The organism is Stenotrophomonas sp. MMGLT7 (assembly GCF_021168555.1).
Lineage (GTDB): Bacteria > Pseudomonadota > Gammaproteobacteria > Xanthomonadales > Xanthomonadaceae > MMGLT7.
Map to the genome: position 1 here is coordinate 1 of NZ_JAJOZS010000005.1, position 56,530 is coordinate 56,530.

Here is a 56,530-nt window from a genome sequence, read left to right on the forward strand (position 1 = left end):
TCGAAGCGAGCCGCCCATAATAGCGGACTTTTCCGTTTCGTCAACACCTCGTTTCGAGGTATTTCCAAAATCCCTTCGCCGTACAACCCGTAGGCCTTCCGTCGAAGCGAGCCGCCCATTATAGCCGACCCAACCACTCCGTCAACTCCCTCTCTCGAGGCGGTGGACGTCCCCATCCGTTTCAGACTGCGAACAGCCGTTGCCGTCAGGGGAGGGAAATTATGCCCCCAAATACCGGCTTTGGGAAGACGTCAGGGCAAATTTTTCATCAAACCTTCATCGAAGCGTGCCAAGCCGCACACAAGGGCCCGTTTATGGCGTCGCCAGCAGCTGCAGCCTGGCGAAATTGCGCTTGCCCACCTGCAGCACGCCCTCGAAGCCCGGCGCGAACACCCGCTGCGCGTCGTCGACGACTTCGCCGTCGATGCGCACCGCGCGCTCCTTGAGCTTGCGGTTGGCCTCCGAGTTGCTGGGCGTCAGGCCGGCAGCGGTGAGCAGGGCGGCAATACGCAATCCCTCCCGGGGGATGGATATCTGCTGCAGGGGCAGCAGGCCGGTGTCGCCCTGCCCAGTCACGACCGCCTGCCAGCCGGCGACGGCCTGCTCGGCCGCGGCCGAGTCGTGGAAACGGGTGGCCAGTTCGCGCGCCAGGCGCAGCTTGATCTCGCGCGGATTGAGCGCGCCGGCCTCGACTTCGGCCCTGAGCGAACATGCCTCCGATGCGCCGATGTCGAAGGACAGCAACTCGATCCAGCGCCACATCAGGCCGTCGCCGATCTTCATGGTCTTGGTGACGATGTCGATGGCCGGCTCGCTGATGCCGATGTAGTTGCCCAGCGACTTGGACATCTTGGCCACGCCGTCCAGCCCCTCCAGCAGCGGCATGGTCAGCACCACCTGCGGCGCCTGGCCGTAGTGTTCCTGCAGTCCGCGTCCCATCAGCAGGTTGAACTTCTGGTCGGTGCCGCCGAGCTCGACGTCCGCGTCCAGCGCCACCGAGTCGTAGCCCTGCACCAGCGGATAGAGGAACTCGTGGATGGCGATGGACTGCTGGGCGGCGTAGCGCTTGGCGAAGTCGTCGCGCTCGAGCATGCGGGCGACGGTGTGCTGGCCGGCCAGGCGGATCATGTCGGCGGCGGACATCTTGCCGAACCACTCGGAGTTGAAACGCACCTCGGTGCGCTGGCGATCGAGCACCTTGAACACCTGCTCCTCGTACGTGCGCGCGTTGGCGAGCACGTCCTCGCGGGTGAGCGGCTTGCGGGTGGCGTTCTTGCCGGTGGGGTCGCCGATCATGCCGGTGAAGTCGCCGATCAGGAAGATGACCTGGTGGCCGAGGTCCTGGAACTGGCGCAGCTTGTTGAGCAGCACGGTATGGCCCAGGTGCAGGTCCGGCGCGGTGGGGTCGAAGCCGGCCTTGACCCGCAGCGGCCGGCCGCTGGCCAGGCGCTTCTCCAGTTCCTCGACCTTGAGGATTTCATCGGCCCCGCGGCCGATCAGGGCAAGGGACTCGGCAATCGAATTCACGCTTTGATACTCCAGTGGTACGGCTTCAAGGACCTGAACGATGTTAAGTTCAAGTTAATGGCGCGGCAACAAAAACCTGAATCAGCTCAATGGTTTGACGCGCTCTTTTCAGGTGACTATGGTAGCGCGGGTTCGATGCCGCCTTCCGCGGTCGAGAGGATTTCCCAGAATGCCGCACACCGATCTGGGCAGCGCTCGCGGCAAGCAGCGCTTTCAAGAACGCCTGAACATCCTTCACGACTCTTCCCTGCACCGGAAGCTGAAGCAGCATCTCCCCGCCGCTTTCAACCAGCGCTGGACACGGCGGCACTGGATCCACGCCAGCCTGTTCGCGACGATCGGCGCGCTGGTGGCCACGATCGTCCCGGGCTTCTCTAACGCCATCGCGCCGCCGCTGCAGAGCCACTCCACCCTGGCGTTGCCGCTGCCGCCGCTGTCGGACGAGCACCGGCAGGGCGTGGCGGCGGTGGACAACTGGCGGATCCTGCACGTCGAACCGGGGCAGACGCTGGGCGCCCTGTTCGAGCAGCTGAGCATTCCGGCCACGGTGATGCACCGCATCCTCGATCATCCCGGTACCTCCCAGGCGCTGACCCGGCTGCGTCCGGGCGCGGAGATCGCCTTCGAGATCCCGGAGGACGGGCAGCTGCGCTCGATCCGCTTCGACCGCGATCCGAGCCACCGGGTCGAGCTGTCGCTGCAGGGCGAGAACATCCGCGAGAAGGTGCTCGAGCGGGCGACCACCACCCGCACCGTGGTGGCCAGCGGCGAGATCACCTCGTCGCTGTATGCCTCCGCGCGCAAGGCCGGGATGTCGCCGGCGGCGGTGGTGACGATGACCGACGAGATCTTCAAGTACGACATCGACTTCGACAAGGACCTGCAGCCGGGCGACCGCTTCAGCGTCGTGCTGGACGAGACCTGGCGCGAGGGCGAGCGCATCGGCACCGGCGACATCCTGGCGGCGACCTTCACCACTGGCGGCAAGACCTACAGCGGTTTCCGCTATGCGCGCGACGGCAAGTCGGCCGAGTACTTCGATGTGGACGGGCGGCCGCTGAAGAAGAGCTTCATCCGCATGCCCATTTCCTATGCGCGCCTGAGTTCGACCTTCGGCTCGCGCCGGCACCCGATCCTGGGCACGATGCGCATGCACAAGGGCGTGGACTACGCCGCCAGCACCGGCACCCCGATCATGGCGGCCGGCGATGCGCGGGTGCAGTTCGCCGGCACCCAGCGCGGCTACGGCAACGTGGTGATCCTCGACCACGGCAAGGGCTACACCACGCTGTACGGGCACATGTCGCGCTTCGGCAAGATCAAGACCGGCCAGCGCATCAGCCAGGGCACGGTGATCGGCTACGTCGGCTCCACCGGCCTGGCCACCGGGCCGCACCTGCATTACGAATTCCGCGTCAACGGCCAGCACCGCAACCCGCTGTCGATCACCATGCCGCCGCCGGAGCCGCTGCGCGGCGCCGAGCTGGCGAAGTTCCGTGCGCAGACCGCGCCGGCGCTGGCGCGCATCGAGAGCATGGAGAAGGCGATCTATGCCGACGCCGGCTCGTCCGGCGGCAAGAAGACCGCGGATGCATCGCGCCCGGCCTCGGCCAAGCGCGGCTGAGGACCGCGCCTCGCGGTCCAGCCGGTACCCGGACCGTTGACGCGGTCCGGCGACAGGCTTGAAGCTGCCGGACTCCTTTGCCGGCCGTGCGCATGTCCCTGCTCCGCTCCGATTCCGACCTGTTCCTCGGCCTGATGTCAGGCACCAGCGCCGACGGCATCGACGCGGCGCTGGTGCGTTTCCACGACGAGGCCACGCCGCGCTGCGAACTGCTGCTGGGGCAGACCTTTCCCTGGGACGCGCCGCTGCGCGAGACGCTGGTGGCGCTGGGACAGGGCCGCGAGGCCACCTCGCTGGACGCGCTCGGCCAACTCGACGCCCAGGTGGGCCTGTGCTTTGCCGAAGCCGCCAACCGCCTGATCGCCGCCGCCGGCGTGGATCGCGCGCGCATTGCCGCGATCGGCTCGCACGGGCAGACCGTGCGCCACCGGCCCGCGTCCGATCCGGCCTTCACCTGGCAGATGGGCGACGCCAGCCGCATCGCCGAGGCCACCGGGATCACCACGGTGGCCGATTTCCGCCGCCGCGACGTCGCCGCCGGCGGCCAGGGCGCGCCGCTGATGCCGGCGTTCCACCTGGCCATGCTCGGCGCCGCCGACGAGGACCGCGCGGTGCTCAACCTGGGCGGGATCGGCAACCTGACGTTGATCCCGCGCCGCGGGACGGTGCGCGGTTTCGATACCGGTCCGGCCAACGCCCTGCTGGACGGCTGGTGCCAGCGCCATAGCGGGCAGCCGTTCGACGCCGAGGGACGCCTGGCCGCCGGCGGGCGCGTGGACGACGGGCTGCTGCAACGGCTGCTGGAGGACGAATGGTTCGCGCTGCCGCCGCCCAAGAGCACCGGGCGCGAGCAGTTCCACCTGGGCTGGGTGGAATCCCGGCTGGCGGGGGCCGCGCTCGGCGCGGCCGACGTGCAGGCCACGCTGCTGGAACTGAGCGCGGCCACCGTGGCCGATGCGCTGCGCGCCTGGCAGCCGGAGACCACGCGACTGCTGGTCTGCGGCGGCGGCGTGCGCAACCCGCTGCTGATGGCGCGGCTGCGCGCGCGGCTGGCCGGGGTCACGGTCGAATCCAGCCAGGACTGGGGGCTGGATCCCGACTACCTGGAGGCGATGGGGTTCGCGTGGCTGGCGCGGGAGACGCTGGCCGGCAGGCCCGGCAACCTGCCGGCGGTGACCGGTGCGCGCGGCCCGCGCGTGCTGGGGGCGATCCATCCGGCCTGAAAACCTGTTGTGTCTTCTGTGCAGCAACTGTAGGAGCGACTTCAGTCGCGAAGAGACTTTACCGGTAGAGCTCCATCGCGACTGAAGTCGCTCCTACAGTCGCTCCTACAGGTGTTGCCGTGCGGTTTGCCCAAGAGGAGGAGCTGGCCGGCAGCTTGGATAATGCCGCGATGGCCGCGGACGACGCGTCGACCTTCCATTCTTCCGCCGCACCTCGTACCTGCTGGCGAACAGGCCGTGCCCGGGCAGCGCCGCCTGCGTCCGCCACGGGGCCTGGCCGCGCTGCGGCGGATGCGCTCGATCGGTATCGGGTGGACGTCGGCAACGGCGGGTCGGTCACGGTGTTGCGCATGCATGGCCGCGCACCGAGCCAGCCATGACCGGCTCCGCCAGGCTTGCTTGCAGTCAGCCCGCGGCCGCGCTGCGTTCGCGGATACGCGGCCACAGCCACGCCAGCAGCAGCAGCGTGGGCACCACGGTGGCCGCGCTGAGGATGAAGAAGGTGCCGTAGGACGTGGCCTCGACGATGTAGCCGGACACGCCGCCGACGAACTTGCCCGGCAGGTTGGCCAGCGACACCAGCAGCGCGTACTGGGTGGCGGTGAAGTTGCGGTCGGTCAGCGAGGACATGAAAGCCACCAGCACGGTGCCGGCGAAACCCTGGAACAGGTTGTCGGCACTGAGCGCGGCGTAGAACGCCCACAGCTGCCCGGGATGGTGCGCCATCAGCAGGAACGCCAGGTTGGACAGCGCCACGCCCAGCGCGGCCAGCAGCAGCATGCGGCGGAACCCGAACGCGGCGACCGCCGCGCCGCCGGCGAAGGCGCCGACGATGCCCATCCATATGCCGAACAGCTTGGAGACGGTGGCGATGTCGGCCTTGGTATAGCCCGAGTCGAGATAGAACGGGCCGGCCATCACCCCGATCACCTGGTCGGGAAACTTGAACAGGCCGACGAACAGCAGCAGCCCCAGCGCCAGCGCGATGCCGTTGCCGCTGAAGAAGCTGGAGATCGGCTGCCAGAACGCGCCGACGAAGTCGATCCGGCGCACCACCGTGGCCTCGGGCACCTGCGGCTCGCGACACGCCAGCGTGGTCGCGATCGGCAGCAGCATCAGCGCCGACATCGCCACGTACGACCAGCGCCAGCCCAGGTACTCGGCCAGGTACAGCGCGCCGGCGCCGCCCAGGATCAGGCCGATGCGGTAGCCCAGGGTGTAGGTCGCCGCCAGCGCCGCCTGGGCGCTCTCCGGCGCGACCTCGATGCGGTAGGCGTCGACCACCGAGTCCTGGGTGGCACCGCAGAACGAGGCGAACAGCACCCAGGCCACCAGCCCGCCCACGCCCATCTCCGGGTGCGAGAACGCCAGCGCGAACAGGCCGGCGGTCACGCCGAGCTGGGATACCAGCAGCCAGGAGCGGCGCCGGCCCATGAACGCGATCAGCGGGAACGCGAAGCGGTCGATCAGCGGCGCCCACAGGAACTTGAGCAGGTAGAAGAAGCTGGCCAGGCTGATCAGGCCGATGCTGCCAAGGTCCAGGCCGACGTCGCGCAGGCGGGTGGACAGCGTCTGCGAGGCGATCAGCAGGAACGGCAGGCCGCTGCCGAAGCCGAGCAGCGCCATCGTCAGCGCCGAGGGCGTGCCGAAGGCGCGCTTGATGCCGGCCCAGCCCTTGTAGGACGGCCGGGCCGTGGCCGCCGCTGTCACGGCGCGTAGTCCACGGTGAACGGCGCGTGGTCGGAGAAGCGCTGCTCGCGGTAGATCGAGCAGGCTTGCAGGCGCTGCCGCAGGCCCGGGGTGACGAACTGGTAGTCGATGCGCCACCCGACGTTGTTGGCGCGCGCCGCGCCGCGATTGCTCCACCAGGTGTAGTCCTGGCCCTCGGGGTTGAGCACGCGGTAGGCATCGATCCAGCCGCGACCCTGGGCGGCATCGGCCTCCTCGCCCAGGTCGGCGCACAGGCCGTTGAGCCAGTCGCGCTCCGGCGGCAGGCAGCCGGAGTTCTTCTGGTTGGATTTCCAGTTACGGATGTCCAGCGCCGAGCGCACGATGTTCCAGTCGCCGCACAGCACGTAGTCGCGGCCGCTGGCCAGCCACTGCGCCAGGATCGGCCGCAGCCAGTCCATCACCTGGAACTTGAAGCCCTGGCGCAGTTCGCCCGAGGAGCCGGAGGGGATGTAGAACGACACCACGCTCAGGTTGCCGAAGCGCGCCTCGATGTAGCGGCCTTCCTCGTCGAACTCGCTCCAGCCCAGTGCGGTGCGCACCTCGTCGGGCTCGCGCTTGCTGTAGATCGCCACGCCGCTGTAGCCCTTCTTGGTGGTGGCGTCGCGGAACCAGGCCTTGTAGCCGGCCGGCAGGAACTCGGGGCCGGCGAGCTGGTGTTCCTGCGCCTTGGTCTCCTGCACGCACAGCACGTCGGCGTGCTGCGCGGCGAACCAGTCGAAGAACCCCTTGCTGGCGGCCGAACGCAGGCCGTTGGCGTTGAAACTGATGATGCGCATGTCTGGGAACCGGGATGGGGGATTCGGGATTGGGGATTGGGGATTGGGGATTCGCGAAAGCGTACCCCATTCGTCTCCCCTCGCCTTCGAACCGCTATGCTTTTGCCAATCCCGAATCTCCAGTATCCAATCCCGTCCCCATGACCGAACACCGTCAACGCTTCCTGCAACTGGCCCTGGATGCCGACGCCCTGCGCTTCGGCGAGTTCACCCTCAAGTCCGGCCGCGTCAGCCCCTACTTCTTCAACGCCGGGCGCTTCGACTCCGGCACGCGTATGGCGCGGCTGGCGGCCTGCTACGCCGACGCCATCGACCAGGCCGGGCTGGACTTCGACCTGGTGTTCGGCCCGGCCTACAAGGGCATCCCGCTGGCGACGGCGCTGGCCTGCGAGTACGCGCACCGCGGCCGCGAGCTGCCGCTGGCGTTCAACCGCAAGGAAGCCAAGGACCATGGCGAGGGCGGCAGCCTGATCGGCGCCTCGCTGGCCGGCCGCCGGGTGCTGATCGTCGACGACGTGATCACCGCCGGCACGGCCATCCGCGAGGCGCTGGCGATCATCCGCGCGGCGGGCGGCAAGCCGGCGGCGATCGCGGTGGCGCTGGACCGGCAGGAGATCGCCTCCGAGCAGGATCCGCGCTCGGCCGCGCAGGCGGTGGCCGCCGAAGCCGGCATCCCGGTGGTCGCCGTGGCCGGGATGGACGACCTGCTTGCATTTGCCGGTACGAATCCGGAACTTGTGGGCTTCCAGGAGCCGCTGCTGGCCTACCGCGCCCGCTACGGCAACCACTAGACCACCGACCTGGCGGACAACAGGGGGCTGCCACGATGCCGAACACCACCAGGAGTGCCGCGCTGGGTGCCGCGCTGTTGCTGTTGGCGGTGGCCGCGCCGGCGCAGGACAAGGGCCAGGCGCGCAAGCTGTACTGCTGGGACCAGGACGGCCAGCGCATCTGCAGCGACACCCTGCCGGCCGAGGCGGTCAACCAGGCGCGCGAGGAGTTCAATGCGCGCAGCGGCATGCGCAGCGCCACCATCGAGCGAGCGCTGACCGCCGAGGAACGCGCCAGCGCCGCCGAGCAGGCGGCGCAACGGCGCATGGACGAGGCCGCCGAGCAGACGCGCAGGCTCACCGACCAGGCCATGCTGCTGTCGTTCCAGGACGAGGACGAGCTGCGCCGCGTGTTCAACGAGCGCATCGGCATCGTCGACAACAACATCCAGACCGCGCGCTACAACGTCACCAGCCTGCGCGAAGGGCTGGTGGCGCTGCTGCGCAATGCCGGCGATCGCGAGCTGGCCGGGCAGAAGGTCTCGGACAAGGTCGCCGGCGACATCCAGCGGCGCCACCAGGAACTGCTGCTGCAACTGCGCATGCAGGCCAGCTTCGAGCGCCAGCGCGCCGCGCTGGATGCGGAAATCGAGGATGCGCTGCAACGCTTCCGCCGGCTCAGGGGTTTGGCGGCGGCAGCCGGCTGAGAACGGGCGCCAGGACGGTTCGGGAGTGCGCTTGCCCGGGCTACGCGGTTTCGCGGTTGCTCGTGGTGCCTGCGGGGCGACTTCAGTCGCCGCCGTGGCTCTGCCGGGAAAGCTCCATCGCGACTGAAGTCGCTCCTACACAGGTCGCGTGGCGCGCCTTGCGCGCATGCGGCGAGACGGCGAACGGGCTCTCAGAACGCCAGCTCGATCTCCGGCGCCACCTGCCGCAACTGCTCGCGGAACAGCTGCCGGATCCGTTCCAGCGCCTGCTCGTCGTCGCCTTCGAAGCGCAGCACCAGCACCGGCGTGGTGTTGGAGGCGCGCAGCAGGCCCCAGCCGTCGGCGAAGTCGGCGCGCACGCCGTCGATGGTCGTCAGCCGCGCGGCGGCGAACCGCGAGTCCTCGCCCTGCAGCGAGGCGACGAAGGCCTCCGCCACCGCATGCGGCGATCCGGCCAGTGCCTGCTTGATCTCGGGGGTGGCCACCGTCCGCGGCAGTTCAGCCAGCACCGCGGAGGGCGGCTCCTCGCGCTGGGCCAGTATCTCCAGCAGGCGCGCGGCCGCGTACAGGCCGTCGTCGAAACCGTACCAGCGCTCCCTGAAGAAGAAATGGCCGCTCATCTCGCCGCCCAGTTCGGCGTCGGTCTCGCGCATCTTGGCCTTCATCGGCGAGTGGCCGCTCTTCCATATCAGCGGGCTGCCGCCGTTGCGCAGCACGCAGTCCGACAGCTTGCCGGTGCACTTGACGTCGTAGATCACCAGCGCGCCGGGATTGCGCTGCAGCACGTCGGCGGCGAACAGCATCAGCAGGCGGTCGGGGAAGATCACCTCGCCCTCGCCGGTGACCACGCCCAGGCGGTCGCCGTCGCCGTCGAAGGCCACGCCGACGTCGGCGTCGAAGCGCTTGACGGTCTGCGCCAGGTCTTCCAGGTTGTGCGGCTCGCTGGGATCGGGATGGTGGTTGGGGAAGCTGCCGTCGACATCGCAGTACAGCGGGATCACCTCGGCACCGATCGCCTCCAGCAGCCGCGGCGCGATCTCGCCGGCGACGCCGTTGCCGGCATCGGCCACCACCTTGAGCGGCCGCTCCAGCTGCACGTCGTTGGCGATGCGCTGGACGTAGTCGTCGCCGACATCGCGCTGTTCCAGCGCGCCCGGTTCGGCGGCTACATGCAGGCGGCCCTCGTCGATGCGCCGGTACAGGTCGCCGATCGCGTCGCCGCACAGTGCCTGCCCGCCGATGACGACCTTGAAGCCGTTGTGGTCGGGCGGGTTGTGGCTGCCGGTGACGGCCACGCAACTGCCCGCGCCCAGGTGCTCGCTGGCGAAATAGACCACCGGCGTGGGCACCATGCCGATGTCGATCACCCGGCAGCCGGCCGCGAGCAGGCCTTCGACCAGCGCGGCGGCCAGCGCGGGGCTGGACAGGCGGCCGTCGCGGCCGACCACCACGTCGCGAAGGCCCTGGGCCTGCATCGCGCTGCCGATGGCCTGACCGATCAGCGTCGCGGTCGCCGGCACCAGGTCGCTGCCGACCACGCCGCGGATGTCGTAGGCGCGGAAGATGCCCTCGGCGACGCGGTGGCGCGGCTGCTCGGGCGCTGCCGCCGGCGCGGCGGAGACCGGCGACGGCATCCGCTCCAGGCTCTGCTGCAGGGTCGGTTCGCTGTCGGCCTGTGCCTGCGGCATCCGGCTCCCGCGCAGGCGCAGCAGGCCGCGGCCGTACAGCAGCACGGCGATGGCGGCCACGCCCAGGATCCCGGCCAGCACCAGGCATGCGATCGCGCCCAGGCCCAGCGGGCCGGCGGCGGTATCGGGCACCGCCATCGCCACCCGCAGCCCGGTATCGCCCAGCGCGCGTCCCATCGCCTCGCCGCCGCCGGCCAGGCCGCTGTCGCCCTTCTGCACGACGGTGTAGCCGCCCTGGCGCAACGCCAGGTAGGTGCCGGCCGGCACCTGCGCCTGCTGCACCGGCGCGGCCAGCAGCGATAGCGGCAGGCGCGCGTAGACCAGTGCAGGAACCTCGCCCAGCATCGCCGGGGCGGCCACGCCCAGGCGCACGCCGCCGCCATCGCGCACCACCCGTGCCAGCGTCCTGTCCTGCAGCAGCGCCGCTTCCATCAGTCCCAGGCGGGCATAGCCGAACTCGCCGGCCTGGGCGTAGGCGTCGGCAAGCTCGGCCGGGCGTACCTGCACCTGCTCCGCCGCGGCCCAGCCGCGGGCGATGGCCGCTGCCGCCGCTTCGGCCTCGCCCTGCGCCAGCGCGGCCTGCACCGCGGTGTCCTGCAGGCGGGTGTCCAGCTGCCTGCGCTGCGCGGCCAGCGCCTGCGTCGTCGCCGCCACCACCTGGTCGCGTACCTGCTCGACCCGGGCACGGACATCGCCGTCGCGCCACTGGCGCATGCCGTTCCAGCCCAGCACGCCGGCAACCAGCAGCAACAGCACCGCAAGAAGCGGCGCAGTCCTGCGCAACCGGGCCAGCGTCAGCTCGCCCCCGTCTGCTTCGCCCATCTGCGACTGTCCCCCGTCAGCGCACGCCGGTGTGGCCGAATCCACCCGCTCCCCGTGCGCTGTCGGCGAAAGTATCCACCACCTGCAGCACCGTGCGCACGACCGGCAGCACCACCAGCTGGGCGATGCGGTCGCCCGGCTCGATGGTGAACGCCTCGCGGCCGCGGTTCCACACGCTGATCAGCAGCGGCCCCTGGTAGTCGGCGTCGATCAGGCCGGTGCCGTTGCCCATGACGATGCCGTGGCGATGGCCGAGCCCGGAGCGTGGCAGGATCACCGCGCACAGGTTCGGGTCGGCCAGGTGGATGGCGATGCCGCTGGGCACCAGTGCGGTGTCGCCGGGCTGCAGCGTCAACGCGGTATCCAGCGCCGCACGCAGGTCCATGCCGGCGCTGGCCTCGGTCGCGTAGCCCGGGAGGGACCAGTCGTCGCCGAAACGTGGATCCAGCAGCTTGATCTGCAGCGAATGTGACGCGGACGCGGTGCTCATGCCTGCAGCCTCTGTGCGATCAGCTCGAGCAACTGCTCGGCCAGGCGGGTCTTGGAGGTGGCCGGGAACACCCGCTCGCCGTCTGCCCAGTAGGCGGTGGCGGCGTTCTGGTCGCTCTCGAACCCGCCGTCGGCCACGCCCACCTGGTTGGCGATGATCAGGTCCAGGCGCTTGTCGGTCAGCTTGGCACGGGCGTAGCGCTCGATGTCGTGGGTCTCGGCGGCGAAGCCGACCACCAGCTTGAGCGACTGGGTCTGCGCGGCGACCTCGGCCAGGATGTCCGGGGTGCGCACGAATTCCAGCGTCAGCGACTGCCCGCTCTTCTTGATCTTCTGCGCGGCGACCTTCACCGGGGTGTAGTCGGCCACCGCCGCGGCGCCGATGTAGATGTCGGCCGGCATGGCCGCCAGCACCGCCTCGCGCATCTGCGCGGCCGAGCGCACGTCGATGCGCTCCACGCCCGGCGGCGTCGCCAGGCTGACCGGGCCGCTGACCAGCACCACCTGCGCGCCCTGCGCGGCGGCGGCGGCGGCCAGTGCGTAGCCCATCTTGCCGCTACTGCGGTTGCCCAGGTAGCGCACCGGATCCAGGTCCTCGTAGGTCGGCCCGGCGCTGATGAGCACGCGCTGCCCGGCCAGCAGTTCGCCGCTGGGCGCGAACGCCGGCGCCGCCTCGTCCCCGATATCTTCCCCGGCCTGCACCAGCGCGGCGACGATGGCCTCCGGCTCGGACAGCCGTCCCGGGCCGGACTCGCCCTCGGCCAGCGGGCCATCCACCGGCCCGATGACCTGCACGCCGCGCTGGCGCAGCGTCTGCAGGTTGGCCTGGGTGGCCGGATGCAGCCACATGCGGTGGTTCATCGCCGGTGCCACGGTCAGCGGCGCGGTCGTCGCCAGGCACAGCGTGGCGACCAGGTCGTCAGCCAGCCCGTGCGCCAGCCGCGCCAGCAGGTCGGCGGTGGCCGGGGCGATCACCACCCGGTCGGCCCAGCGCGCCAGCTCGATGTGGCCCATGGCCTGCTCGGCGGCGCTGTCCCACAGCGAGGTGCGCACCGGCAGCCCCGACAGGGCCTGGAAACTGAGCGGGGTGACGAACTGCTGGGCGCCGGCGGTCATCGCCACCTGCACCTGCGCGCCCGCCTCGCGCAACCGCCTCACCAGCTCCAGCGCCTTGTAGGCGGCAATGCCGCCGCCGATACACAGCAGCAGCCGTTTCCCCTGCAAGGGGGGCGCGTTCCGGGTCGCGGTCACTTCGGGAAATCCCTACTTGTTCGAGAACGATTAGCTTACCCGATGGCATCTTTCCGACTGATGCCCTCAGGGCATGAACAAGGTGATGCTGGCCATATGCACATACGCGACTGGCCCGCCACCGAACGTCCCCGAGAGAAGCTGCTCGAGCGCGGCGCCGGCGCGCTTTCCGACGCCGAACTGATCGCCATCTTCATCGGCTCCGGGCTCAAGGGCCGCGACGCGGTGCAGACCGCGCGCCAGCTGCTGAACGACCACGGCCCGCTGCGCACCCTGCTCGATCGCACGCCGGCCCAGCTGGCACGGCTGCCGGGCCTGGGGCTGGCGCGCGCCTGCAAGCTGGCCGCCGCGCTGGAACTGGGCCAGCGCCACCTGGCCGCCGACCTGGAGCGCGGCACCGCCCTGACCGACCCCATGTCCGCCGGGCGCTACTTCGCCCAGCGCCTGCGGCCGCGCCCGCACGAGGTGTTCGCCGCGCTGTTCCTGGACACGCGCCACCGCACGCTGGCGTTCGAGGAGCTGTTCAGCGGCACCATCGACGGCGCCGAGGTGCATCCGCGCGAGGTCGTGCGCCGGGCCCTGGCGCACAATGCCGCGGCGGTGATCGTCGGCCACAACCACCCTTCCGGCAACCGCGAACCGTCCGCCTCCGACCATGCCGTGACCCAGCGACTGAAGCAGGCGCTGGCGCTGGTGGACGTGCGCCTGCTCGACCACTTCGTGGTCGGCGACGGCCTTCCGGTGTCGCTGGCGGCGCGCGGCTGGACCTGACCGGGCGCCTCCCGGAGCCTGAACGGGAGCAGCCGGCTGCAGGATGCGCCGCCGGTCACCTCCACGCGGCTTTTCCGACCTGCGAGTGCCGCCATGGGCGGTGGAATCGCCGCAACCTGGCCCGGCACGGCGGACCTCCCGCCGCCAACGCGGCCCCGCCCGCGCTCCCAGCTGAACCGGATGAAGGCCGGCAGCCGGCCGGGTCGGTTAAAATCACCGGTTTAGCGCTCCAAGCAGATTCCTACGTGAAACCCCAACTCCGCGCCCTGATCGGCCAAGGCATCGAAGCCTTGCGCGCCAACGGCACCCTGCCTGCCGACACCCTGCCGCCGGACTACGTGGTCGAACGGCCCAAGACCCGCGAGCACGGCGACTTCGCCACCAACGCCGCGATGCTGCTGGCCAGGGCCGCGCGCAGCAATCCGCGCGCGCTGGCGCAGCAGCTGGTGGAGGCGCTGCCGGTCAGCAGCGAGGTCACCCGCGTGGAGATCGCCGGCCCCGGCTTCATCAACTTCCACCTCTCCCCCGCCGCCTACCAGCGCGAGGTCGTCAGCGTGCTCAAGGAGCAGCGCGACTATGGCCGCAACCTGTCCGGCAACGGCCGCGGCGTCGGCGTGGAGTACGTCTCGGCCAACCCGACCGGCCCGCTGCACGTGGGCCACGGCCGCGCCGCGGCGATCGGCGACAGCCTGGCGCGCGTGCTCGACGCCAACGGCTGGAACGTCAAGCGCGAGTTCTACTACAACGACGCCGGCGTGCAGATCGAGAACCTGACGCGCTCGGTGCAGGCGCGCGCGCGCGGCTCCAAGCCGGGCGATGCCGACTGGCCGGAAGCGGCCTACAACGGCGAATACATCGCCGACGTGGCCCGCGCCTACCTGGCCGGCGACACCGTCGACCTGGAAGGCCACCTGGTGGTCGGCGCGCGCGACCCCGAGGACCTGGAAGCGATCCGCCGCTTCGCCGTGGCCTACCTGCGCAACGAGCAGAACCACGACCTGGCCGCGTTCGGCGTGGATTTCGACATCTACTTCCTGGAAAGCTCGCTGTACCGCGACGGCAAGGTCGAGGAGGCGGTGCAGCGGCTGATCACCTCCGGCCACACCTACGAGGAAGGCGGCGCGCTGTGGCTGAAGTCCACCGACTTCGGCGACGACAAGGACCGGGTGATGCGCAAGTCCGACGGCACCTACACCTACTTCGTGCCGGACGTGGCCTACCACCTGAGCAAGTGGCAGCGCGGCTACGAGCGTGCCATCACCGAGCTGGGCGCCGATCACCACGGTTCGCTGGCACGCGTGCGCGCCGGCCTGCAGGCGATGGACCTGGGCATCCCCAAGGGCTGGCCGGAGTACGTACTGCACCAGATGGTGACGGTGATGCGCGGCGGCGAGGAAGTGAAGCTGTCCAAGCGCGCCGGCAGCTACGTCACCCTGCGCGACCTGATCGAGGAGGCCGGGCGCGACGCCACGCGCTGGTTCCTGATCGCGCGCAAGCCCGATTCGCAGCTGACCTTCGACATCGACCTGGCCCGGCAGCAGAGCAACGACAACCCGGTGTTCTACGTGCAGTACGCCCACGCCCGCGTGTGCAGCCTGCTGCGGCAGGCGCAGGAAAAGGGCCTGAAGTACGACCAGGACCACGGCGTGGCGGGCCTGAAGCGGCTCGACGACGATGCCTCGCTGGCGCTGATGACCGAGATCTCGCGCTACCCGGAAGTGGTGGAGGCGGCCGGGCAGTCGCTGGAGCCGCACCTGGTCGCGCAGTACCTGCGTGAATTGGCGCACGATTTCCACACGTGGTATCACGGGACACCGGTGCTGGTGGACGACGCCGACGAGCGCGACGCCAAGCTGGCGCTGGCAGTGGCGGCGCGTCAGGTACTGGCCAACGGCCTGTACCTGCTCGGTGTCGGCGCCCCGGAAAAGATGTGATCGGAGAGCAGTAGATGGCAGCAAGACGCGGCAAGAGCCAGGCACGACGCAACAGCGGCAACGGCACGCCCGGGTGGGTGTGGCTGGTGGCCGGCGCTGCGATCGCGGCGGCGGTATTCCTGGCGGCCCCGGGCCTGTTCAAGAAGGACGGCGACTTCCTGCGCGCCGGTCCGCGCCCGAACCCGGACGCGCAGCCGGCGCCGGTGGCCGATGCCGAGGTCGACGCCCCGGCCGAGCTGCCGCGCCCGGCGGCGACGGCGAAGGCGCCCGACGCGCCGGCCCAGGCCCCGACCCAGTACGACTTCTACACACTGCTGCCGGGCAAGGAAGTGGCCATGTCCGATGCGGAACTGGCCGCCAGCGCCCGCGCCGAGGAAGCGCGCAAGGCGCGCGCGCTGCTGGAGAACCGCGACCCGCGCAGCGTCGCCATGGCGACCCAGGCGGCCACGGCCGGCACGACCACTCCTGCGGCCGCCAACCCGGTGCCCCTGGCGGAAGCACCGACCGCCGGCACGCCCGCCGGCCCGGCGCCGCGGCCGGTGGTCGCCGAGCCGCCGGCCGGTACCGCGACCGCCTCCGCGAGCCCGTCCAGTGCCCCGGCCGCCGCGGCCCTGCCGGCGGCAACCGACGGCACCCGCTACATCCTCCAGGCCGGCTCGTTCGGCGGTTCGGGCGATGCCGAGACCACCAAGGCCAAGATCGCCATGCTCGGCCTGGCCGCGCGCGTGGAATCGGCCGAGATCGGCGGCAAGACGGTCTACCGGGTGCGCATGGGGCCGTACGGCAGCGCCACCGAGCTGAGCGAGGCCAAGCAGAAGCTGGCCAACAGCGGCCTGCCGGCGATGGCGATCAAGGCGCAGTAGCCCGGCGGGCACGGCTCAGCGGCCGGCCATTCGGAATCGCACCGCTGACCGGCCTCACGGCGGCGTCGGACACCTGGCGGACGCGTCGCACTTGCAGGAGCCGGTCGTGGCGGGCCATGCCGGCCTTGCCTGCGGCCGTGTCCTCCATGCGCTCGTGTCCTCAATGGATCGCAGCCGTCCAAAAGAAGGCCATGCGTGACAGCGACCGCGACGGCATGGCACGCGCCATGGTCGGCAGGCGCGGGCGATGGTGCGAAAATCGGCCATCTTTCTGTTGCAGGAACCACTCCCCATGACCCAGACCGTCCTCATCACCGGTGCCACCTCCGGTTTCGGTGCCGCCGCCGCGCGCCGTTTCGCCGCTGCCGGCTGGAAAGTCGTCGCCACCGGCCGCCGTGCCGAGAGGCTGCAGCCGCTGGTGGACGAATTCGGCGCGGACCGGGTCCACGCCGCCGCGTTCGACATCCGCGATGCGGAGGCGATGGGCAAGGCGCTGGCGGCGCTGCCCGAGGGCTTCGCCGGCATCGACCTGCTGCTCAACAACGCCGGCCTGGCGCTGGGCACCGCGCCGGCGCAGCAGGCCAGCCTGGAGCAGTGGCAGACCATGATCGACACCAACGTCACCGCGCTGGTGACGCTGACCCGGCACCTGTTGCCGACGCTGATCGAGCGCCGCGGCGCGATCATCAACATGAGCTCGGTCGCCTCCACCTATCCCTACACCGGCGGCAACGTCTACGGCGGCACCAAGGCGTTCGTGAAGCAGTTCTCGCTCGGCCTGCGCTCGGACCTGGCCGGCACCGGCGTGCGCGTGACCTCGATCGAGCCGGGCATGGCCGAGACCGAGTTCACCCTGGTGCGCACCGACGGCGACCAGGCGGCCTCGGACAAGCTGTATGCCGGCTCGCACCCGATGACCTCCGAGGACATCGCCGAGACGATCTTCTGGGTGGCGACACTGCCGCCGCACCTGAACATCAACCGCCTCGAACTGATGCCGGTGAGCCAGTCCTTCGCCGGCTTCCAGGTCGCGCGCGAGCCGGCCTGAGAGCCTGTCCATGATCTTCCGTAGGAGCGACTTCAGTCGCGATGGGGCTTTTCCGGTAGAGCCCCATCGCGACTGAAGTCGCTCCTACGGTCGCTCCTACGGATTGCTCTGCGCCGTTCCCGTGGCGACGGCTCAGTCGTGCGGCAGCGGTTCGTCGGACAGGTAGGTGTAGCCGGTGAGCCCCGCCTCCAGCGCCTCGCCCAGGCGCTGCGCCTCGTCGGCCGGCAGCCGCGCGGCGGCAATGCGCGCGGCGTAGGTGGCGCGCAGTTCGTCGAGGCGGTAGCCGACGTAGTCCAGCATCACGTCGGTGGTATCGCCGCGGCGCTGCTGGGCGATGCGGTAGCCGTCGCCGGTGGCGGTGACCTCGACCGCGTCGGTGTCGCCGAACAGGTTGTGGATATCGCCCAGGATCTCCTGGTAGGCACCGACCAGGAAGAAGCCGATGCGATAGCTCTCGCCACCCTTCAGTTCGTGCAGCGGCAGCGAGCTGTCCAGGCTCTCGTTCTCGACGTAGGTCTTGACCATGCCGTCCGAGTCGCAGGTCATGTCGCAGATCACGCCGCGGCGGGTCGGCGCCTCGTCCAGGCGCTCGATCGGCAGGATCGGGAACACCTGGTCGATCGCCCACACGTCCGGGATCGACTCGAACACGCTGAAGTTGACGAAGTACTTGTCCACCAGGCGCTCGTTGAGCTCGTCCAGGATCGGCCGGTGGCTTTTCTCCTCGCTGCTCAGGCGCGCACGCACGCCGTGGGCGATGGCGTAGAACAGGTCGTCGATGCGCGCGCGCTGGGCCAGGTCGATCTGCCCCAGCGCATAGGCGCTCAGGCCCTCGGCATGGAAGTGCTGGGCCTCCTGGAACAGCTCGACCGCCGGGCGCACGTCCAGCTCGGCATGGATCTCGCGCAGGTGGCGGATCGCCGGCGGCTCGTCGTCGTGGGCGTCGGGCACGCGGCCCTCGGGCGCCTGCTCCACTTCGCTGACGTTGGCGATCAGCACCGCGTGGTGCGCGGTCATGGCGCGGCCGCACTCGGTGACGATGCGCGGCTGCGCCAGGCCGTGCTCCTCGCAGGCGCTGGCCAGCGGCTGCAGGATGTTGCTGGCGTAGGCGTCCAGGCCGTAGTTGATCGAGCAGTAGCTGCGCGAGCGGGTGCCTTCGTAGTCGATGCCCAGGCCGCCGCCGACGTCGACGTGGCTGATCCTCGCGCCGAGCTGCGACAGCTCGACGAAGTAGCGGGTGGCCTCGCGCATGCCGTTGGCGATGTCGCGCACGTTGGAGATCTGCGAGCCCATGTGGAAGTGCAGCAGGTTCAGGGTGTCGGCGAACTCGGTGTCGCGGATCTGCTTCCACAGGTCCAGCAGTTGCCGCGGCGAGAGCCCGAACTTGGCCTTGTCGCCGCCGCTGTTCTGCCACTTGCCGGCGCCCAGCGAGGCCAGGCGCATGCGCACGCCCAGGCCGGGGCGCACGCCGAGCCTGCGCGACTCCTCCATCACCAGGCCCAGCTCGGACGGCTTCTCGATGACGATGAAGGTCTGCAGGCCGAGCTTGCGCCCGATCAGCGCCAGGCGGATGTACTCGCGGTCCTTGTAGCCGTTGCACACGATCAGCCCGGCGGGCCGCGACAGCGCCAGCACCGCCATCAGCTCGGGCTTGCTGCCGGCCTCCAGGCCGAAACCCTCGCCGGCGTGCGAAGCCAGCGTGCCGGCGACGCCGTGGTGCTGGTTGACCTTGATCGGATACACCGCGGTGTAGCCGCCGCGGTAGTCCCAGTCGGCCTGGGCCTGGGCGAAGGCGGCCTGCAGCTTGCCCAGGCGCTGGCCGAGGATGTCGGGAAAGCGCAGCAGCAGCGGCAGCTTGGCGCCGGCCGCGCGCGCGGCGTCCACCACCTCGGGCAGGGCGATGACCGGGCCGGCGGCGCCGCGCGGGCGCACCGTCACGCGGCCGGCGGCGTCCACGTCGAAGAACCCGTCGGCCCAGTGGGGGATCGAATAGGTCTTGCGGGCCTGGTCGGCGGACCAATCGCTCATTCGGAAGGGCTCGGCATCGGGAAAAGGCCGGCGATTGTAACGCCGGCGCGGCAGAGGGTCCGTTACAATCCGCGCCGCATTCGAGCCCCTCTCCCACCGGGAGAGGGGTTGGGGTGAGGGTACGGGGCGAAGCCCTCGCGATGCCTGGCTACACGAGGCTTCGCCCGTACCCTCATCCGCCCCTTCGGGGCACCTTCTCCCGGTGGGAGAAGGGAACAGCCCGCCCACTCAGGAATCCCCATGACCGCCAACGACACCTGGTACATCGAACACTTCCAGCCGACCGGTTCGGCGATCGGCTTCCGCACCACCGGCAAGCTGGACGAGGTGCAGTCGCCGTTCCAGAAGATCGAGATCCACGACACCACCGACTGGGGCAGGCTGATGCTGATCGACGGCGCGATCATGCTGACCAGCCGCGACAACTTCTTCTACCACGAGATGATCAGCCACCCGGCGCTGTTCACCCATGCCGATCCCAAGCGCGTGGTGATCATCGGCGGCGGCGACTGCGGCACCCTGCGCGAGGTGCTCAAGCACCCGGGCGTGGCCAGCGCCACCCAGTGCGACATCGACGAGCAGGTCACGCGGATGTCGGAGAAGTACTTCCCCGAGCTGTGCGAATCCAATGGCGATCCGCGCGCCGAGCTGCTGTTCGACGACGGCGTGGCCTACATGGCCAACTGCCCGGCCGGCAGCGTGGACATCGTCATCGTCGACTCGACCGATCCGGTGGGTCCGGCCGAGGGCCTGTTCAACAAGGCCTTCTACGACAGCTGCTTCCGCGCGCTGAAGGACGACGGCATCCTGGTGCAGCAGTCCGAGTCGCCGCTGGCGCTGCTGGAGCTGATCAAGGAAATGCGCGCGGAGATGGGCAAGGCCGGTTTCGCCGCGTTCAAGACCCTGCCGTTCCCGCAGCCGTGCTATCCCACCGGCTGGTGGAGCGTGACCCTGGCGCGCAAGCATGCCGGCGGCGAGCACGGCGGCTTCGGGTTCCGCAAGGCCGATGCGCAGGCCAAGGGCTTCGACACGCTGTACTACAGCGCCCACCTGCACGAGGGCGTGCTGGTCGCGCCGCCGTTCGTGGCCCGCGCGCTGGGAGAGTAGGAGCTTTCCACTCCGGCGGCGCCTGTATACGAAGTTCCCTTCTCCCGCTTGCGGGGGAAGGTGCCCGAAGGGCGGATGGGGGCTGCCTGGAGCATGGGAAAGCCACCGCACAAGCGCCCCCATCCGGCGCTGCGCGCCACCTTCCCCCCGCAAGCGGGAGAAGGGAACTTGCCTGTTGCTGCTTGAGGAAGAGACAGGCAGTGGCAGCGAGGATGCCGCATTGCAGACACCCGCCTTTCCGGCGGGTGTCTGCGTCTGCGCGTGGCAATTGCGATGGCGCGGCGATATCGCCACCGGTGGAACGATCCTTTCGGCCGGAAACCCGCGTCCGGCGCGTGGAAAACCGCAAGGCGCGAGTAGAATTCAATAAGTGAACTGGCCAGTTCACGTGAAAGAATTCTGTCACACGCCCCATCACCCCTTGCAACGAACCGCTTCCGACATGAACAGGTGTCCTTGCCCGGCATCGACCGGGGCCCCCGCTTCTGCGCCCTCCACCGCTGCCGCCGTCGTCCCCACCGAACTGCTCAAGCGCGGCCAGCGCCTGCTGGAGCCGGATGTCTACCGCACCTGCCTGCATGGCCGCGCCGCAGTGGTCAAGGACTACACCCGCTACCGCCACACGCCGCTGTCGCTGGTGGCGCGGCTGCTGGTGCGCCGCGAGGCGCGCATGCTGCAGCGGCTCGGCGGCTGGCGCCATGCGCCGGCGCTGCTGGGCACGCTGGGCGGGCTGGCGCTGGGCATGGAGTTCATCCCCGGCGACACCCTCAGCGACAGCGCCAGCTACGTGGGCCGCGAGGTCTTCGACCAGCTGCAGGCGGCGCTGAACAAGCTGCACTCGGCCGGCATCACCCACAACGACCTGCACGGCACCAACGTCCTGGTCAGCGCCGGGGTGCCGGTGCTGATCGACTTCACCGCCGCCTGGCAGGCCCCGCGCTGGCTGCGCAACAGCCTCATCGCCCGCCAGTTGCGACGCGGCGACCGCGCCAACCTGCTCAAGCTGCGCCAGCGCCTCACCGGCCTCGCCCCCACTCCCGAACAGGCCCGGCTGGCCGCCGAACCGGCGTGGATCCGCCGGCTGCGCCAGGCCTGGAAGCAGTGCTACCGCAGCCTCAAGGGTGGGCGCTGACGCCGCCGGCGGCGGCGCGGCGGCTCACAGCGCATCGGCCCCCAGCTCGCCGGTGCGGATGCGCACCACGCCGCCCAGGTCGTGGACGAAGACCTTGCCATCGCCGATCTTGCCGGTGTTGGCCGAGGCGATGATCGCCTCCACCACGGTCTCGACCCGATCGTCGGCGACGGCGACCTCGATCTTCACCTTCGGCAGGAAATCGACCACGTACTCGGCGCCGCGATAGAGTTCGGTATGGCCCTTCTGCCGGCCGAAGCCCTTCACCTCGGTGACGGTGATGCCGGTCAGGCCAAGCGCGGCGAGCGCCTCGCGTACGTCGTCGAGCTTGAACGGCTTGACGATGGCCACGATCATCTTCATCGGTCGGTTCCCTGTGGAGCGGCCGGCAGGATAGCGTGGCGATCGCCGCGAGTGGATGTGCACTGCGGCATGAGCAGCTCCGCCCGCGGCATATCGAGCCATTCGGACTATCCTTACGCACGGCCTTTCGCAATCCCGATGGCCATGCCGCACCGCCCGGCATAGGCTGGTGGCGAACCCAGCAGAGATTCCAGCATGATCGACCTCAACCACATCGACGACCTCGCCCGCCGCCTCGGCGACCTGCTCCCTCCGGGCCTGCGCGAATCGCGCGAGGAACTGCAGAGCGCCTTCAAGGGCGCGCTGCAGGCCGGGCTGGGCAAGCTTGACCTGGTCACGCGCGAGGAATTCGAGGTGCAGCGCGCGGTGCTGCTGCGCACGCGCGAGAAGCTCGAGGCGCTGGAGAAGGCGGTCGCCGCGCTGGAAGCGCGCCCGGCCGCCGGCGACACGCCCCCGCAGGCCTGATCCCCCTCCAGCCATGAGCCTGGCGCTGGTGCACAGCCGCGCCCGCACGGGCGTGCATGCGCCGCCGGTGCGGGTGGAGGTCCACCTGTCCGGCGGCCTGCCGGCCACGCAGATCGTCGGCCTGCCCGAGGCCGCGGTGCGCGAGTCGCGCGACCGCGTGCGCGCGGCGATCCTGTGCGCGCAGTACGAGTTCCCGGCGCGGCGCATCACCATCAACCTGGCACCGGCCGACCTGCCCAAGGAGGGCGGCCGCTTCGACCTGCCGATCGCGCTGGGCATCCTCGCCGCCAGCGGGCAGATCGACCGGCAGGCACTGGACGGCTGGGAGTTCCTCGGCGAACTGGCGCTGACCGGCGAGCTGCGGGCGATCGATGGCGTGCTGCCGGCGGCGATCGCCGCGGCCCGGGCCGGGCGCCGCCTGGTCGTGCCCGCCGGCAATGCCGCCGAGGCCGCGCTGGCGCAGCAGGTCGATGCGCAGGCCGCGCGCACGCTGCTGGAGGTGTGTGCGGCGCTGAACGGCAGCAAGGCCCTGCCGGCGGCGCAGGCGTTGCCGCAGCTGCCCGGCGTGTTCGCCGACATGGCCGACGTGCGCGGGCAGGCGCGGGCGCGGCGCGCGCTGGAGGTCGCCGCCGCCGGCGCCCATCACCTGCTGTTCGTGGGCAGCCCCGGCTGCGGCAAGACCCTGCTGGCCTCGCGCCTGCCCGGCATCCTGCCCGAGGCCAGCCAGGCCGAGGCACTGGAAACGGCGGCGATCGCCTCGGTCAGCGGCCGCGGGCTGGACCCGGCGCGCTGGCGCCAGCGTCCGTACCGCGCGCCGCACCACACCGCCAGCGCGGTGGCGCTGGTCGGCGGCGGCACCCATCCGCGGCCGGGCGAGATCTCGCTGGCGCACAACGGCGTGCTGTTCCTGGACGAGTTGCCCGAGTGGAGCCGGCATGCGCTGGAGGTGCTGCGCGAGCCCCTGGAATCGGGCACGGTGACGGTATCGCGGGCGGCGCGCAGCACCGATTTCCCGGCGCGCTTCCAGCTGGTGGCGGCGATGAACCCGTGCCCGTGCGGCTGGGCCGGCGACGCCAGCGGGCGCTGCCGCTGTTCGCCGGACATCGTGCGCCGCTACCGCGCGCGGATCTCCGGGCCGCTGCTGGAGCGCATCGACCTGCACGTGGAAGTGCCGCGGCTGTCGCCGCAGGAGCTGCGCCCGCAGGCGCCCGCGGGCGAGGACTCGGCCACCATCCGCCGCCGCGTCGAGCAGGCGCGCGAACGCCAGCTGGCCCGCGCCGGCAAGCCGAACGCGCGGCTGGGACAGGCCGAGACCGAACGCCACTGCCGCCTGCACGAGCGCGACCAGGCCCTGCTGGAGCGCGCGATCGAGCAACTGCGGCTGTCGGCGCGCTCGATGCACCGCATCCTGCGGGTGGCGCGCAGCATCGCCGACCTGGCCGGCGATGCCGACATCGGCACGCCGCACCTGACCGAGGCGATCGGCTACCGGCGGATGGAAGCCGGCGACGGTGGCCAGGGCTGAGCCCCGGCATCGACGCGGCCCCCTGCCGGAACGACGCGCCGTTCAAGTCCGAACCCTGCTGCGGCGCCACGGGAGGGGAATCCTCTACGCGATACCGGCGCAGCGGATGCCGTCCTTGTCGCCGCCGATGGTGTCGGCGGCACCGTGGCCGAAGGCAGCTGCGCTCTCCCGCCGGCGCTCACGGGTCGTCCAGCAGGCGCTTCACGCGGGCGGCATGGTGATTGAGGAAATCCCGCGTCAGCGCGTAGTGCTCGGTCTGCTCGTAGGCCACTTCGGCGATGCCGTTCTCGTCGAACTTCAGGATCCGCGCATTCGGGTAGGCGAGCAGGATCGGCGAATGGGTGGCGATGATGAACTGCGATCCCTGGCGGACCAGGCCATGGATCGCCGACAGCGCCGCCAGCTGCCGGCTGGGCGACAGCGCAGCCTCGGGCTCGTCGAACAGGTACAGTCCGTCGCCCTTGAGCTTGTGCAGCAGCACCGCCATGAACGCCTCGCCATGCGAGCGCGCATGCAGCGAGCGATGGCCGTAGCCGCCCAGGTAGCGCACCTCGTCCATGTACGTGGCCACGTTGAAGAAGGTCTCCGCGCGCAGGAAGTAGTGGTCGCGCGGAGCGCGCCAGCTGCGCACCAGGCGCAGCATCCTGCCCAGGCCGGACACCGACTCGGTGGTGGCCAGGCGCACGTTGCGGGTGCCGCCCTCGGCGCCGTGGCCTAGCGCGACGGCCAGCGCCTCGAGCACGGTCGACTTGCCCGAGCCGTTCTCGCCGACGAAGAAGGTCACGTCCGCATGGAAGTCGATCCCGTCCAGCGCACGCACGGCGGCAATGTCCAGCGGATGGCGGCCCAGGTCCGCATCGGCCGGCAGCTTCAACTCCGCCCGCCTGAGGTAGGGCTTGGCTTCGCCCAGCATGTTCGCCTCCTTCCGCCCGCGCGATGGCCGTCGCCCGCCAGTATCGTCGCTCAGGGTGCGGCAGCTCCCGGATCAACCGCCGCCGGCCAGCTCCACGCAGTCCAGCGCCGGCAGCGTGCCGCCGGCCACCGCCGCGGCGATGGCGGCATCGGCCTGCACGGTGTCGATGCCGTGCGCCGGGTACCAGGCCCGGTCGTAGTAGCTGTGGGCGTAGCGCTCGCCCGAGTCGCACAGGATGGTCACGATCGAACCGCCGCGCCCGGCCGCGCGCATGCGCTGCGCGGCGGCCAGCACGCCGACGAAGTTGGTGCCGGTTGAACCGCCCACGCGGCGGCCCAGGGTGGCGCTGACGTGGCGCATCGCCGCCAGGCTCAGCGCGTCGGGCACCTTGACCATCGCGTCCACGCAGCTGGGGATGAAGCTCGGCTCCACCCGCGGCCGGCCGATGCCCTCCACCCGCGAGCCGCCGGTGCTGGCGATGTCGCGCCAGGGCCGGCCGGCCAGCGCTTCGCGGTAGCCATCGAAGAACACCGACACCTCCGGGTCCGCGCACAGGATGCGGGTGTCGTGGCAGCGGTAGCGCACGTAGCGCCCCAGGGTGGCCGCGGTGCCGCCGGTGCCGGGGCTGCAGACGATCCACTCCGGCACCGGGTGCGGTTCCAGCGCCATCTGCTTGAAGATCGACTCGGCGATGTTGTTGTTGGCGCGCCAGTCGGTGGCGCGCTCGGCGTAGGTGAACTGGTCCATGAAGTGGCCGCCGGTCTCGCGCGCGAGCCGGTGCGAGGCGCCGTCCAGGTCGCAGGCGCGCTCGACCAGCTGGCAGCGCCCGCCCTGGAACTCGATGGCGGCGATCTTCTCCGGCGAGGTCGAGGCCGGGATCACCGCCACGAACGGCAGCCCCAGCAGGCGGGCGAAGTAGGCCTCCGACACCGCGGTCGAGCCGCTGGAGGCCTCGATCACCGGCGCGCCCTCGCGCAGCCAGCCGTTGGCCAGCGCGTACAGGAACAGCGAGCGCGCCAGCCGGTGCTTGAGGCTGCCGGTGGGGTGGCTGGACTCGTCCTTGAGGTAGATGTCGATGCCGGGGAAGCCGGGCAGCGACAGCGGGATCAGGTGGGTATCGGCCGAGCGGTTGAAGTCGGCCTCGATCTTGCGGATGGCCTGGGCCACCCAGTCGCGATGGGTCATGTCGGTGCGGTCGGGTCAGGCGGGAAAAACGCGCCCACGATACACCTGCCGTGACGGCGGACAGGCCGCGTGCGGCCGTGATGGCGTCCCGATCCTGCCGCTACGGCGACGGCACGCCGCCCCCGCTCAGGCATCCACCACCGTGAAGCCGGCATCGGCGATCACCTCCTTGATCGCCTCGACGTCGGTGCCGGCTGCGTCGTAGCCGACGCTGACCTGCCCGGTTTCCAGCACGATGTCGGTGGAGGTGACGCCGTCGGTGCCCTCGAGCACGCGCTTGAGGCGGCCCGAGCAGCCGCTGCAGGTCATGCCGTCGACTTTCAGTTCGATGTTGCTCATCGTTGTTTTCCCAAGGTTGGAAGTGTGAATAGGCCGCTGCGGGAAAGAGATCATCGTGCCACCCGCGCACCCGGCACAGCCAAGCCTGGCTGCGAGGGTCGCTACGGGTGCGGCCTGCGGCCTTGCCCGGACCATGGCTCGCACGCTCGATCGACGGCGGCCCGTGGCAAAGATCATCGCGCGCGCCAGCGGCCCAGCAGCAGCGAGTTGCCGACCACCGAGATCGAACTCATCGCCATCGCCGCGCCGGCGACCACCGGGTTGAGCAGGCCGAAGGCCGCCAGCGGGATGCCGAGCACGTTGTAGAAGAAGGCGAAGAACAGGTTCTGGCGGATCTTGCGCACGGTGGCGCCGGACAGGTCGATGGCGGTGGCCACGCCGCGCAGGTCGCCCTTGACCAGCACCACGTCGGCCGCCTCCACCGCGATGTCCGAGCCGGCGCCGACGGCGAAGCTGACGTCGGCCGCGGCCAGCGCCGGGGCGTCGTTGATGCCGTCGCCGACCATGCCGACATGGCCGCCACCCAGCTGCTGCAGGCGCTGCACTTCGCCGGCCTTGTCCTGCGGCAGCACCTCGGCGGCGAAGCGGGTAATGCCGACCTGGTCGGCGATGGCCCTGGCGGTGTGGCGGTTGTCGCCGGTCATCATCACCACCTCGATGCCCAGCGCCTTGAGCCGGGCCACCGCCTCGCGCGAGGTCTCGCGCAGCGGGTCGGCGATGGCGATGTAGCCGGCCACCGTGCCGTCCAGTGCCACGCCGACCACGGTCTGGCCCCTGGCCTGGGCGGCCTCGGCACGCTGCCGAAGGCCGGCGTCGGACAGGGGGCCGGTCAGCTCGACCATCCACGCCGGCGAGCCGAGCGCAGCCTGGCGGCCTTCGACGCGGCCGCGCACGCCCTTGCCCGGCACGGTGTCGAAATCCTCGACCGCGGGCGCCTGCAGGGCCTCGGCCTTCTTCTGGATCGCGCGCGCCAGCGGGTGCTCGGAACCGGCTTCCAGCGCCGCGGCCCAGCGCAGCAGTTCGCTGCCGTCGACGCCGGCCGGCACGATCACCTCGGTCACTTCCGGGCGCCCCTGGGTCAGGGTGCCGGTCTTGTCCACCACCAGCGTCTTCAGCGCACGGGCGCGCTCGAGCACCTCGGCGTTGCGGATCAGGATGCCGGCCCTGGCGCCCATGCCGGTGCCGACCATGATCGCGGTCGGCGTGGCCAGGCCCAGCGCGCACGGGCAGGCGATCACCAGCACCGCCACCGCATGCACCAGCGCGGTGGCGAAGGTGCCGGTGACCATCCAGGTGACGGCCAGGGTGAGCATGGCGATGGCCACCACCACCGGCACGAAGATGCCGGCGATCCTGTCCACCAGGTGCTGGATCGGCGCCTTGGAGCCCTGCGCCTCGTCGACCATGCGGATGATCTGCGCCAGCAGGGTGTCGGCACCGACGCCGGTGGCGCGCGCACGCAGCATGCCGAACTGGTTGACGGTGGCGGCGAACAGCGTGCTGCCCGGCTCCTTGCCCACCGGCATCGACTCGCCCGACAGCATCGCCTCGTCCACGCTGGACGTGCCGGCGATGACCTCGCCGTCCACCGGCACGCGCTCGCCGGCGGCGACCACGAAGATGTCGCCGACCACCAGGCTGCCGGCATCGACCTCGACGATGCGGCCGTCGCGCTCGACCTTGGCGGTCCGCGGCTTGAGGTCGAGCAGCGCGCGGATGGCCGAGGAGGTGTTGCGCCTGGCGCGCGCCTCCAGCAGCCGCCCGAGCAGGATCAGGGTGATGATCGAGGCGCTGGCCTCGAAGTAGACGTGCTGGCCGTCCAGCCCGGACACGGTGACCACCGCGCTGTACAGCCAGGCCATGCTGGTGCCGAGCGCGACCAGCACGTCCATGTTGGCGGTGCCCGAGCGCAGCGACTTGAACGCGGCCGTGTAGAAGCGCGCGCCGATCCAGAACTGCACCGGCGTGGCCAGCAGCATCTGCAGCCAGCGCGGCAGCAGGTCGGCATGGTGGCCGCCGAGCAGGTGGCCGAGGCTGCCGAAGTCGAACATGGCGAACATCTGCGCGAACAGCGGCGCCGTCAGCACCACCGAGGCGGCGAACGTCAGCACCTGCCGGCGCCAGGCGCCGCGCTCGGCCTGTTCGCGCGCGGCCATCTCGGCCTCGCCCATCTCGCGCACTTCGCTGGCGCCGAAACCGGCCTTGCCGATGCGCCTGACGATCCCGCCCGCATCGACCACGCCGGGGGTGTACTGCACCCGCGCCTTGGCCGAGGCGAAGTTGACGTTGCCGGCGATCACCCCCGGGGTCCTGGCCAGCACGCCCTCGATGGCGGCCGCGCACGCCGCGCAGCTCATGCCGGTGATGTCCAGCGCCAGCGTTTCCGGCGGCACCGAGAAGCCGGCCTTGCCGATGCTCGCCACCAGCGCCTCGGGCTCGACCCGGGTGCTGTCGTATTCCAGGCGCACGCGCTCGCTGGCGAAGTTGACCTGTGCCTTCACCCCGGGAAAGCGGTTGAGCACCTTCTCGATGGTGGTCGCGCAGGCCGCGCAGGTCATGCCGCGGACCGGGAGGCTCAGGATGGTGGAGGTGGTCCGGCTCATCGATCCCGTTCGCCTGCGGGAGCGTGCTTGCCGCAACGCATCGCCGGCGGCGACACGGGCTCGCCCTGGATGTCGGCCAGGATCGGGCAGCACTCCGGCTCGCCGCCGCCCGGGCACTCGTCCACCAGCCGTGCCAGTGCGTCACGCGTCTCGGTCAGCCGCGCGATGCGCCGGTCGAGCTCGTCCAGGCGCTTGCCGGCGCGTTGCTTGATGCCTTCCACGCCATGTTCGCGATCGCCCTGCAGTTCCAGCAGGTCGCCGATCTCCCGCAGCGAGAACCCCAGCCCCTTGGCGCGGCGGATGAAGCGCACCCGCTCCACGGCGCGGGCGTCGTACTCGCGATAGCCCGACGCCCGCCGCTGCGGCAGCGGCAGCAGGCCCTCGCGCTCGTAGTAGCGGATGGTGTCGATGGCGACCTCGCTCTGCCGGGCGAGGGCACCGATGGTGAAGCGGGAGCTGGCGCGGGCGGGGCTCATGGGCAACGATCGTAGATTCTGGACACGGGTCCAGGGTCAATCGAATCCTGTCGTATCGCAATATTCCGTTCAGTAAACATCCGTCATTTGCCCGGTTCATCGTGCGGCAACGGCTTGCGCGACCCGTCATGCACCCGGTGGGGGCGACTCCGGGGTTCGCCGGGGGCCATTCCGGCCCACGCCGGACAGTTGCCAGCCGCGGCCGCTCCAGTATCCTCTGCTCCAAGTCCTCCCCCGACCCGTCGCCCCGTTGACCACCTTCGTCCTGCTGACACGCCTGCTGCTGTGCCTGAGCCTCGTGCTCAACGGCACCGGCTCGGCCGTGCTGCCGATGCAGGCGCTGGCCGGCGATCACGCGCGGGCCGCGACCGAACACGTGCCCGCGGCGGAGTCCGCGCCGCCCTCGGCGCATGCCGGCATGCCGATGCACGGGCACGCCGGGCACGCCGGGCACGCCGGCATGGCGATGGCGTCCTGCCACGACACCGCACCGCCGCCGGCCGGCTGCGGCGATGGCGCGCAGGACCACGGTAGCGGCAAGGACAGCTGCTGCACCTCCGCCGCCAGCTGCCAGTGCCCGCATGCGCAACCGCTGCCGGCATTGACCGCCCTGCCGGTGCTGTCCTCGCCGGCCCTGCGGCTGGCGGTCCCCGCCGTCCGCCAGCACGAACGCGGCTCGCCCGGCCTGCCCCGGCTCGATCGGCCTCCCATCGCCTGATCCCCGATGCCGCCGCGCGACGGCGGCCGTCAGGCCATGCATGCGTGGCCGATCCGCGAGCGGACGCCCGGCGTCCGGCTCCCTGCATCGCATCGAGGATTTCCATGAATCGACCTTCTTCCGCACCGGCGGGGATGCCCCCCCTGCCGTCGCGGCGCCGCTTCGTCACCGGCCTGGCGGTCGGCGCCACCGCCGCCAGCCTCGGCGGCCTGGCCCTGCGCCCGGCCAGCGCCGCCGCCCTGGCCCGCGACGGCACCGCGCCCTACGTGCTGCAGGGCAGCGACTTCGAGCTGTCCATCGGCGCCACCCGCGTCAACTTCACCGGCCGCGAGCGCCCGGCCATCACCGTCAACGGCTCGCTGCCGGCGCCGATCCTGCGCTGGCGCGAGGGCGACACCGTCAACGTGCGCGTGTCCAACCGACTGCCCGGCAATACCCAGACCTCGGTGCACTGGCACGGCATCGTGCTGCCGGCCAACATGGACGGCGTGCCGGGCCTGAGCTTCGACGGCATCTACCCCGGGCAGGCCTACCAGTACCGCTTCCGGCTCAACCAGTCCGGCACCTACTGGTACCACAGCCACTCGCTGCACCAGGAGCAGGCCGGACTGTATGGCGCCATCGTCGTCGACCCCGTCGAGCCGCCGCCCTACCGCTACGACCGCGAGCACGTGGTGCTGCTGTCGGACTGGACCGACCTGGACCCGGCGGCGCTGTTCCGGCGCCTGAAGAAGATGCCGTCCCACGACAACTACTACCAGCGCACCGTCGGCGACTTCCTCGGCGACGTGCGCCGCGACGGCCTGCGCGCCACCCTCGCCGACCGCGGCATGTGGGGCCGCATGCGCATGACCCCCAGCGACCTGTCCGACGTCAACGGCCACACCTACACCTACCTGATGAACGGCGTCACCCCGTGCGGCAACTGGACCGGCCTGTTCCGGCCGGGCGAGAAGCTGCTGCTGCGCTTCATCAATGCGGCCAACATGACCTACTTCGACATCCGCATCCCCGGGCTGAAGATGACGGTGGTCGCCGCCGACGGCCAGTACGTCCACCCGGTGACGGTGGACGAGCTGCGCATCGCCGTGGCCGAGACCTTCGACGTGATCGTCGAACCCAGCGGGCAGGACGCCTTCACCCTGTTCGCCCAGGACATGGGCCGCACCGGCCATGCCCGCGGCACCCTGGCCGCGCATCCCGGACTGGAGGCACCGGTCCCCGCGCTCGACCCGCGGCCGCTGCTGACCATGGCCGACATGGGTCATGACATGGCCGGCATGGACCACGGCAGCGGTGCGGCCGGCACGATGGACCACGCGGCGATGGCACATGCCGCGGCAGGGCATGCCGGCATGGACCATGCCGGCATGACGCACGGCGGCGGCGGCCATCCGGCCAGCGAGCGCGGCAATCCGCTGGTGGACATGCAGTCGATGGCCACCACGCCGAAGCTGGACGACCCCGGCATCGGCCTGCGCGACAACGGCCGCCGGGTGCTGGCCTACGCCGACCTGCACAGCCTGTTCGCCGACCCCGACGGCCGCGAGCCGGGCCGCGAGATCGAGCTGCACCTGACCGGCAACATGGAGAAGTTCGCCTGGTCGTTCGACGGCATCCCGTTCGCCGGCGCCGAACCGCTGCGGCTGAACTACGGCGAGCGCATGCGCATCGTGCTGGTCAACGACACGATGATGCAGCACCCCATCCACCTGCACGGCATGTGGAGCGACCTGGAGGACGCCGACGGCCGCTTCCAGGTGCGCAAGCACACCGTGGACATGCCGCCGGGCACCCGCCGCAGCTACCGCGTGCGCGCCGACGCGCTCGGCCGCTGGGCCTTCCACTGCCACCTGCTCTACCACATGGACGGCGGCATGATGCGCGAAGTGCGCGTGGAGGAGCAGGCATGAAGCGCCACGCCGACACCCTCGCCATCGCGCTGCTGCTGGCCCTGGGAACGGGCACGGCACCGTCCGCCCGCGCGCAGGCCGCGCCGTCGTGCACGGCCGAGCACGCGGCGATGGGCCACTGCACGATGCCCACGGTACCGGCACAGGCCGACTGCCCGCCCGAACATGCCGCAATGGGCCACTGCACGCCGACGCCGGCGACCACCCACGATATGCAGCCTCCGGCCGCCACCTCGCACTGCACGGCCGAACACGCGGCGATGGGCCACTGCACGATGCCCACCGCACCGGCACAGGCCGACTGCCCGCGCGAGCACGCCGCAATGGGCCACTGCACGCCGGGCCCGGCCGCGCCGCCGGCACCGAGCGAGCCGCGCGAGCCGATCCCGGCGCTGACCGATGCCGACCGCGCCGCCGCGTTTCCGGTGCTGAACTCGGCGCACATGTCGCACGGATCGTCGATCAACAGCCTGGTGCTGCTGGACCGACTGGAGACCTGGGATGCCGATCCCGGCAGCGGCCAGGCCTGGGAGGCGAGCGCCTGGATCGGCGGCGACATCGACCGCCTGTGGCTGCGCAGCGAAGGCGAGCGCGAACGCGGCCGCACCGGCGCGGCCGACCTGGAAGTGCTCTACGGCCGCAGCGTCAGCGCGTGGTGGGACGTGGTGGCCGGCGTGCGCCACGACTTCCGCCCCGGCGACTCGCGCGGCTGGGCCGCGTTCGGCGTGCAGGGCCTGGCGCCGTACAAGTTCGAGGTGTCGGCCACCGCCTACCTGGGCGAGTCCGGCCAGGCCGCGGCCCGGGTCGAGGTCGAGTACGAACTGCTGCTGACCAATCGCCTGATCCTGCAGCCGCGGCTGGAAGCCAGCGCCTCGGCCAGGGACGAGCCGCGCTACGGCAACGGCAGCGGCCTGAACAGCGCGGAGGCGGGCCTGCGCCTGCGCTACGAGTTCAGCCGCCGCTTCGCGCCGTACCTTGGCGTGGTCCACGAACGCCGCTACGGGCGCACCGCCGACTACCGCCGCGCCGAAGGCGAGGACCCGCGCGACACCCGCCTGGTGGCCGGCGTGCGCATCTGGTTCTGAGCAACGGCGGCATGGAAGATCGGCGTACACACGGCGCCTCGATCGGGACGCGCACGACCGGACCGCACCGGCCTGCCTCGCGGCCCGGCAACTCGCGCTCAGGGCACGGCCGCCAGGCGCCTTGCAGCCTCGACGACCGAGGCATGGCGCCGGGCATGTTCCTGCCGGCTGTCCGGTCCGGCGAGCATGCGCGCAACCTGGGCTTCCTGAAGCACACCATCGCCCATCTCAGTCGCAGCGCCCTCCATCGCTGCCTCCAGCGGCATGGGATCCCAAGCCGAACGGATGAACCGCACGATCAAGGACGCCACGATCAAGACGTACCGCTACGACGATCTGCAAAGCTTGAAAAACCATGTCCTGGCCTTCGTCACCGCCTAAAACTTCGCCAAGCACCTCAAAGCCTACGGTGGAGAACGCCCTACCAGGCCATTTGCGAGGCCTGGACCCAAAACCCGTCGATCTTCAAGATCGACCCGCGCCACCTCATTCCGGGACCAAACACCTAGCATGTCCGCATGCTGTCCGCGAACGACCCACTGCCATTGCTGCCGCAGCGCGTGCTCATCGCCGGCGTCACCGGATCCGGGAAGACTACCCTTGCCCGCCGCATCGGTGCGCTGTGGGGCCTGCGCCACATCGAGATCGACGGACTCTTCCACGGCCCGAACTGGACGCCGCGGCCGCAGTTCCTCGACGACGTGCGCGCCTTCGCCGCCGAGGACCACTGGATCACCGAGTGGCAGTACGCAGGTAAAGGGACGAGTCGCATCCTGGGGCCGCGGGCGCAGCTGGTGATCTGGCTCGACTACCCCTACCGGGTGGTACGCGGCAGGCTGCTCCGGCGCACGCTCATGCGGCGCCTGCTGCGCACGAAGCTGTGGAACGGCAACGTCGAAAAGCCACTGTGGCGAAGGCTGGGAAAGGATCCCGAGGCGAACATCCTGCACTGGCAGACCCACACGCTGCACAAGTGGAGCGAGCGAATGCCGCAGATCGCGGAGGAGTTCCCGCACCTGGCGATCGTGCGGCTGCGCACGCCCCGGGAGACGGAGCGATGGCTGCGCACGAACTCGCCGGCGTCGCCGCGGACGCGAAGCTGACCCCCGGGTCGTCCCTCGATCGGTCGGCGTCGATCCGCAGGCCGATAACGGCCCGGTGCCACTGCCGTCGGCATGTCCCGGGGCAAGGTTGGCTCGCGGTAGGCGAGTCCGCTGCGGGAAGCGAACCCGACCCCGAGGCAGGCCCACGTCCCGCGCTCAGCGCGGGGCGGCCGCGCGCCGGTACACCCCGCCGAAACTGACGTTCATGCCGCCGCACTGCAGGTTGTCCGAGACCAGCAACAGATCGCCAAGCAGCAGCATGCGCACCTGGCATGCATGCTCGCTGACCTCGAGCCGGTTGCCCTGCACATAGTCGCGCGCGGTGACGCTGCCCAGGTGCGGGCCGCCGGGCGCATCCTCCAGGCTCGGACTGGCGCTCGGCCAATAGGCATCGCCGTTGACCGTGACACTGCCATCGCCGTTGGTGATCAGCTGCAGACTGTTGTCGCCGTCACGCCAATGACCAATCCAGGCCCCCAGCGCCGGCTTCTCTGCGACCGGCAGCGGCCGCAGGCTGGCCTCGGCCACCCACCCGGCGCTGCCGCCGACCTTGTTGGGATAGAACGCGCAGGCATGGCCACCGCGACGCTGCGCCAGCACCACGGTATCGCCCTGCACCACGTACGGCCCCTGCCGGCACGCGGCCTCGCCCTTGCCCGGGCAGCCATCGCTGTCGCCCAGCAGGTACAGCCGCGGCACCGCGACCTTGGCCAGCGAGAAAGTGGCCGGACTGCTGGTGAACAGGCCATTGCGGCAGATGGCCGCCTCGTCGTCGCCCGGCGCGGCATGGGCCGGCGCGACGACCGCCAGCAAGGCGAGCAACGCGATCCTGTGCATCTCGATCATTCCAACTGAGGGAAGCGTATTGTCGGCGAACAGCGATGGGGCGGGGTCGGTCTGTCTGTCGCATCCGGAACCGGGATACGTCGCACCATCGTCTTCATGCAGGCGGGAGCCGGTGGCTTGCGAGCAGACCGCTCAGCTCAGCGTCGCTGGCTCCTGTCCAGATGTGTCGAAGTTCGCCTCGACATAGGCGATCACCTTGCCCAACAGGTCGGACACCCCTGCGCAGGAACCGCTCAAGCCTTCCACTTCGGCTTGATGAGCCGGCGCTTGCATCAGCTGCACGATGGAACGTGCGCGCAGGAGATCGCGATGCATCTCGCTGACGAACACGGGATGGCCTGCCATCGATGCGGCCCGGCTCGACGCTTTGGCGGTCTTTTCCAGTGTCTGCTCGTCAATCCGATCGAAGATATCGGCCACTGTGCTGGCTGCTTCGAAGATGACCTCGCCAATGAAAAGAAGACTCCCCTTGGACAGCTCATCGGCGCCGCCGGATGCAATCACGTCGCCGTGGGCACGGAGCCTGTGAATCAGGTGGTCGAGTTCATCGAACTGATCCGAGGTGATGCCGAAGACCAAGGGCTTGAGGGCGCTATCGGTACTCATGACGGGTTCTTCCCGTCATCTTATGGCTGGTGAAGATCAGGGGGACCGGCCTTCGGCGCTGCCGGCACGTTCGCTGCGGCGAACTCTCTCAGGCTCTGCGCGTTGATCTGTCTGACGATGTCGAGGGCGTCCTGGGCTTCTTCAAAGATGACATCACCCATATTGACCAGGCTGCCCTCGGCCAACTCTTCGCCATAGGCGGATGCGAGCAAGTCGGCCTGGGCGGCAATCCTTCGGATCAAGCGGTGAGCCTCGTCGATTTGATCAAGGGTGACGCCGCAGACCAAGGGCTTGGAAGCGCGTGGTTCCTCTTCATCTTCATCTTCATCTTCGTCTTCGTCTTCGTCTTCGTCTTCGTCTTCGTCGCTGAGCTTGGCCGGATAGCGGCACTCCTGCAGCGCGTTCTCGATGCGCTCGTGTACTCCGCGTAAGTAGCTGGCCAGCCCCGCGCGTTTGAACTCCATCGGCAGGATTTCCCCGTCCAGCGCATGGGTGGTGGCCGTCAGCGTGATCTGCAGCTGCAATTCGTCGCCGACATCGCGTAGTCGCGCGTATGCGTCCTCCGGCAAGAAATAGCCGGTCATGTCGGAAGAATCGGGTGATGCATGGTGCATGGCGGTACCTCGCAAGATGGGGAGGGAGACGGCATACAACGGCGGTGGGAAGCTCAGCCGCACCCGGCCTGACGGCCCTCGCCGGAGATCGGCAGGACAGTCGTCAAGTGCGCTTCGGGATTGGTAGCGGGGACAGTTCTGCAACCCACAGTTGGCACAATGCAACCACAAATTGGCCGTGTCAACAACCTGAAGTTGCTTTCATGCGAATGCGGGTGGGCAACAATGCAACGCACTTGCTCAATGTCCCGGGCGTGAGCGCTTGGCGACGATGTGACGACAGGAATTCGGATGGCCGCACCCTACGAGGAATTCGCGAGCCGCCTGCGGCAGATGCTGGACCGCGCCCATTTCGTGCCAGGACGCGGAAGAACGAGCGCCCTGGCGCACCGCTACGCGGTATCGCGCGAGACAGCCCGCAAATGGCTCACCGGCCTTGCCCTGCCCGAACTGCCGCGCATCATCGAGTTGTCCAAGGATTTCGACGCCAGCTTCGAATGGCTCGCCACCGGCCGCGGGCACGTCAACCTGAGCGTGAAGGAACCCACCGCCACCTACCGGCGCCTCAGCGACCACGAGGGCCGCCTGCTCGACGCCTTCCGCAGCCTGCCCGAAGCCAAGCGGCAGTTGCTGGTGGAGTTTTTGTCCTAGCGCTCCATCTGCGCTTGACAGCATCCGAAGGTGGGTAGCAGCATCGGATTGTCGCGGCAAACTCCGCGGCCGGGTTTAGCAGCCCGCAACCACAAGGCGCACCAGCGCCCATCGTCGATGCCGGCGCTTTTCTTCTGCCCGGTCAACGGCATGGGCACGCATGCCATGTTCCATGGCGGGCGGTGCGCGGAGGCCGAAAGGCCTGCCGGTTCCTTGTGGCCGGCCTGCTAACCGCGCATCGTCCGCCGCCTTCGTTTAGCAGCGAACGCGGCGGATTCCACATCACACAAGGAATCCGATATGCGCCAGTCCAAACAGTCCCAGCACGTCTCTACTCAACCCGCAAGCCGTCGCCCGAGCAAGCGCGAGAAAAAGCCAGCGCACGCAGTATCCGTCCCTGAAGTCGCGACTCCGCTGCCCTGCCCCGCTGCTCTGACGCCCCTGCGACGCTCGCGCACGCCCAAGCGTTGCACGATGGGCTATCAGTACTACGACGAGCGGCGTGGCGAGCAGGTGCTGGGATGCGCCGTGCCCAAGCTGCGCCTGTCGGGCCGCTGGCTGGAGCAATGCGGCTTCGCCGTCGGGGACGCGTTGCAAGTGACGGTCGGGCGTGGGCTGTTGCTGATCAGTCGCAGCAAGTAGCTGGCTCGACAGGTCGATAGACCAGACATGCGAGCACATGGCGCCGGCGCGTAACGCCCGGCGCCTTTCCTACGACGCAATTTATCAACGCGTTTGGGAAACCGTTTCCTCCCCATGATTCCCAGCCTTCACCCTGCCACTCACTGCTGACAACGGCGCCATCGGGAGCTATGGTGCGGCTTGGAACGGGGGTTCTTGCATGGGACGCAGTAGAAGGAAAAGCGGCTTAGATACGTTGGCTGCGCTGCCGTGGCCAATCGGAGTCGCCACCGGTATCGCCGGCTTTGTCGCGGTGCGCTATGGCATCGTCTGGTGGCTGTCCCACCAAGGCGGATTGCTGGCGCAGGGCTTCGCCCAGCAATCAGGTTCAATGTTTGCGCCATTGGCGTGGCTGGTGCTGGTCATCTGCTGGATGGCCGCGTTCTTCTCATACCTGGGCAAGCGCCACCGCCGCCAACTGCTGGAAACCCGCACCACCCTGGAAAGCCTGTCGGCCGGCGGCTGGCGCCAATTCGAGCTGCTGGTCGGCGAAGCCTTCCGCTGCCAGGGCTACATCGTAGAAGAGACCGGCCTGGGCGGTGCCGATGGCGGCATCGACCTGATCCTGCGCAAGGATGGCCGCCGCACGCTGGTGCAGTGCAAGCAGTGGAAACGCCAGCAAGTCGGCGTCAGCGTCGTGCGCGAGATGGCTGGGCTGCTCGCGCACCATCAAGCCGATGCGGTGAAGATCGTCTGTATCGGCCGCTATACCCACGATGCAGAACGCTTTGCCCAAGGCAAGCCGATCGAACTGATCGGCGGCGAACAGTTGCTGACGATGATACGGGTGGTGCAGCGTGGCCCTGTCCCTGCGTCCTTGCCGGCCCAGCAACCCGATGCTGCGATCACGCAATCGCCCTATCCCGCAGCCATAGTTCTAGCGTGCCCGCGCTGCGGAAACACGATGGTGGAGCGAAGGAATCGGCGTACTGGCGAAACCTTTCTCGGGTGCAGTCAGTTTCCTAGATGCAGAGGTTCTGTATAAATGAACCTAATCCCGTTATCGCGCGAACTTCACCGTAAACCGTTGCCAAATAATCACCCGGCACCTCCCGAGGAATTATCCCTGTTCAAAGGCGCTCATCAACCTCAGCCCGCTTAATCCGATCTCTTTATCCGACCAGTTGTTGGCCAAGGTCATTTTTCAGAGTAATCATTGTGCGACTGGAAAAAATTAAAATCCGGGACTTCAAGCGCTTTGCCGATCTTGAAATTTCCAATATTCCACGGACAGCCAAACTCGTTCTACTCACAGGACCAAATGGGAGCGGAAAAACCTCCCTCTTTGAAGCCTTCAACTATTGGATGAAACTATCTGCCAGAGGAGACTGGAGTTATGACCAAGATTATTATTGGCGGCCAGAAAATAAAGGAACCCAAAGTTCATCCCCCCCTACAACACGAAACCTTGCGAACGACACTTGGAACAACATAGCTCCAAATTTCTTTGGTGTGACCCAAGATATCCGACACAATAAAGAATTATGCAAAAAAACTTTCTATGTGCGTTCCGCCTATCGTCACTCTCCGGATTTTACTACTCAAGGCTTGCACCGGCTCGACGACATTCTGAAAGACACCGGTGGAGCATCTATGCTGATGCTCTCAGAATCCCGTGTCCAAGATAACTACCAGCGCTTGGTGGGAGCCAGCCTAGAAAAACTCTACGATCAAAGTCAGAAAGATAGAACGGCAGGTCAGATCACCGATGAGCTAATTGGTGAAGTCCGACAAGCCATGCGGCGGGTCTTTGATAATCTTGTGCTTGAAGGCCCAGGCAATCCATTGGAGGGCGGAACCTTCCGTTTCACCAAGGGCATGACCTCCAATTTCCATTACAAAAACCTATCTGGCGGTGAAAAAGCTGCATTCGATCTTTTGCTAGATTTCATCATCAAGCGCAAGAAATTCGATGACACCATCTTCTGCATCGACGAACCTGAACTTCATATGCATACGCGCCTTCAGGCAAGGCTACTTGAGGTCATGTTCGATCTGATTCCTGATAACTGCCAGCTTTGGCTCTCCACCCACTCCATTGGCATGGCGCGGAAAGCAGCAGAACTTAATGCGACTAATCAAGGACAAGTTGCCTTCATCGACTTCCACGATCAAAATTTTGACTTGGCGGTAAAGCTAGAACCAATTCAGCCAGATCGCCTATTTTGGCAGAAGATGTTTCATACCGCACTAGATGATTTGGCCGAGTTGGTGGTGCCTGAATATGTCATTTTTTGCGAAGGCAGAAAGATTGGCCAATCGGGGAGAAAGCCAAGCTTTGATGTAACTGTATATCAGAAGATATTTGGCCCATGGCACCCAGAAATTGATTTCATCCCCTTGGGAGGCGGCAATGAAGTGCAGCACGATGGGAAGGCATTTGATTATCTACTGACCAAGCTGGCGCCAGGGATGAAGACCTGGAAAGTCTTCGATAAGGATGATCGTAATGAAACAGAGATTGAAGCGCTCAAGCAAGAAAATATCTATGTTTTATCTCGACGTGATATAGAGAGTTTTCTTTGGGATGACGAGGTGCTAGCAGAGCTTTGTAAGACCCTCGGCAAATCTGACGTCGCTGAAAAAATAAGACAAAAGAAGCAGCAACAATTGGAAACACTGCCAAGCCGTGGCATGCCTAGTGATGATGTAAAAGCGATCACCGACAGTTTATATTTTGAAATCAAGAAGTTGCTTGGATTAAATGGCTATGGTAACTCGGCGGAAGCATTTTCGATCGAACACCTTGCTCCGTTGATTCAACCAGAAATGGCTATCTATAAGGAATTGGCTGCAACCGTGCTAGCTCCACTGAAAAAGCATGGTTAAAGGAAAATAGGGGTCATAAAATAGGGGGGCAGAGTACAATTTCACGCGATAGGCACCTGACACCCTGCGCCCCCAGCGTTGACTTCCCGTACATCCGAGCTTCCTCATCCTCGCCCTGGCTTCAAGACTGGAGAGCGGAAGATGATGAAGTGGATGGGTGCCGCGCTGGCCGCGGCGATGCTGGTGACCGGTTGCGCCAAGGTGGAGGGCGAGAAGTTCGTCGGCCACTGGGTCAATGTGCAGTCGCAGGACGACGTGATGGATATCGAGCGCAACGGGGAGTCCTTCATGGTGCGCAACACCACGCCGAGGTTCTTCAGCCGCAAGCCCAAGACCGAGAACTACCCGGCTATCTACAAGGATGGCGTGCTGCAGGTCTCCAACGACGGCGAGACGGTGAACTTCGCCATCGACCAGGCCAATGGCCACCTCAACACCGGCAGCGACGAGTACCAGCGCGTGCCAGCGAAGTGAGCGCGTAGTCGACTAAACCCTGGGCCGTATCGATATTCAGGCCAAAGCGCCACATGGCAGGCCGCAAGCATCCGCTGCATGCGAGCCAACCCGGTCCGTCCCGCTTCGCTTGCGACGAAGATGCCCCATAGGCTGGGCGGGGCCGACGGCGCGTTCGAGTGTCCGTCGGATTTGTACGTCAAAAGCGCCCTCATCCGCCCTTCGGGCCCCTTCTCCCGTGAACGGGATAAGGGTCAGCTGGACACGCTGGGTCCACGCCTGGCGGTGAAGCAACGGTTCTCGCCGGTGATCGGGTCCTCGAACGCCAGCGCATGCGCGAACAGTTGCAGCGGCCGCTGCGGATCGTCCGGCCGCTGTTGCTGCAGCTGCGGGTAGAAGCGGTCGTGCAGGATCGGCGCGCCCAGCGCCGCCATGTGCACCCGCAACTGGTGCTTGCGCCCGGTGACCGGCTGCAGCCGGTAGGTCCACACACCCTCGCCGCGGGCGACCACGTCGATCACGGTTTCGCTGTTCGGCTCGCCCGCGGCCTCGCGCATGCGGAAGAACGGCTCGCCCGGCTCCAGGCGGCTGCGATGCACATGCGGGAACACCAGACCCGGCAACGGCGGCGCCACCGCCAGGTAGTGCTTGCGGATGCGCCGCTCGCGGAACAGCGCCTGGTAGCGGCCGCGGCTGGCCGGGTCGGCGGAGAACAGCACCAGCCCGGCGGTCTCCCGGTCGATACGGTGCAGCGGCACCAGCGACGGGTTGTCCAACCGCCGCACCAGTCGCGTCAGCAACGTCTCGCGCACGTAGGCGCCGGTGGGCGCCACCGGCAGGAAGTGCGGCTTGCAGGCCACGACCAGGTGCGCGTCGGCGTGCACCACGGTCTCGGCGAAGGGGATGGCCGGCTCGTCCACCACCTCGCGGAAGTAGTGGATCTCGGCGCCGCGCCGGTAGGGGGCCGCTGCGTCGAGCGGGCACCCGTCCGCGTCCAGCACGCGGCCCCGCTCGAAGCGCTCGCGCCAGGTACCCGCGTCCACGCCCGGGAAGCGCGCGCATAGTGCTTCCAGCACCGTTGCCCAGGGCCCTGGGGGCAGCTGGAACCGGCTGGCGGGAATGCCGTCGCGAGTGGGGCGTAGGGAACCGGGGTCAGTGTGCATTTGTCGGGCGGACGCGCAGGCGATTGGCAAGCATTGTCCGAGTATGGGTGCCCGAAGGAAGGCAAGGCCAATCGCATGCGTCGATCTGCAAGCGAACCACCGTGCCATGCCTCGCGACTCAGGATGGCTTACGAACTACGCCAGGGCGATCGTTTGCCGTCAGGCGGCCAATCGCTTGATGCGCGCAGGCAGATCGCCGAGCGCACGGTGGGCTTCTTCCAGTTCGTAGTCGGCCTGCAGGCCCAGCCAGAAGCGCTCGGTCGTGCCCAGTGCCGCGGCCAGGCGGACGGCGGTGTCGGCGGTGATGCCGCGCTTGCCCAGCACGATCTCGTTGATGCGGTGCGGCGGCACGCCGGTGGCGCGGGCAAGCGCGTTCTGGCTGATGCCCAGCGGTTCGAGGAACTCCTCGAGCAGCACTTCGCCGGGATGGATGTTGGGTAGGGGGGCCATTGGGGATGCCTCGGGTTCAGTGGTAATCGACGATTTCGACCTCGGAGACATCGCCTTCCTTCCATCGGAAGCAAATGCGCCATTGGTCGTTGATCCGGATGCTGTCCCAAGACATCGGCGCTCCGGCAGCCTAGGACAGCAAGCGCTGAGCCTGCTCTGGCCCACGCCCCTGCCAAGCCTCACCAGGAGGTACCCACGAGCGTAGCTCAAGATCTTGTGTTAGACTTCGATCCAACATGGCCCTCGCCTCTTGGTTTTTCGAAACCTACGCGGGGGTTCTTATTGTCCGGCTTTCGCGTTCCACCAGCGCTCCCACCCGTTGGGCGCCCCCATGCCAGTGACTGACAGTTTCCGCTGGGAGGCCTGGGACGGGAAGCTACACAGATGCTGTGCCAGCCGATCCGGCCATTGGCTTCCTGAGCATATCCGCTGGAGCATGTGGCGGACGATGGCCAGGTAAACGAAGGGCTTCGACAGCAGATCCGGTTTACCAGCGAATGCCTCGCACCAGTCGATTGCGGTTGAAGGCGGTAGCTTGGGCTCGGAGACCATGTTGCGATTCCATACCCGGCTGTGATGCGCCACCAGATTGCGCAGATAACTAAGTGCGCGAACCCAACTGCCAAGTATCCTCCAGTCTCCGATGCCATAGCGAGAAGCGATCGCCATCTGATCGGCGACCTTCATCATGGCCAACAGCTGCGAGATCGAACCGAAATCCCACACTTCGATGGCTACCCATATCGGCATGTTAGGACCGTGCTTCTCACGGTAGTGCTTGACGAAGTCTTCCTTCGATCGCTGCACCAGCCCTTGGTGTCGCTGCTGCCACGCGGCGAACGCGGTCTGCCCTGAGCGATGATCTCGCTTATTGCGGAAACTTGGATGGAAATTGTCTTCGTGCAGATGGGCGAACGTGTCGGCGCTGCCCAGCCGATATGCCACCTCGACTCTCAACGATACTTCGATGCGTTCCAGCGCGTCGGCAAGCAGTATACGCAAGGTGCGATCGAATAGGTACAGGGCGACCGCATCGGAGAATACGGTGCCTGCCACGAATTGGTCCGTGCTCACCGTACGAATAGCGCCGTTCGCCGCATCTTGCTCCAACCGGAATACCCGGAAGGGGTACCAATAAGCACTGAGACGGTAGTAGCCGACACGCTGCAACCAGGTCAGAGCTACCTTCTCGTCTTCGATCAGCAAACCGCGCATCCGTAGCAGTGCCAACTGCTCGTCGAACGATTTCCACGGGCGACTGTAAATGTGATTGATCGACATGGCTCCTTGCCTGGACGGCGCGTGTGCGCAACTGATCACTCGATGGAAGTTATCTGAAAATATTGGACAACTGAATCGTTTTACAGCTTGCTGTATCTCTCAGAACAGCGAGCCCTGCATGGGCACGGCAACTTCGTCCGGCGCATCGTCGATGGGCTGCGCCGTTTCCCCGCCCAACCGCCACGCCAAGCCCGAGATCCGCGCCGCATGCCGCGCCAGCGCGGCACGCAGCACCGGCTCGCTGGCAGCCAGGTGCAGCGCGCGGCGGGCGCGGGTGAGGCCGGTGTAGACCAGTTCGCGGCTGAGCACGCGGGCGTCGCGGTTGGGCAGTTGCAGCCAGACTTCGTCGAACTCGCTGCCCTGGGCCTTGTGCACGGTCATGGCGAAGGCGCTCTCGTGCGCGGGCAGCGCGGCGGGGTGGAAGCCGCGGACCTGGCCGTCGCCCTCGCCTTCGAACCAGGCGACCAGGGCGCCGCTTTCGTCCCTTAGACAAATGCCGACGTCGCCGTTGAACAGGCCATGGCGGTAGCTGTTCTCGGCGATCAGCAGCAGGCGGCCGTGGAACCAGGGCGAAGCGGCGCCGAGGCGGCGGGTGCCGCTACCGCTCTCGGCCAGCAGTTGCTCGATGCGTGCGTTGAGGCCGCGCGCGCCCTGCGGGCCGTTGCGCACGGCGGTGAGCAGGCGCACGCGGCCGGCGTCGCGCAGGGCGGCGGCCGGGTCTTCGGCGGCGGCCAGCGCGCGCCAGTGCGCGAGCAGGGGTTCGCCGCGGGCCTGCAGGGGATCGTCGATGTCCTGGTGGAAGTGCACGCCGGCCAGTTCGCCGCCACGCAGCAGGGCGAGGCTGCGCTCGGTGTCGCCGGCGCGCACGGCGTCGGCCAGCGGGGCGAGTTCGAAGCCCTGGGCCTGGCGGTAGCCGCGCAGCAGGTGCACGCGGTGGCCGGCAAGGCCGCCGCCGCGGGTGTCGGTGGGCCGGCTGCCGCCGGGCACGCCGCCGAGCAGCGGCTGCAGGGCCTGGGCATCGTCGGGCTGCAGGGCGTCGCCGGGGCCGGCGGCCTGCAGGATGGCGGCGAGCACGTCGCCGGCCTCGACCGAGGGCAGCTGGTCGGCGTCGCCGAGCAGGATCAGCTGGGTGCCGTCGGCCACCGCCTCGACCAGCTTGCACATCAGCGGCAGGTCCACCATAGAGGCTTCGTCGACGACGATCAGGTCGAACGGCAGCGGGTTGTCGGCATTGTGGCGGAAGTTGGGCGAGTCGGGGATGACGCCGAGCAGGCGGTGCAGGGTGCTGGCGCCGGTGGGGAGCGGGAGGGGCCAGGTGTCCTCTTCCGCCCGTTGGGCGCCCTCACCCGCCTTTGCGTGCCGCTCCTGCGGCACGCTCTTCGGGCCGGCTTCGCCGTTCGCTTCGGCATCCTGCCTTCGCAGTCGGGCACCCTCTCCCGCAAGCGGGGGAGGGGCGGCTTGCGCGATGGGCATCGACAGGCCGTCGGCCAGGGCGCGAGCCACGGCGATGCGCAGGCTCTCGGCCATGCGCTCGGCGGCGCGGCCGGTGGGCGCGGCCAGGGCGATGCGCGGGGCCGGGGTGCCGGCCAGCTGCGCCTGGGCGATGCGCAGCAGCAGCAGGCGGGCGATAGTGGTGGTCTTGCCGGTGCCGGGGCCGCCGGTGACCAGCAGCAGGGCGCGGCGCAGGGCGAGTGCGGCGGCCTGGGCCTGGCGGTCTGGGGTTTGCTGGTCGGCGGGTTGGTCGGGAAGGCCCTGGCCCTCACCCGCCCTTACGTGCCGCTCCTGCCGCACGCCCTTCGGGCCGGCTGCGCCGTTCGCTTCGGCATCCTGCCTTCGCAGTCGGGCACCCTCTCCCGCAAGCGGGAGAGGGGAAGAGCCGGCCGTCACTGCTGCGTGCGGGAACAGTTGGGCGAACAGCGGGGCCAGTGGGGCGGCGTCGAAGTCCGGCAGCGGCTGGGCGGCGAGCCGGCGCAGGCCCTGTGCCAAGCGGCGCTCGTACTCGCGGTAGCGGCGCAGGTAGAGCAGGCCGTGTTCGAGCACCAGCGGGCAGTCGGGGGCGGCGGGATCTTCCGGCTCGGGCTGGGCCACCCAGCGCGAAGCGGCCAGGGCGCGCTGCCAGTCGGCCGGGTCGGGCAAGGCCGGGGCCGGGCCGTCGCGGGTGTCCAGCAGCACGCCGGCGCGGGCCGGGTCCAGGCCGGCGTGGCCGCTGGCCACGGCGAGCGAGGCCAGGGCGGCGCCAGCCAGTACCTCGGCGCCGGTGTCAGGAGCAAGGCGCTGCAGGGTCTGGGCGAAGGCGAGGTCGAGCGTGCGCAGGGCGCCGCTGCGCTGGAGGGTGTCGAACGGGTTCATGGGCGAGGCTCCCGACACGCGCTTGGTGCCGCGGTCCTGGGTTGCCGGCGAAGGCAGGTGGCGGCGGCATCGAGGCTGCGGACGACGATGACGTGTCCTGCCCCCAGGGAGAACCGAGCCTGCCCGGCTGCGGCTTGCCCGGGAACGGTCCAGCCAAGCGGACCCGTCGCGGAAGCCGCCCTGGCGACGACGAGGTATTGGCGGGAAGGCCCGTTGCCGCCAGGGCGGCTCCGGTCAGGACCCGGCCGCGGCCGAGTGGCGCGATTGTGTGCCGGTGGCGTGTGCCGGGCTTCTGGATGGATCCACCAGCAGTCGCCGCGGGCATCTCCGGCAATGCCGCGACCGGACAGGCTCGGTGCCAGCGAAGGATTGGGGGGCGTGGAGGTCCTCATGCCACTACCTCCGGCAGCGCGCGGCCTGCGAACAGGGCATCCACGCTTTCCACCAGCGCCGGGTCGAAGCGCCAGGCGTGCACGCCCGGCGAGGGCGCGAGGGTGGCGTCCACGCCGCGGCAGAACAGGTAGCCCACGCCGCCGAAGTCGCGGGCGTAGTCGTACTCATCGCCCAGGCGGAAGCGCAGCCAGCGGTGCAGCGCGACGGTGTAGATCAGCGCCTGCAGTTCGTACTCGCTGTGCGTCATCGCGCGCGCCAGCGCGTCGGCGTCGTAGGCCGGCAGGCGGTTGGACTTGTAGTCGAGCACGTACCAGCGTCCATCAAAGTGGTAGGCCAGGTCGATCAGGCCGGTCATCAGGCCCTCCAGCCGCTGGCGCGCGCCGAACGCCTGGCGCTCGCCGACCACGCCGAAGCGGTGCAGCAGCGCCAGCAACGCGTCCACGCGGGTGGGCTGCATGGCGAAGTGGAATTCCATCTCGTTGCGGCGCTCTTGGTCGGGCAGCGCGGCCAGCCGGCCGCCCTCGGGCAGGGCCACGGTGAGGGTGTTGCCGACCAGCGCGGTGAGCATGGCCACGCCGTCGTCCAGTTCGTCCTGGGCGTAGCCGCCGCGCTGCAGGGCCTCGACGATGGCCTCGCCCTGCCCGGCCGGGGCCGGCTGGCCGGGATGCCAGTCGCGCCAGGCGGCGAAGTCGGCGCGCTCGAACACGTCGTGCATGACCACGCCGAAGCGGTTGCCGGCAAAGCGGGGGTCGAAGGCCTCGGCCTCCGCCGATGCTGCCAGCGGCTCGGCGGCGGCCGGCTCGTCGCTGCCGCCGCCACCCTCCACGGTGGCGCTGGCCATCGGGTCGGCGGCGACGCCGGCATCGGCCGAGGTGCCGCTTGCGGCACCGCCATCGGCGTTCGCCAGCTGGGTGAAGCTGTAGACCCACCAGTCCGGGGCGACCTGGCGCTGCGCCACCCGCGCCGGCGGCACCTGGACCTCGGCGGCCGGTGGCAGCCGCGGCAGCTCGGCCGGCGGTGGCGTGGTGTCGATGGCGACCGCGTTGCCGCCGACCGCGGCCTGCAGGGCCTCGACGTCGGCGACCATGGCCGCCAGCGCGGTGCGATCGTGCTGGGGGAACGGGCCGGTGGCGATCCACAGCGCGTGCTCGGCACGGGTGAGGCCGACGTAGAGCAGGCGCGCGTCCTCGGCGCGCTGTTCCTGCCTCCATGCCTGCTCCGCCTCGCCCCAGGCCGGGTCGTCCTTGCCGGTGTTCCAGCGCAGCTGGCGGCGGCCGTCGGCGTGCACCACGCAGTGGCGGCCGGCGCCGCGCTCGCGGCGGCCGATGCCGACGTAGGGCAGGAACACCAGCGGGTACTCCAGGCCCTTGGACTTGTGCAGGGTGACGATCTGCACCCGGCGCGCGTCCGACTCCAGCCGCAGTTGCTGGGCCTCGTCGCCGTCGTCGGCGTTGGCGATGCGCCGGGCCAGCCAGTCCACCAGGCCATGCGGGCCCAGCGCGCGGGCGTCGGCCTCCTGCAGCAGTTCGGCCAGCTGCAGGTAGTTGGTGAGGCGGCGCTCGCCGTCCACCAGTGCCAGCAGGCGCTGGCCGTGGCTGGCGCCGAGGTCGCCGACCAGCGCCAGCGGGCCGCCGCGCTGCCAGCGCTCGCGCCAGTCCAGCGCCTGCTGCTGCCAGCGGCGGTGGCGCTCGCCGTCGTGTTCGAGCGCGGCGATGGCGGCGGCATCCTCGCCCACCAGCACGGTGGCCAGCGCGGCGCGCAGGCGGCGGTCGTCGCCCGGGTCGAGCAGCGCCTGCAGCAGGGTCAGCAGTTCCAGCGCCTCGTCGGTGGCGAACAGGCTGCGGCGGCCGGCGGCCACCGCCGGGATGCCGGCCGCGCCGAGCGCCTGCTGGATGCGAGTGGCCTCGCCGTGGCTGCGCACCAGCACGGCGATGTCGCCGGCCTGCACCTGGCGGCCGCCGATGCTGGCGCGACCCTCATTACCGGCGGCAAGCCAGCCGCGGATGGCGGCCACGCAGGCGGCGGTGCACAGCTCGCGGGCGCGGTGGGCGCTCCATGGCTTGGGCTTGCCGGCGGGCTTGTTCTTGGCCGCCGTCGCGGCCTGGGCGGGCGGCGGCGGCTCGGGGGCGCGCCACAGGGTCAGCGCCGGGGCGGCGGCGCCGTCGCGCTGCAGGTCGGCATCGGTGCGTTTCGTGCCCGGCTGCACCGGGTGGAAGGCGATGCCGTCGGTGAGGAAGGCGTCGGCATAGCCGGCCTGGGCGTACAGCGCGTCGATCGCGGCGAGCAAGCCGGGACGCGAGCGGAAGTTGTGGCCAAGCGGCGGCGCGCGCTCGGCGGTGATCGCGGCGGCCAGGTAGGTGCGCACGTCGCCGCCACGGAAGCCGTAGATGGCCTGCTTGGGGTCGCCGATGACGAACAGCGCCGGCTCCAGCCCGGCCACGCGGGCCAGTTCGCCTTCGCCGAACACGCGCGAGAAGATCGACCACTGGCGCTCGTCGGTGTCCTGGAACTCGTCCACCAGGGCGATGGCGTACTGCGCGCGCAGCCGCCGCGCCAGGGTCTCGGCCTGGGGGCTGTCCGGCGCCAAGGCATGGGCCACGCCATCGACCAGATCGTCGTAGGTCTGCACGCGGCGCTGGCGCTTGAGCAGCGCCAGCCGCGCCGCGGCGTCGTCGCGCAGGGCGTGCAGCAGGCGGATGCGGCGCTGCAGCTGCCACTGCCGCAGCTGCGCGTCGGCCTGCGCCCAGGCCTCCAGCGCGTCGAACAGCGGCGAGCACGGCACCCGGTCGTGGGCGCCGTCCTTGCAGAACCCGCGCAGGCGCGAGGGCAACAGCTTGTCGAGGTGGCCGCCGTCGTCCAGCGCCCAGTGCGCCTCGGCGCTGCCCTGCCAGAGCTGCTCGAAGGCCTTGTCGAAGCTGGGCCGGCGCGCGCGGCGGCCGTCGAACACCTTGGCGTCGAACGCGGCGGCGATGGCGTCGTAGGCCTGGTCGGCGTGCTCGCGCAGCGCCGCGACCAGCGCCTGCGCGGCGGCCTGGCGCGCCGGGGTGGGATCGTCGGGCGAGGCTTCGGTGGCGGCGGGCAGCAAGCTCGGGTGGCGCACCAGCTCGCGCAGGTCGGCGGCCAGCGCCTCGGGCCCGCCCGGCCACAGCGCGACCAGGTCCTCGGCCATCGCGGCGTCGGCCGCGCGCGCGCGCCACAGGTCGGCGGCGACCTCGGCCAGCAGTTCGCGGTCGTTGGCCAGCAGCTCGGGCGCGGCGAAGCTCTGGCCGCTCTCCAGCGCGTGCTCGCGCAGGACGCGGGCGCAGAAGCCGTGGATGGTGAAGATGGCGGCGAGGTCGATCTCCTCCACTGCCTGCTGCAGGCGGCGGCGCAGCTGCGCGGGGGATTCCTGCGCGGTGGCCAGGTGGGCGGTGAGGATCGCGCGGGTCAGGGTGATGTCGGGGGAGTCGTCCTGCTCCTGTAGGAGCGGCTTCAGCCGCGATGGGGCGTCACCGGGAAGGCCCATCGCGACTGAAGTCGCTCCTACAGGGTTTTCACGGATTTCGGGGGTTTCGGGGGTTTCGGGGGTTTCGGGGGTTTCGGGGGTTTCGGGGGTTTCAGGGGTTTCAGGGGTTTCGCGGGTTTCGCGGATTTCAGGGATTTCGGGGGTTTCTGCGAGCACCAGGGTGGCGGCCAGGGCCAGGCGCTCGCGGATGCGGCGGCGCAGTTCCTGGGTGGCGGCCTCGGTGAAGGTGACGGCCAGGATCTGGCCGGTGCGCAGGCCGCGCTCGACCACCAGCCGGGTGAACAGCGTGGCCAGGGTGAAGGTCTTGCCGGTGCCGGCGCTGGCCTCGATCAGGCGCACGCCGTGCAGCGGCAGGCTCAGGTACGGGTCGCGGGTGGGCGCCGGCATGGATGCATCCGATGCGGTCATCGCGCACGCTCCAGCAGGCGATGCGAAGGGTCCCGATCCGGCGTAAAGCCCGCCGCGCCGGCAGCGGCGATGGCCAGACGTGTTGCGATCGTCATTCCGCGTCCTCCTGCGCGCCGTGCCAGTGGCGCCAGCTCTCGACCAGCCGCGCCGGGTCGGGCGAGTCGCCGGGCTCGCCGCGTTCGAGCAGCGAATACAACCGTTGGCTGGTGGCGGCGAAGGCGGCGAAGCGCTGCGCATCGGCGAACGGGTCGGCGCCGCGGTGGACCAGGTGCAGCTCCGGTGCCGCCGATTCGCTCCAGCCGAAGCCGGCCTGCCATTGCGCGGCGGCCTCCTTGACCGCCTTGTCGAGGTCGTCGGCGAGCGCGGCCTGGTGGTACTTCCAGCTGCTGTAGGGGGCGAACGCCAGCGGCGCCTGCAGGCCGTGGTGGTACAGCCGCAGCAGCTCGGCCAGCGCCGCCTGTGCCTGGCCCTGCGATAGCGGCTCGGGATCCATCGGATGCGGGCCGATGCCGTCCTCATGCTCGAAGAAGCGCACGTACGGCGCGCGCTCGCCGGCGGCGCGCAGCAGCAGCCATTCCAGGCCGTGGCGGATCGCCGCGCGCCCGCCCAGGGCGCCGACCTGCACCCGGCCCAGCCCGGGCGTGTACCAGCCGGGCAACCGGCCGTGCAGGTCGATGCCGTCGATCCGCACCTGCAGCCGCTGCGACCGCGCCGGCGCCTCGCCGCGCCACTGCGCGAAGGCCGCGGCGTAGGGCGCGATCCGGTGCAGGCGCTCGTCGAGCTGGCGCCGCCCCAGCGGCCCGGACGGCAGCAGCGCGCGCGCGCGCAGGCGCTCGTACAGGCCGTCGGCCTGGCCGGCCAGCGCGGCCTCGAACACCTGCTGCTGCAGCTCGTAGCCTTCCAGCCCGCGGCCCGGTGCCAGCAGTGGCTCCAGGTCGCTGTCCTCGCCGGCCGGGGCCGGCAGGCGCATGCCCAGGCGGTGGCGCAGGAACTCCCCGGCCGGGTCGGCGAACAGCCGGCGCAGCTCGTCGATCGACACGCTCGCCGGCGGCGCCGCCGCGTCCGCGGGCAGCTCGCCGGCCACCCACGGCGCCAGCGGCTGGCGCTGCCCGGTGAGACTGTCCACCGCCGGCCGCCACTGCCGGCGGTAGCTGAAGCGGCGCGGGTCGGGCCCGCCCTCGCCGCTGCCTTCGCCGCTACCCTCGCCCGCCCCGCCGAACGCGGCGGCGGCGAACGGCTGCAGCGGATGGCGCACCACGAACTTGTCCGCCGCCTCGGGATCGGCGTGGTACCGCGCGGCGCTGGCCAGCAGCTCGCTGACCAGCAGCGACGGCTCGCGCACGCTGCCGTCGCGGGCGTCGGCGCCGAGGTAGCTGAGGTAGAACACCTCCTGCGCCGAGGCGAACAGCTGCAGGAACAGGAAGCGGTCGTCGTCGCGGGTGGAGCGGTCGCCATGGCGGCGGCGTTCGCTGCCGAGTTCGGCGGTGAGGCGGTTGAGCCCGGCGGCCGGGTCGCGGCGCGGGAAGTCGCCGTCGTTCATGCCGAGCAGGCAGATCGCGCGGAACGGCAGCAGCCGCATCGGCACCATGCGGCCGAAGCTGATGCCGCCGGTGAGCAGCGGCGCGCGGGTGTCGGCCTCGCCCAGCACCGCGGCGAAGTGCGCGCGCACCACCTCGGCCGGCACCGCGCCGGCGAACCCGGCACGCTCGGCGTCGCGGGCGTACTGGTCGATCAGGCTGCGCAGGCGCTCCAGCGCGCGCTGCGCGCGCGGCGCCGACGGCGTGGCCGGGACCAGCGCGTCGAGCAGGCCGAGCAGGCGCTCGCGCCAGGTCGCCGGCGGTGCCGCCTCGGCCAGCAGCTGCTGCTGCCGCTCGAGCGCGCGCAGCAGCCGGACCAGGGTGTCCAGCGCCGCCAGTGCGCTGCCTTCCAGCAGCGGCCACGGTGCGACGCCGGCGATGTCGTCCTCGGCGCCGCTGGCGTGGCCGAGCAGCAGCCGGTCCAGCGCGAAGCGCCAGGTGTAGGCGTCGTCGGCCGGCGCCTGGTGGCGTTGCCGGTGCGCCGCGTCCAGGCCCCAGCGCGCGCCGGCGGCGTGCAGCCAGCCGCGCAGGCGCTCCAGCCCGTCCTCGTCCAGGCCGGCGGCCTCGGCGACCGGGGCGCTGGCCAGCAGGTCGAGGATCTCGTGCAGGCCGAAGCGCGAGACCGGCAGCCCGAGCAGGGTCAGGAACACCTCGGCCAGCGGCTCGCTGGCCAGCGGGCTGGCGTCGGCCAGCGCGTAGGGCAGGCGATCGTCGTCGCCGTGGCCGCCGAACACCGCGTCCAGGTACGGCACGTAGGGGTCGATGTCCGGCGCCAGCACGGCGATCTCGCGCGGCTGCAGCGGCGGGTCGAAGCGCTCGTCCTCCAGCAGCGCGCGCAGCTGGTCGTGCAGCACCTGCAGCTCGCGCAGGCGGGTGTGGCAGGCGTGCACCTGCAGGCTGGGATCGTGCAGCCGCAGCGCCGGCAGGCGCTGGCGCGGATCGGCGGCGGTCGGTGCGGGCGGCGGCGCGTCGCGGCGATGCAGCAGGTCGGACTGCATGCGCCGCAGCAGGCTGTCGCCCAGGCCGCCGTCGGCCAGCGCGCGGCGGCCGGACTGCAGCGGGTCGGCGTAGGCCTCGATCTCGGCGCGCGGCGGCGCCACCTCCTCGCTGCCGAGCAGGGCCATGAAGTCGCGCCCGGCCGCACCCCAGGCCTGCAGCAGCGGGTTCTCCTGCACGCTGTCGGCGAACAGCTCGGTGCCGGCGCCCTCGCGGCGACGCTGCCACAGGCTCTGCAGGTCGCCCCAGTAGCCCTGGGTCGGCGTGGGCAGGTAGAAGTGCAGCGTGCCCACCCGCGCCTGGGTGGCCAGCACGCGCAGCACGTCGGGGGAGATGTTGAGCGTGGCGAAGGCGAACAGCCGCGTCGGCAGCCCCTGCGGCAGCGCCGCGTCGGCGCGGCCGAAGCGGCCCAGGTATTCGTCGATGCGGCGCGCGCGGTAGCGGCGGCCGGCGGCGATCGCGCGCCACAGCTGCGCCTGCGGGTCGGCCGGGTCGGCGCCGGCCTCCCAGCGCAGCAGCCAGTCGCGGCGCCAGGCCTGGTACTTCTCGAACACGGCGGACAGCTCGCCGGCCAGCGCCCACGGCTTGAGCGCGTCGCCGTCGCCCAGGTAGGCGTCGATCGCCGCCAGCGCCGGCGCGGCGCGCACGCCCGGGTCGGCCAGCGCGGCGTACAGGCGCCACTGCATCGCCGCCATGTCCAGGTCGTCCGCTGCCGGGCCGAGATTGGCCTCCAGCGCGCGCGCGACGAATTCGCCGGGGGTGAGGAACTCCAGGTTGGCGGCGACGCCGTACTCGGCCGCCAGCGTGGCCTGCAGCCAGCGCCGCATCGCCACCTGCGGGATCAGCACCACGTCCGGCGCCAGCAGCGGCTGGCCCGGCGCCGGCCGCCGCAGTTCCTCCGCCAGCAGCGCGGCCAGCATGTCCAGGGCGTTGGAGGGGTAGAGGCGGAAATCGCAGGCGGCGGCAGGCATCCTGCCATCTTGCCGCAGTGCGGTCGCAGGTGCAGAGACCTGGGATGTGGAGGGCAGCCTGGGGATGCTGGCCTGCGCGACTGGGCGCGGGCCCTGGGTACAAGTGCAAGCGAAGTGCGACGGAGCCGATGCCCCCTCCCTTGCGCGCAGCGCAGGGGAGGGTTGGGGAGGGGTGCTGTGGCTGTGGCTTCTTGGCTCCGCTACTGATTGGCGGCGTGTCGTCGATCAGGTAGATCCGATCAAAAGCCCAAGCAACGGCACCCCTTCCCCAACCCTCCCCTGCGCTGCGCGCAAGGGAGGGGGCAACGGCGGGGCGCCTTCGTTGCCATCCCTGCCCCTGCCAAAACACCGTGTTGCAGCGGCAATGACCTCCGGCACGGACCGGTGCCGGCGGAAGATGCCAAAATACTGCACGGGCCAGTTCGGTTATGTTCAGCCGCCTGCCACGATCCTTCTCCGTTGCTTTTCCGTTAATGGTTGCGATGACGGCTTCAGAAGCTCCCCCCGTGCAGTTGTCCGGCGTCCGCATCGACCGTGGTGGACGCACGATCCTGCGCGACCTTTCGCTGCAGGTGCCGCGCGGCAGCATCACCGCGGTGCTGGGCCCGTCCGGCAGCGGCAAGTCGACGCTGCTGGCGGGGCTGACCGGCGAGCTGGTACCGGTGGCCGGCAGCGTGAAGCTGTTCGGCCGCGACATCCCGCGCGGGGCGCGCGAGCTGCTGGAGATGCGCAAGGGCGTGGGCGTGCTGCTGCAGGGCAACGGCCTGCTGACCGACCTGAGCGCGGCCGAGAACGTGGCGCTGCCGCTGCGCGCGCATACCCGCCTGCCCGAGCCGGTGCTGCAGCGGCTGGTGCAGATGAAGCTGCACGCGGTGGGCCTGCTGGCCGCGGCGCAGGCCTGGCCGCGCGAGCTGTCCGGCGGCATGGCGCGGCGCGTCGCCCTTGCACGGGCGCTCGCGCTGGACCCGCCGCTGATGCTCTACGACGAGCCGCTGACCGGCCTGGACCCGATCGCCAGCGGCGTGATCACCAGCCTGATCCAGCGCCTGAACCAGACCCTGGGGCTGACCAGCATCATCGTCACCCACCACGTGCACGAGACCCTGCCGATCTGCGACCAGGCGCTGGTGATCGCCAACGGCGGCATCGTCTTCGCCGGCACCCCGGCACAGCTGCAGCAGAGCACCGATCCGCTGGTGCAGCAGTTCCTGCTCGGCCGCCCGGACGGCCCGATCCCGTTCGACGCGGCGCCGCGCGCCTACGGCCAGGAGGCGGCGTGATGGCGTTCGTCGAATCCGTCCGCTCGCTGGGCCGCGCCGGGTTGTTCGCGATCACCGTGCTGCGCGGCTCGCTGCCCACGCGCGACCTGCTGGCCGAGCTGACCCGCGAGATCTACAAGGTCGGCGCCCGCTCGCTGCCGATCATCGCCGTCGGCGGCGCCTTCGTCGGCCTGGTGCTGACGCTGCAGGGCTACCGCACGCTGACCACCTACGGCGCGTCCGATGCGCTGTCCACGCTGCTGGGGCTGTCGCTGTACCGCGAGCTGGCGCCGGTGCTGACCGCGCTGCTGTTCATCGGCCGCGCCGGCAGCTCGATCGCCGCCGAGCTGGGGCTGATGCGCGCCACCGACCAGATCAAGGCGCTGGAGCTGATGGCCATCGACCCGATCGCCAAGACCGTGGCGCCGCGCTTCTGGGCGGCGGTGCTGACGGTGCCGCTGCTGACCGGGGTGTTCTGCTCGCTGGCCATCTGCGGCGGCTATTTCGAGGCGGTACATGTGCTGGGCATCGACAATGGCGTGTTCTGGTCGGGATTGACCGGCAGCGTCGATTTCTGGGACGACTTCGGCGTGGCGATGCTCAAGTCGGCGATCTTCGGCGGCACCGCGGCGCTGGTGGCGGCCTACGTCGGCTTCAATGCCGAGCCGACCATCGAGGGCACGTCGGTGGCGACCACGCGCGCGGTGGTCAACGCCTCGCTGCTGGTGCTGATGTTCAACTTCGTGCTGTCGGCGCTGCTGTTCCAATGACGCGAGTCCCTCGCAAGAGCCCGCGCATCCATGTGCGGGGTCCCATCGAAAAGCCCGCTCCGATCGGCTTCGGGGCAACCGCTACATCAGGAGTGAGATAGACCCATGGCAATCCGTGGACCAAGACTGGAATTCTCGGTGGGCGCGTTCCTGCTGCTGACGCTGGCCTCGCTGCTGGTGCTGGCGGTGGCCTCCACCAACAAGCGCTGGGGCCTGGGCGGCGGCCACTACGAGCTGACCGCGCGCTTCAGCCAGATCGGCCAGCTCAAGCCGCAGGCGCCGGTGCGCATCGGCGGGGTGACGGTGGGCCAGGTCACCGGCATCACCTTGGATCCGGTGCGGTTCGACTCCATCGTGACCCTGTCGCTGGACGACAAGTACAAGGAGCTGCCCAACGACACCTCGGCCGGCATCTTCACCAGCGGCCTGCTGGGCGACAGCTACGTCGGCCTGCAGCCGGGCGGCTCGCCCGACAACTTCAAGCCGGGCGACGAGATCAGCTTCACCCAGCCGGCGGTGGACCTGATCCAGCTGGTCGGCAAGTACATG

The 56,530-nt window shown here is 69.7% G+C and carries 48 protein-coding genes and 1 pseudogene (1 of these 49 cut by a window edge); 25 read left to right on the forward strand and 24 right to left on the reverse strand.

What is annotated here, in order from left to right; translation table 11 throughout:
• Positions 1–312: 312 nt before the first annotated feature.
• Positions 313–1,527 (reverse strand): tyrosine--tRNA ligase, encoded by a 1,215-nt coding sequence (tyrS, locus tag LRX76_RS08205; RefSeq protein ID WP_231803960.1) that lies wholly within the window; start codon positions 1,525–1,527, stop codon positions 313–315.
• A 169-nt stretch (positions 1,528–1,696) separates the two neighbouring features.
• Between tyrS and LRX76_RS08210 the strand changes: the two genes are divergently transcribed.
• Together LRX76_RS08210 and LRX76_RS08215 are read left to right on the forward strand one after the other, a co-directional pair.
• Positions 1,697–3,151, forward strand: coding sequence for a peptidoglycan DD-metalloendopeptidase family protein (locus tag LRX76_RS08210; protein WP_231803962.1), 1,455 nt, complete (start codon positions 1,697–1,699; stop codon positions 3,149–3,151).
• A 92-nt stretch (positions 3,152–3,243) separates the two neighbouring features.
• The gene (locus tag LRX76_RS08215; RefSeq protein ID WP_231803963.1) at positions 3,244–4,374 is read left to right on the forward strand and encodes an anhydro-N-acetylmuramic acid kinase; all 1,131 of its coding nucleotides are present in this window, start codon (positions 3,244–3,246) and stop codon (positions 4,372–4,374) included.
• A gap of 405 nt (positions 4,375–4,779) precedes the next feature.
• Here the strand turns inward: LRX76_RS08215 and LRX76_RS08220 are convergent, their stop codons facing one another.
• A complete protein-coding gene (locus LRX76_RS08220; protein WP_231803965.1) occupies positions 4,780–6,084 on the reverse strand; it encodes an MFS transporter in 1,305 nt (434 codons plus the stop codon).
• A complete protein-coding gene (locus LRX76_RS08225; protein ID WP_231803967.1) occupies positions 6,081–6,881 on the reverse strand; it encodes an exodeoxyribonuclease III in 801 nt (266 codons plus the stop codon). Before LRX76_RS08225 ends, LRX76_RS08220 begins: the two co-directional genes overlap by 4 nt.
• A gap of 140 nt (positions 6,882–7,021) precedes the next feature.
• Here LRX76_RS08225 and pyrE point away from each other — a divergent pair, with 140 nt between their 5' ends.
• Entirely contained in the window at positions 7,022–7,672 is a 651-nt protein-coding gene (gene pyrE / locus LRX76_RS08230) for an orotate phosphoribosyltransferase (RefSeq protein WP_231803969.1), read from the forward strand.
• A 35-nt stretch (positions 7,673–7,707) separates the two neighbouring features.
• Positions 7,708–8,358 (forward strand): hypothetical protein, encoded by a 651-nt coding sequence (locus tag LRX76_RS08235; RefSeq protein ID WP_231803971.1) that lies wholly within the window; start codon positions 7,708–7,710, stop codon positions 8,356–8,358.
• 191 nt (positions 8,359–8,549) lie between these two features.
• On the opposite strand, the gene LRX76_RS08240 is transcribed toward LRX76_RS08235, so the two are convergent.
• From LRX76_RS08240 to coaBC, 3 genes are read right to left on the reverse strand one after another with little or no spacing between them, the layout of a single operon-like run.
• Positions 8,550–10,868: a phosphomannomutase/phosphoglucomutase gene (locus LRX76_RS08240; RefSeq protein WP_231803973.1), complete on the reverse strand. Its 2,319-nt coding sequence runs from the start codon at positions 10,866–10,868 to the stop codon at positions 8,550–8,552.
• A 16-nt stretch (positions 10,869–10,884) separates the two neighbouring features.
• On the reverse strand, positions 10,885–11,358 hold the full coding sequence (dut, locus tag LRX76_RS08245) for a dUTP diphosphatase (protein ID WP_231803975.1): 474 nt from the start codon (positions 11,356–11,358) through the stop codon (positions 10,885–10,887).
• Positions 11,355–12,608: a bifunctional phosphopantothenoylcysteine decarboxylase/phosphopantothenate--cysteine ligase CoaBC gene (gene coaBC / locus LRX76_RS08250; protein ID WP_231803977.1), complete on the reverse strand. Its 1,254-nt coding sequence runs from the start codon at positions 12,606–12,608 to the stop codon at positions 11,355–11,357. The genes dut and coaBC overlap by 4 nt, the downstream gene beginning before the upstream one ends.
• A gap of 96 nt (positions 12,609–12,704) precedes the next feature.
• Here coaBC and radC point away from each other — a divergent pair, with 96 nt between their 5' ends.
• From radC to LRX76_RS08270, 4 genes are all read left to right on the forward strand, one after another.
• Entirely contained in the window at positions 12,705–13,379 is a 675-nt protein-coding gene (radC, locus tag LRX76_RS08255) for a DNA repair protein RadC (RefSeq protein ID WP_231803979.1), read from the forward strand.
• Positions 13,380–13,624: 245 nt separating this feature from the next.
• Positions 13,625–15,313, forward strand: coding sequence for an arginine--tRNA ligase (gene argS / locus LRX76_RS08260; RefSeq protein WP_231803981.1), 1,689 nt, complete (start codon positions 13,625–13,627; stop codon positions 15,311–15,313).
• A 14-nt stretch (positions 15,314–15,327) separates the two neighbouring features.
• A complete protein-coding gene (locus LRX76_RS08265) occupies positions 15,328–16,176 on the forward strand; it encodes an SPOR domain-containing protein (protein WP_231803983.1) in 849 nt (282 codons plus the stop codon).
• 292 nt (positions 16,177–16,468) lie between these two features.
• Positions 16,469–17,224: an SDR family NAD(P)-dependent oxidoreductase gene (locus tag LRX76_RS08270; protein ID WP_231803985.1), complete on the forward strand. Its 756-nt coding sequence runs from the start codon at positions 16,469–16,471 to the stop codon at positions 17,222–17,224.
• A 132-nt stretch (positions 17,225–17,356) separates the two neighbouring features.
• Here the strand turns inward: LRX76_RS08270 and speA are convergent, their stop codons facing one another.
• The gene (gene speA / locus LRX76_RS08275; protein ID WP_231803987.1) at positions 17,357–19,252 is read right to left on the reverse strand and encodes an arginine decarboxylase; all 1,896 of its coding nucleotides are present in this window, start codon (positions 19,250–19,252) and stop codon (positions 17,357–17,359) included.
• Between the two features lie 240 nt (positions 19,253–19,492).
• On the opposite strand from speA, the gene speE reads away from it, so the two are divergent.
• The gene (speE, locus tag LRX76_RS08280; RefSeq protein WP_231803989.1) at positions 19,493–20,359 is read left to right on the forward strand and encodes a polyamine aminopropyltransferase; all 867 of its coding nucleotides are present in this window, start codon (positions 19,493–19,495) and stop codon (positions 20,357–20,359) included.
• A 442-nt stretch (positions 20,360–20,801) separates the two neighbouring features.
• Positions 20,802–21,491 carry an RIO1 family regulatory kinase/ATPase gene (locus LRX76_RS08285; protein ID WP_231803991.1) on the forward strand — a complete coding sequence of 230 codons (690 nt, stop codon included), beginning with the start codon at positions 20,802–20,804 and terminating at the stop codon, positions 21,489–21,491.
• A gap of 24 nt (positions 21,492–21,515) precedes the next feature.
• Here LRX76_RS08285 and LRX76_RS08290 read toward each other — a convergent pair whose 3' ends face one another.
• Positions 21,516–21,854, reverse strand: a complete 339-nt coding sequence (locus LRX76_RS08290) for a P-II family nitrogen regulator (RefSeq protein WP_231803993.1) — start codon at positions 21,852–21,854, stop codon at positions 21,516–21,518.
• Between the two features lie 195 nt (positions 21,855–22,049).
• Here LRX76_RS08290 and LRX76_RS08295 point away from each other — a divergent pair, with 195 nt between their 5' ends.
• Positions 22,050–22,319 (forward strand): accessory factor UbiK family protein, encoded by a 270-nt coding sequence (locus LRX76_RS08295; RefSeq protein ID WP_231803995.1) that lies wholly within the window; start codon positions 22,050–22,052, stop codon positions 22,317–22,319.
• A 13-nt stretch (positions 22,320–22,332) separates the two neighbouring features.
• Entirely contained in the window at positions 22,333–23,844 is a 1,512-nt protein-coding gene (locus LRX76_RS08300) for a YifB family Mg chelatase-like AAA ATPase (protein ID WP_231803997.1), read from the forward strand.
• Between the two features lie 178 nt (positions 23,845–24,022).
• Here the strand turns inward: LRX76_RS08300 and LRX76_RS08305 are convergent, their stop codons facing one another.
• From LRX76_RS08305 to LRX76_RS08325, 5 genes are all read right to left on the reverse strand, one after another.
• Entirely contained in the window at positions 24,023–24,757 is a 735-nt protein-coding gene (locus LRX76_RS08305; RefSeq protein WP_231803999.1) for an AAA family ATPase, read from the reverse strand.
• A 72-nt stretch (positions 24,758–24,829) separates the two neighbouring features.
• A complete protein-coding gene (locus LRX76_RS08310) occupies positions 24,830–25,942 on the reverse strand; it encodes a PLP-dependent cysteine synthase family protein (protein ID WP_231804001.1) in 1,113 nt (370 codons plus the stop codon).
• 126 nt (positions 25,943–26,068) lie between these two features.
• The gene (locus tag LRX76_RS08315) at positions 26,069–26,281 is read right to left on the reverse strand and encodes a heavy-metal-associated domain-containing protein (protein WP_231804003.1); all 213 of its coding nucleotides are present in this window, start codon (positions 26,279–26,281) and stop codon (positions 26,069–26,071) included.
• A 173-nt stretch (positions 26,282–26,454) separates the two neighbouring features.
• Positions 26,455–28,884 (reverse strand): heavy metal translocating P-type ATPase, encoded by a 2,430-nt coding sequence (locus tag LRX76_RS08320; RefSeq protein ID WP_231804005.1) that lies wholly within the window; start codon positions 28,882–28,884, stop codon positions 26,455–26,457.
• Positions 28,881–29,360, reverse strand: a complete 480-nt coding sequence (locus LRX76_RS08325) for a heavy metal-responsive transcriptional regulator (protein ID WP_231804007.1) — start codon at positions 29,358–29,360, stop codon at positions 28,881–28,883. Before LRX76_RS08325 ends, LRX76_RS08320 begins: the two co-directional genes overlap by 4 nt.
• A gap of 250 nt (positions 29,361–29,610) precedes the next feature.
• On the opposite strand from LRX76_RS08325, the gene LRX76_RS08330 reads away from it, so the two are divergent.
• The 3 genes from LRX76_RS08330 (at position 29,611) to LRX76_RS08340 (ending at position 33,076) form a co-directional block, all read left to right on the forward strand.
• Positions 29,611–30,078 carry a CopL family metal-binding regulatory protein gene (locus LRX76_RS08330; protein WP_231804009.1) on the forward strand — a complete coding sequence of 156 codons (468 nt, stop codon included), beginning with the start codon at positions 29,611–29,613 and terminating at the stop codon, positions 30,076–30,078.
• Positions 30,079–30,182: 104 nt separating this feature from the next.
• Positions 30,183–31,991, forward strand: coding sequence for a copper resistance system multicopper oxidase (locus tag LRX76_RS08335; RefSeq protein ID WP_231804011.1), 1,809 nt, complete (start codon positions 30,183–30,185; stop codon positions 31,989–31,991).
• A complete protein-coding gene (locus LRX76_RS08340) occupies positions 31,988–33,076 on the forward strand; it encodes a copper resistance protein B (RefSeq protein ID WP_231804013.1) in 1,089 nt (362 codons plus the stop codon). The genes LRX76_RS08335 and LRX76_RS08340 overlap by 4 nt, the downstream gene beginning before the upstream one ends.
• 98 nt (positions 33,077–33,174) lie before the next feature.
• Here LRX76_RS08340 and LRX76_RS08345 read toward each other — a convergent pair whose 3' ends face one another.
• Entirely contained in the window at positions 33,175–33,393 is a 219-nt protein-coding gene (locus LRX76_RS08345; protein WP_231804418.1) for a hypothetical protein, read from the reverse strand.
• Between LRX76_RS08345 and LRX76_RS08350 the strand changes: the two are divergent.
• Together LRX76_RS08350 and LRX76_RS08355 are read left to right on the forward strand one after the other, a co-directional pair.
• Positions 33,350–33,585 (forward strand): annotated as a pseudogene (locus LRX76_RS08350) (IS481 family transposase); the annotation flags it as partial. The gene LRX76_RS08345 and the pseudogene LRX76_RS08350 sit on opposite strands and share 44 nt — an antisense overlap.
• A 9-nt stretch (positions 33,586–33,594) precedes the next feature.
• Positions 33,595–34,179: a hypothetical protein gene (locus LRX76_RS08355; protein ID WP_231804015.1), complete on the forward strand. Its 585-nt coding sequence runs from the start codon at positions 33,595–33,597 to the stop codon at positions 34,177–34,179.
• Positions 34,180–34,335: 156 nt separating this feature from the next.
• Here LRX76_RS08355 and LRX76_RS08360 read toward each other — a convergent pair whose 3' ends face one another.
• The 3 genes from LRX76_RS08360 to LRX76_RS08370 form a co-directional block, all read right to left on the reverse strand.
• Positions 34,336–35,016 carry a hypothetical protein gene (locus LRX76_RS08360; RefSeq protein WP_231804399.1) on the reverse strand — a complete coding sequence of 227 codons (681 nt, stop codon included), beginning with the start codon at positions 35,014–35,016 and terminating at the stop codon, positions 34,336–34,338.
• Positions 35,017–35,157: 141 nt separating this feature from the next.
• The gene (locus tag LRX76_RS08365; RefSeq protein ID WP_231804017.1) at positions 35,158–35,631 is read right to left on the reverse strand and encodes a hypothetical protein; all 474 of its coding nucleotides are present in this window, start codon (positions 35,629–35,631) and stop codon (positions 35,158–35,160) included.
• Between the two features lie 20 nt (positions 35,632–35,651).
• A complete protein-coding gene (locus LRX76_RS08370) occupies positions 35,652–36,215 on the reverse strand; it encodes a hypothetical protein (RefSeq protein ID WP_231804019.1) in 564 nt (187 codons plus the stop codon).
• Positions 36,216–36,536: 321 nt separating this feature from the next.
• Here LRX76_RS08370 and LRX76_RS08375 point away from each other — a divergent pair, with 321 nt between their 5' ends.
• From LRX76_RS08375 to LRX76_RS08395, 5 genes are all read left to right on the forward strand, one after another.
• Positions 36,537–36,896: a DNA-binding protein gene (locus LRX76_RS08375; RefSeq protein ID WP_231804021.1), complete on the forward strand. Its 360-nt coding sequence runs from the start codon at positions 36,537–36,539 to the stop codon at positions 36,894–36,896.
• Between the two features lie 474 nt (positions 36,897–37,370).
• On the forward strand, positions 37,371–37,538 hold the full coding sequence (locus tag LRX76_RS08380; protein ID WP_231804023.1) for a SymE family type I addiction module toxin: 168 nt from the start codon (positions 37,371–37,373) through the stop codon (positions 37,536–37,538).
• Positions 37,539–37,737: 199 nt separating this feature from the next.
• The gene (locus LRX76_RS08385) at positions 37,738–38,562 is read left to right on the forward strand and encodes a restriction endonuclease (protein ID WP_231804025.1); all 825 of its coding nucleotides are present in this window, start codon (positions 37,738–37,740) and stop codon (positions 38,560–38,562) included.
• 173 nt (positions 38,563–38,735) lie between these two features.
• On the forward strand, positions 38,736–40,406 hold the full coding sequence (locus tag LRX76_RS08390) for an AAA family ATPase (RefSeq protein WP_231804027.1): 1,671 nt from the start codon (positions 38,736–38,738) through the stop codon (positions 40,404–40,406).
• 141 nt (positions 40,407–40,547) lie between these two features.
• Entirely contained in the window at positions 40,548–40,880 is a 333-nt protein-coding gene (locus LRX76_RS08395; RefSeq protein WP_231804029.1) for a hypothetical protein, read from the forward strand.
• A 233-nt stretch (positions 40,881–41,113) separates the two neighbouring features.
• On the opposite strand, the gene LRX76_RS08400 is transcribed toward LRX76_RS08395, so the two are convergent.
• The 7 genes from LRX76_RS08400 to recC all read right to left on the reverse strand — a co-directional run bounded on the left by LRX76_RS08400 (position 41,114) and on the right by recC (position 53,952).
• Positions 41,114–42,022 (reverse strand): pseudouridine synthase, encoded by a 909-nt coding sequence (locus LRX76_RS08400; protein ID WP_231804031.1) that lies wholly within the window; start codon positions 42,020–42,022, stop codon positions 41,114–41,116.
• A gap of 159 nt (positions 42,023–42,181) precedes the next feature.
• Positions 42,182–42,472 carry a HigA family addiction module antitoxin gene (locus tag LRX76_RS08405; RefSeq protein ID WP_231804033.1) on the reverse strand — a complete coding sequence of 97 codons (291 nt, stop codon included), beginning with the start codon at positions 42,470–42,472 and terminating at the stop codon, positions 42,182–42,184.
• A 16-nt stretch (positions 42,473–42,488) separates the two neighbouring features.
• Positions 42,489–42,587 carry a type II toxin-antitoxin system RelE/ParE family toxin gene (locus tag LRX76_RS08410; protein WP_231804035.1) on the reverse strand — a complete coding sequence of 33 codons (99 nt, stop codon included), beginning with the start codon at positions 42,585–42,587 and terminating at the stop codon, positions 42,489–42,491.
• A gap of 164 nt (positions 42,588–42,751) precedes the next feature.
• Positions 42,752–43,753: an Abi family protein gene (locus LRX76_RS08415; RefSeq protein WP_231804037.1), complete on the reverse strand. Its 1,002-nt coding sequence runs from the start codon at positions 43,751–43,753 to the stop codon at positions 42,752–42,754.
• 99 nt (positions 43,754–43,852) lie between these two features.
• A complete protein-coding gene (gene recD / locus LRX76_RS08420; protein WP_231804039.1) occupies positions 43,853–46,102 on the reverse strand; it encodes an exodeoxyribonuclease V subunit alpha in 2,250 nt (749 codons plus the stop codon).
• A gap of 388 nt (positions 46,103–46,490) precedes the next feature.
• Positions 46,491–50,387: an exodeoxyribonuclease V subunit beta gene (recB, locus tag LRX76_RS08425; protein WP_231804041.1), complete on the reverse strand. Its 3,897-nt coding sequence runs from the start codon at positions 50,385–50,387 to the stop codon at positions 46,491–46,493.
• A gap of 112 nt (positions 50,388–50,499) precedes the next feature.
• A complete protein-coding gene (recC, locus tag LRX76_RS08430) occupies positions 50,500–53,952 on the reverse strand; it encodes an exodeoxyribonuclease V subunit gamma (RefSeq protein ID WP_231804043.1) in 3,453 nt (1,150 codons plus the stop codon).
• Positions 53,953–54,434: 482 nt separating this feature from the next.
• Between recC and LRX76_RS08435 the strand changes: the two genes are divergently transcribed.
• The 3 genes from LRX76_RS08435 to mlaD all read left to right on the forward strand — a co-directional run.
• A complete protein-coding gene (locus LRX76_RS08435) occupies positions 54,435–55,232 on the forward strand; it encodes an ATP-binding cassette domain-containing protein (protein ID WP_231804045.1) in 798 nt (265 codons plus the stop codon).
• The gene (locus LRX76_RS08440) at positions 55,232–55,981 is read left to right on the forward strand and encodes an MlaE family lipid ABC transporter permease subunit (protein ID WP_231804047.1); all 750 of its coding nucleotides are present in this window, start codon (positions 55,232–55,234) and stop codon (positions 55,979–55,981) included. The genes LRX76_RS08435 and LRX76_RS08440 overlap by 1 nt, the downstream gene beginning before the upstream one ends.
• 105 nt (positions 55,982–56,086) lie before the next feature.
• Positions 56,087–56,530 carry the 5' portion of an outer membrane lipid asymmetry maintenance protein MlaD gene (gene mlaD / locus LRX76_RS08445; protein WP_231804049.1) on the forward strand. It continues 81 nt past the right edge of the window, so only the first 444 of its 525 coding nucleotides appear in the window; its start codon is at positions 56,087–56,089; its stop codon lies beyond the right edge, outside the window.

Bases quoted from the DNA above. Each gene is read 5' to 3' on its own strand.
- speE (WP_231803989.1), top strand. From the start codon at position 19,493: ATGACCGCCAACGACACCTGGTACATCGAACACTTCCAGCCGACCGGT.
- LRX76_RS08360 (WP_231804399.1), bottom strand. From the start codon at position 35,016: ATGCACAGGATCGCGTTGCTCGCCTTGCTGGCGGTCGTCGCGCCGGCC.
- LRX76_RS08395 (WP_231804029.1), top strand. From the start codon at position 40,548: ATGATGAAGTGGATGGGTGCCGCGCTGGCCGCGGCGATGCTGGTGACC.
- LRX76_RS08405 (WP_231804033.1), bottom strand. From the start codon at position 42,472: ATGGCCCCCCTACCCAACATCCATCCCGGCGAAGTGCTGCTCGAGGAG.
- LRX76_RS08340 (WP_231804013.1), top strand. From the start codon at position 31,988: ATGAAGCGCCACGCCGACACCCTCGCCATCGCGCTGCTGCTGGCCCTG.
- LRX76_RS08410 (WP_231804035.1), bottom strand. From the start codon at position 42,587: ATGTCTTGGGACAGCATCCGGATCAACGACCAATGGCGCATTTGCTTC.
- speA (WP_231803987.1), bottom strand. From the start codon at position 19,252: ATGAGCGATTGGTCCGCCGACCAGGCCCGCAAGACCTATTCGATCCCC.
- LRX76_RS08290 (WP_231803993.1), bottom strand. From the start codon at position 21,854: ATGAAGATGATCGTGGCCATCGTCAAGCCGTTCAAGCTCGACGACGTA.
- LRX76_RS08300 (WP_231803997.1), top strand. From the start codon at position 22,333: ATGAGCCTGGCGCTGGTGCACAGCCGCGCCCGCACGGGCGTGCATGCG.
- LRX76_RS08435 (WP_231804045.1), top strand. From the start codon at position 54,435: ATGACGGCTTCAGAAGCTCCCCCCGTGCAGTTGTCCGGCGTCCGCATC.
- LRX76_RS08310 (WP_231804001.1), bottom strand. From the start codon at position 25,942: ATGACCCATCGCGACTGGGTGGCCCAGGCCATCCGCAAGATCGAGGCC.
- LRX76_RS08240 (WP_231803973.1), bottom strand. From the start codon at position 10,868: ATGGGCGAAGCAGACGGGGGCGAGCTGACGCTGGCCCGGTTGCGCAGG.
- LRX76_RS08270 (WP_231803985.1), top strand. From the start codon at position 16,469: ATGACCCAGACCGTCCTCATCACCGGTGCCACCTCCGGTTTCGGTGCC.
- LRX76_RS08285 (WP_231803991.1), top strand. From the start codon at position 20,802: ATGAACAGGTGTCCTTGCCCGGCATCGACCGGGGCCCCCGCTTCTGCG.
- pyrE (WP_231803969.1), top strand. From the start codon at position 7,022: ATGACCGAACACCGTCAACGCTTCCTGCAACTGGCCCTGGATGCCGAC.
- LRX76_RS08235 (WP_231803971.1), top strand. From the start codon at position 7,708: ATGCCGAACACCACCAGGAGTGCCGCGCTGGGTGCCGCGCTGTTGCTG.
- LRX76_RS08225 (WP_231803967.1), bottom strand. From the start codon at position 6,881: ATGCGCATCATCAGTTTCAACGCCAACGGCCTGCGTTCGGCCGCCAGC.
- LRX76_RS08370 (WP_231804019.1), bottom strand. From the start codon at position 36,215: ATGACCGGCTATTTCTTGCCGGAGGACGCATACGCGCGACTACGCGAT.
- LRX76_RS08265 (WP_231803983.1), top strand. From the start codon at position 15,328: ATGGCAGCAAGACGCGGCAAGAGCCAGGCACGACGCAACAGCGGCAAC.
- LRX76_RS08355 (WP_231804015.1), top strand. From the start codon at position 33,595: ATGCTGTCCGCGAACGACCCACTGCCATTGCTGCCGCAGCGCGTGCTC.
- LRX76_RS08365 (WP_231804017.1), bottom strand. From the start codon at position 35,631: ATGAGTACCGATAGCGCCCTCAAGCCCTTGGTCTTCGGCATCACCTCG.
- recD (WP_231804039.1), bottom strand. From the start codon at position 46,102: ATGAACCCGTTCGACACCCTCCAGCGCAGCGGCGCCCTGCGCACGCTC.
- LRX76_RS08380 (WP_231804023.1), top strand. From the start codon at position 37,371: ATGGGCTATCAGTACTACGACGAGCGGCGTGGCGAGCAGGTGCTGGGA.
- LRX76_RS08325 (WP_231804007.1), bottom strand. From the start codon at position 29,360: ATGAGCCCCGCCCGCGCCAGCTCCCGCTTCACCATCGGTGCCCTCGCC.
- LRX76_RS08415 (WP_231804037.1), bottom strand. From the start codon at position 43,753: ATGTCGATCAATCACATTTACAGTCGCCCGTGGAAATCGTTCGACGAG.
- LRX76_RS08210 (WP_231803962.1), top strand. From the start codon at position 1,697: ATGCCGCACACCGATCTGGGCAGCGCTCGCGGCAAGCAGCGCTTTCAA.
- LRX76_RS08335 (WP_231804011.1), top strand. From the start codon at position 30,183: ATGAATCGACCTTCTTCCGCACCGGCGGGGATGCCCCCCCTGCCGTCG.
- radC (WP_231803979.1), top strand. From the start codon at position 12,705: ATGCACATACGCGACTGGCCCGCCACCGAACGTCCCCGAGAGAAGCTG.
- LRX76_RS08440 (WP_231804047.1), top strand. From the start codon at position 55,232: ATGGCGTTCGTCGAATCCGTCCGCTCGCTGGGCCGCGCCGGGTTGTTC.
- LRX76_RS08400 (WP_231804031.1), bottom strand. From the start codon at position 42,022: ATGCACACTGACCCCGGTTCCCTACGCCCCACTCGCGACGGCATTCCC.
- LRX76_RS08320 (WP_231804005.1), bottom strand. From the start codon at position 28,884: ATGAGCCGGACCACCTCCACCATCCTGAGCCTCCCGGTCCGCGGCATG.
- LRX76_RS08385 (WP_231804025.1), top strand. From the start codon at position 37,738: ATGGGACGCAGTAGAAGGAAAAGCGGCTTAGATACGTTGGCTGCGCTG.
- LRX76_RS08295 (WP_231803995.1), top strand. From the start codon at position 22,050: ATGATCGACCTCAACCACATCGACGACCTCGCCCGCCGCCTCGGCGAC.
- recB (WP_231804041.1), bottom strand. From the start codon at position 50,387: ATGCCGGCGCCCACCCGCGACCCGTACCTGAGCCTGCCGCTGCACGGC.
- recC (WP_231804043.1), bottom strand. From the start codon at position 53,952: ATGCCTGCCGCCGCCTGCGATTTCCGCCTCTACCCCTCCAACGCCCTG.
- LRX76_RS08215 (WP_231803963.1), top strand. From the start codon at position 3,244: ATGTCCCTGCTCCGCTCCGATTCCGACCTGTTCCTCGGCCTGATGTCA.
- dut (WP_231803975.1), bottom strand. From the start codon at position 11,358: ATGAGCACCGCGTCCGCGTCACATTCGCTGCAGATCAAGCTGCTGGAT.
- LRX76_RS08305 (WP_231803999.1), bottom strand. From the start codon at position 24,757: ATGCTGGGCGAAGCCAAGCCCTACCTCAGGCGGGCGGAGTTGAAGCTG.
- LRX76_RS08375 (WP_231804021.1), top strand. From the start codon at position 36,537: ATGGCCGCACCCTACGAGGAATTCGCGAGCCGCCTGCGGCAGATGCTG.
- LRX76_RS08315 (WP_231804003.1), bottom strand. From the start codon at position 26,281: ATGAGCAACATCGAACTGAAAGTCGACGGCATGACCTGCAGCGGCTGC.